Consider the following 57,516-nt stretch of genomic DNA (forward strand, 5'->3'; position numbering starts at 1 on the left):
TCCCTCACACCTGTGTGCGTGCCGCGCACGATACCACTTGCAGCGGCCGTTCTCGATTATCAGAAGCACCGAGTGAAGAAGCTCAAGAAGCCGGGCCGGAGGTAGCATAGAAATGGCGCACGCGATTATCCGAGGAAAGAATGGTCGCCGATACGAAGTGGATTTTGACGACGCGCCGGTACGCGTCGAAGTTCATGCCAGTGAGGAGACCGTCGAGATTTTTGTGGAGGCAGATTTTGAAACGCACCCGGAAGAACGGCGACGTTTTGCGATAATCAGCATCCCCCGCCACCTGTTCAGCGAGGCCACGGGTCGGACTGCGCGACGCGCAGCGAAGGATCGTTAATGCCGCTGCCGCGCACTCTGTGGCGTCTCCCCCTTCAGGCCGCAGCCATGCGCTCCCTACCGCGGTAGCGGTTTAGTGCAACATTCATTCCGGCAACGTCGGCCCGACATAGTTCAACAGCGATCGGGACATCCCCGAGTGCGCCGTTTGCTGGCACTTGCTCGGGTTGTCTTTTTCGTTCCCGAACTGGCCCGAGTCGCACGATGTAAGGCGACATCTGTCTTCGCTGCTCGTTTGGTCTTTCTGGCAGATATCTTGCCTTTTTGCGCCTTGGACTGTTGGGGTCTCTTTGAGACTGTGAACGCAGGATTTGGCGTATGGGAAGTTTCGGCCATCTCCAGCCCGAATAGAGCGGCGACATCGCCTTCATCAAGCACCTTCGCCGCGCCTGGCGCCGTTGTTAGCGGAGAATCCTGTCCAGCGCTGGCGAGCATTTCAGTTTCATCCACATCACGCAGCACAAAAAGAAGCTGAGGCTTTTCATCTAGCCGGGCGCCGACACCATACAGTGCTGCCGCAACGTGCTTGCACATGTCCGCCCAGTCCGGACAGCTGCAGGACAGCTTGATTTCCGTCGGCGACGGAAACAGGCCGTCACCCTCTCGACAGACCCGGTCCATCACGCCTTTCGCCAAGCGGCCCTGCAGGAGCTCAACTAGCGAATCGACGGTCCCGGCGCAGTCCCGACAGATGGATTTCCAGCGTGCCCGCGTAACCGGTGCAATGACAATCTTGATTTGGTAGAGCTCAGACCCGGCGACCATTGCCGAGATCTCGCCCTTGGCAATTTGCAGGTCGATAACGGAGCCGTTTCGAACATAGGTCCGGCCGCGCGGCAAGCGGTTCTCATAGTCGCTGTAGCGTTCAAGGTTGACGCACCAAGATCTGCCCCAGAAGCTCTTGGTAATTGTGCGGCCCTCGATCCTCACGGGCGCAACCGATCGTCCCTGCTTCTTGAGCTTGGCCAACTTGCGTTCTGCCTGTCGCCGCTTCTCAGCTACTGGCACGTAAGCATGCCACCCGTAGTAGCTCATTCATCCCACTTCCTTCATCGCCGCGCCCAAATCGAGAGTCACGAGTCTAAGCAACTCCTCATCTTTCATCTCAGTCAACAGGATGTCAGCTCCGCCGCTAAGAAAATCCCCAGCCAATTGTTTCTTCGACTCAATCATATGGTCGATCTTTTCCTCCACGGTGCCGCGACAAACGAACTTGTGCACAAGCACGTTCTTGGTCTGTCCGATCCGGAAGGCACGGTCGGTGGCTTGGTTTTCGACGGCCGGATTCCACCACCTGTCGAAATGAATGACATGCGAGGCCGCTGTGAGATTGAGCCCGGTGCCGCCTGCTTTGACCGAGAGCACGAAGAACGGGACGTCTTCGTCTTCCTGAAATTGGCGCACCAGGCCCTTGCGCTTCTTAACCTCTGTCTCACCATGCAGGACGAGGCCGGGCCTTCCGAATACGGAGCCCAGGAACGCCACTAGTGGCGCCGTTGTCTCCTTGAACTGGGTGAAGATAAGTGCCTTCTCCTGCCGGGCGGCAACCACTTCCGCGATGTCGCGCAGACGCACAAGCTTACCGCTATCCTCCTCATTCCACGCACCGTCGCCGAGCCACTGTGATGGATGGTTGCAGATCTGCTTCAAACGCATGAGAAAAGCTAGGACGATGCCTCTCCGCTTTATTCCATCGACATCTTCGAGATGGCCGGCCAGTTCCGCCACTGCTTGCTGATAAAGCGCCGCCTGCTTGCGGCTCAAGGGGCAGAAGGTTTTCACCTCGGTCTTGTCGGGCAGGTCGGCAATGATGCTCTTGTCGGTCTTCAGCCGTCGCAGGACATAGGGGCGCACCAGTTCGCGGAGCGGACCGTAAGGGTTATGTGGCCGGTCGGAGAGGCGTTTGACGAATGCCGAAAACTCCTTCGACGATCCCAACAGGCCAGGATTGATGAAGTCGAAGATCGACCATAGGTCGCCGAGCCGATTCTCGATGGGCGTGCCGGTCAGCGCAATGCGCATTTCTGCCTTGAGCCTCTTGACCGATTTTGTCTGCTTAGCGCCCGGGTTCTTGATGGCCTGTGCTTCATCGAGCACCACAAACCGCCATGATGTAGTTTCTAGCCAAGGCGTACGCGTCAGAAAGCCGTAGCTCGTGATTACGAGATCGACATCTGCGCATCTGTCCGCACTGTAAGTGTTCAGTTTCTCGGACGGCGCAGCCGATGGATGGACCACGACTGTTTTCAAGCTTGGCGCAAATCGGGAAATCTCGGCGGCCCAATTGGCTAACAACGAGGCGGGGGCTACGAGCAGGCACGGTTTCCGTGCCATGTCCTCATTCTTGATCACCAGCAGCAGCGACAACACCTGGATGGTTTTGCCGAGCCCCATATCGTCGGCAAGGCAAGCCCCAAGCTTGAGCTGCGTTAGCAGATAGAGCCATTGCACACCCGACTGCTGATAGGGTCGCAGCGTACCCTGAAAATATTGACCGGGGTCGACCCGCATGAGCCAATCGGGATGGCGCAAGGTCGCCAGCGTCTCCGCCAGCCAGGGGCCGGCAACGGTCTGGCTCCAATCGATGTCGGCTGGTGCGGCAGTTTTATCTCCGGCAATGCCAGCCCCAGCCAGCAGACGCATCGCCTCACCGAACGAAAGACCATCGGCGGCGGCGCGGCGCTCGATGGCCTCAAATTGCTCGAGTGTGCGATGCAGTCGTTCATGATCGACCTCGGCCCACTTGCCACGGATTAAGGTCAATCCATCGGAATGCGCCAGGAGTCGCTTGATCTCGGCCTTCGAGAGGCTTTCGCCCTCGAGCGTCACCTCCATTCGGAAGTCGAGCAGCGCGTCCATCCCCAGCTGTGATGGCGCATTGCCCCCGACCGTTGCTTTCACTTGCGGGCGTGCGGGGTGGTTCATGCGCCAACTCGCTGGCATTCGCACGACCACCCCGGCGCTTTCGATTGCGGGAACATCCTTCAGGAATTGCAGCGCCTGTTGTGGGCTCCAGCGCAGCGGGTGAAAGGGCATCGTCAACTTAATCGACCGCCGAGCCGAAGGAGGCGCTTCTCAAAGGTTCGAGAGCTCGCGATGGCGCTTGTTGTGGAGATCTCGCGCCAAGTCGCAAAGGCTCGCTCGCGCGAAGCACGACGGAAGTCGGCGGTGGCGGCTCCGGGATAGGGGATGTGGAAAAGGTTCGCGACCTGATCGTGAACTGACAGAAACCGTTGAGCCTGATGGGACGATTTGAAACGCTTCATGATCCGCTCGCGTCGCCGCGTCGGCTGATGAGAATTCTCGGCCCGATTGTTGAGAGCTTTGTGCTGGCGATGTTCGACGTGAAAGCCCATCTTCGCCCTCGCAGCGCCGTACGAACGGAGCTTGTCCGTGATCATCACGCGCGGCGGCGTGCCGGCGGATTTCAAGAGCTTCTTCATGAGCCGCTGGGCAGCGCGCGAGTCTCTTCGGCGCTGGATCAAGACGTCGAGAACGAAGCCATTCTGGTCGACAGCGCGCCAGAGCCAATGTTGTTCGCCCGCGATCGAGATAACGACTTCGTCCAGATGCCATTTGTCACCGCGAGCGGGTGCACGCTGGCGGATCCGATCGGAGAACGGCTTGCCGAATTTCCGTCCCCACTGGCGCACGGTTTCATAGGTCACGCCAATGCCACGCGCCGCCAGCATTTCCTCGACCATGCGCAAGCTTAAGGGAAACCGGAAATACAACCAAACGGCATAGCTGATCACTTCCGGTGGGAAGCGATGGCGGCGATAAAGAGGGTCCTTGGCAGTCCGCATGCCGCTCGTCTACCCCCTCCGCCGTTCCAATTCGTTAACTTGACGGTACCCTTCCGACCGGTGGGCCATCCTCGATCAAGTAGTAGGGACAGCGCTTCCCTGTGTATGCGTGGGGCCTTTCAAGCGCCGAGTCTCGCCCGCACTGCCTGCGATCTGGCACTCATAATTCCTCACGGACACTCAGGGAGGGAGAGGAGGTTGTTCGGTTGAATTCCGTCCACTGTTGTCTTGATGTACTTGTGTCCGCCGTGCGTGGCCACGATGACCTCGACAGTGACGCCTGATTCTTCGACGTAGTACTCCCACTCGCGGCTTTCGAGGTCTCGGATAGTCTTCTTAACGGATAGCTTCCATCGCGTTCCGTCTGAATTTACCCCGCCGACATTTTTGATTCTCTCGTGTGCGTTTCGCCTGTCAGTCTTGTTTATGCAACGGATGCGCACGCGTTTGGGCATGCGGGTGTCTCCCATCTGGGCAAGCTGTCGGACCAGATTAACGAGTGCCTGACGGACGTGGGGCCGACCGATTCTGGTAGTTGTGCCACGGCTTTTTGCGGTGGATGTATCCTACGTCAGCCTCTTTCGCCGCGAGGCTGGCCATGTTGGAGTTAGCGACGCGCTGATAGGGACAGCGCTCGTCTGCAATAGGGCGCCGAGTCACGTGGCCGCTAACTTCCCACCGTGGGGTCCAATGGACAAGCCTTCGCCCGCAGAGCTGAGACGTTCGGAGCGGATACTACGCGCCGATCAGATCGCGCCTCGGGGCCTCACTAAGGCCGACGCGGCCGCCTATTGTGGCTGCTCCAAGGTCGCGTTCAACACGTGGGTTAAGAAGGGCTTGGTGCCGGAGGCTATCCCCGGCACTCAGCGTTGGGATCGCAAGGCGATTGACTGGTATCTGGACCGGGCGTCTGGCTTGCCTCAGGAGACGGCGAGCGCGGCAGACGATGCGTTGGCAGAATGGCTGGCTTCAGAACGGAAGGCTGGCAGATAGGATTGTACGGTGCGCGTGCATGCTGAGCCGACACGCCCGCGCTATTGTCGCATCTCACCCCAATCGATTCGCCCGGTTAGAAAACCGGAACTCAACCAGTATTAGGCGGTCTAACCCTGATGGTGCTCTCCCCCTTTTTTTAGAATCGTATCGGTTCTTGATACGTTCGGTATTGCGGAACGTATCTGACATTGATACGTTGTGGAGTGCCTGATGGCTATTCGGTCGTTTAGGGACACGGACGCCCGGGCGGTTTTTGATGGTTCTTGCCCCCGAGGGTTCCCCGCGAGCATCGTTCGCGTTGCCCGTCGTAAGCTTAGGATGATCGATGCCGCCAAGGAACTTGTGGACCTAAAAGCTCCGCCCAACAACAAACTTCACGAATTAGACAGAGATCGGAAAGGTCAGCACGCCATTTGGATCAACAGACAATATAGGGTCTGTTTCGTCTGGAAGGACGGCGACGCTTCCAAAGTAGAGATCACAGACTATCACTGAGTAGGATGTAAATCATGGCAAAGTTGAAGCCGCTGCACCCTGGCGAAGTGCTTCGCGAAGAGTTTATGGGGCCATATCACCTCACGCCCTATGCTCTCGCGAATCTGTGTCACATCCCACGCACGCGCATTGAGCGCATTGTCCGAGAGGAGTCGGGAATTACTGCCGATACGGCGCTGCGTCTTGCACGCGTATTCGGCACTACTCCCGACTTTTGGCTCACGCTTCAGTCGCGGTACGAGGTGGAAAAGACCGAGGCCGAAATCTCCAGAGAGCTAAAAGACATCAAGCCGCGCGAACCAGTGGCGGCCTGAGAGAAAGCCCGGCAAAACGAGGCCGGGCTTTTTACTTTGCGGTCGACGCAGCCCACTGCTGGTCAGTCTTTGAGTCTGGCAGATCGCCAAGTCGCGACGTTTGATGCCGAGGAGGCTCAGGCAGTGTTAGGCATACTCGATAGCGTGAAGCCCAATCTTAGGCCGAGGGAGGCGCGGAGGATCGCTGCACGCATACGCGATCTTGTAGAGGGTGAGGGGTGAGTGCCACCCGACTCTCTCGCGGGTAGAGGCGGCCAGCCCCAGTCTTCGAGCACGGGCTGGCCACCATCGCTTCCGACGCCGTTTGGGCGAACCCGCACCCGGGCTCGTGGGCCTAAGCCGGTTCGAGCGTCTTTATCTCGCTGACATCCACCTCGCGTTCGGCGTGCCACGCATCGTGGGCGGCCTGCAAACGAAGCCAGATGGCCGGGCCGTTGCCGACCAGCTTCCCAATCCGGGCCGCCACGTTCGGACTGACCGACTTCTTCTCCGCGAGGATATCGTGCAGATGCTGCCTGGAAATGCCCAGCGCTTCTGCAATCTCGGTCTTGGATTTCCTGATGTCCTGTAGAATGTCATCAAGGACGGCGCCCGGATGAGACGGGCAGCGGTTAGGGGCGCGCTTAGCTTTCTGCTGTGCCATTGATGCTCTCCAGCATGTCGGAGCCCTCGTGGCTCCATATTCGCTTATTCGGCATTCTGCATTCAGTGGTACTGTTCATAGTCAACGTTTGATGCGTCGTCTCCCTCAAATTCGAATGTGATGCACCACGGGCCGTTGGTATGCATCGTGTAGCGCACGGGCTTTCCGGCCAGCTTGTGGAAATCGTAGCCCGGCAAGTTCAATTCGGAAGTTTCGACGGCTTCGTTGAGCGTATCGAGACGGACTAGAATGCGCTTGTGCATTCTCTTGTCTTCGGGATCAGCCGTATGGCTCTCCCAGCATGGGATCAGTAGAACCGAGACAGAGAAGCACGGCCCCGCGAGCGGTACCGAACCCAAGGAGGCACCCAATCAAGCCCTTGACTAAATCCGGCCGAATAGAGAAGGGCCCGAAGGGGCTACACCGGAATTGGCTGCGCAGCCGCCAAGAACCAACGTACACGCAAGCGTTAACGCAATCCGCATGTGCTTCCCCCAGGCCCCATCCGATCTTGGACGCTCCGGTGGACCAGAGTTTGTCAAGGTCTTTGTTCCGGAACGACTTGATCATGGGTTTCTATGTAAGCGGTCCAGCGACACCTGTCAACAGTTTGTTGACAGAATGGTTCCGCGAAGATACACGAGAGGCTCTGCAAGTTTGGCTGATATGTGCATGGCTTCATCACCGCACAGCGAAATCCGGCCGATGCGGTGGCTTTCGCCGGACTGGTTGAGAACTGGCGTCAATCCAAGGGACGGCCCGACGGCTTTCGAACTCTTGAAGCGGGCGGGAACGTCGATCGTGCTGATAAAGGCCAGCGACGTGACGGGGCCGACACCAGGGATCGTCATCAACCGACGACAGACCTCGCTTTCCCGGGCAAGTAGAAGCACTTTGCGATGCAGTTGTGTGAACTGTTCGCGTAAAACGCGTCGGGCGACGAGAAGCGGTTCCATGAGTTCGGCCAGCTCCGGCTGACCGCCGACGAGTTCGTGGATACGTTGTTCAAAGCCGATCACCCCCACAATTCCGACCTTCAAGCCGAAGTTGCGTAACAGCCCACGAATGTCATTCTCGATGGCAATGGCCTTCTCCTGAAGCAGCTTGCGACCGGCAAGCAGGACCCGTCGCTTTTGGCTGATCAGGGTCTTGACGTGGACAGGCCGGAACAAGCCGACGCGCATCATCTGCGCAATGCCACGCGCATCATTGCGGTCGCTCTTGTTCACCTGCGCCTTGAGGAACGCCTTGGCATGTCGCGTCTCGATGCAGATTACCGGCAGGCCAGCCTCCGCCAGCCCGCTGAACAGCCATTGCGACAGCGGTCAGCCTCGAGCCCAATCCGATCAAACCGCCAAATCGGATCGTTGAGTGCAGCAAGAAGATCGTCCGGGTGACTCACCAACTTCGCTTCCCGGCAAATGCGGCCCGTTTCGTCGACAATGCACAGGGACGTCTCTTTGACCGACACGTCCAGTCCAGCGTAATGTTTCATGCTGCGCTTCTCCGTCTGATGCTTGTGGCTGTTCGAAAACAGACCACGTTTATCATCAACCTGAAGCGCAGCACCCTGCTAACGCGGGGCTCAGCAACAGGCCGAATACCCCATCTGACTCGTTCGTGGTTTCACGGCAAGCTGCGTCCGGATTTTCCGGATCGGGGACACTGAAGGCCGAAGCGCTGACAGAGGCGGGGCAATTCTGCGCCTCTCGAAACAAGACCTTGCTCGTGACGGATTCGAAAGAGGCTGCATCGCCCTATGTTATGGGTAATTTTCCGAAAGCCGAAGTTAGTTTTATGTGCCTTGCCGCCGACGATCCCCGTCTGGCCGCGCCGCAACGTCAGACGACCTCCGTGACTGCGTTTCAGGGTGTCGTGGTGCAAACCACAAACTCGCGACAACGATAGTCGGGCGGCAACTCTATCCCCTGCAACTTGTACGCCGTCTCTCCCCCGGGAGGCTTGCCCCAAGGCGAGTGAAGAGAGCAGCGCGCTTCGCGGCGAACGCAGAGGCTATTTAATAGACAGCTTCCGAAAATCCGTGCGACTACAGGGCTGATGCTTGTCGCCCCTGAAGGTCTGCCGATGGTCAGAACGGAAAGCCCCAATCAATCGGCGTTCACGCGCCCTCGCAGGGGATTGCGTCGTGAAGACGCGGCGTTCTACGCCGGGGTGTCTCCGTCCACATTCGACAAGTGGGTTGAGGACGGCACGATGCCGAGGCCCATCAGGCGCGGCGGCGTGGTCTTGTGGGACATGCGACTGATTGACCGCGCCTTCGAAGTCCTCTCGGGCGATGCGGAAGATGCGAACCCGTGGGCTAGTGTGAGCCTAACGCGGCAATAGCCTGCTTCGCGAGCAGCCTTTGCTCCGCAGCCTTCGTGTACCGTTCCAGTTCTTTCAAGCTGTCGTGCCCCGTGATGCTGGCAATCACCTTCAGTGACAACCCTAGCTCGGCAAGTCGACGGGCTGCCGCGAAGCGCAATGTGTGGGGACTGCATTGCGTCGTGATCCCGGCCGCTTTGCCCCAGGCTGAAAACTTGCCGGTGAACGACTTATCGCTGTAAGGCTTTCCGCGTTCAGTAAGGATGAATGCGGGCGCATCGGCTGCGATCTTGCAGGCTTTCAGTGCGGCTGCGAGTTGTGAAGCTAGCGGGATTTCCAGTTCTTTGCCGGTCTTGTTTTGCCGGACTTCGATGCCGCTATCGTTCAGGTTATCGAGATCGAACTTACCGCCGACCACGCTGTGAGGGCCAAGCCTGACCGCATCGCCGCGCCGCTGGCCGGTGTAGAGCAGTACGGTCATAGCGAGATGTTGCCGAGTACCGAGGGGCCACCGCTCGAAAAACTTGGCTATGTTGGTCTCCGATAGCGTGTCCCAGCCTTTCTTCGCGCCTTTCGGCCGACGCTTCTTTTTGATGTCCTTGGCTGGATTGTCCTTCCGGTACTTGTGATCCTTGGCGAACGCCATGAGTAGCCGGAAGATTCGCCGCGTACTGTTCCCGGCTTCTATGCCGCCTTCAGCAGCCCGTTCGTCGACCATGCGCTGAATGTCATCCTCCGTGATCTTGGCGACGGGCAGGCTTCCAGCGGCCTCTTCGAGCCGGGCAAATAGGCGGGTGTAGTTGTCCTGAGTGACTTGGCCAAGCTCGGGGAACTTGGACTTTTTGTAATGCCGGATAAGGGCCGCCACACTGCCAGCGGGAACGGTTTTGACGGGCGTGCGCTGCTTGCCAGCTTCAGGCGCGCTTGTCGCCTGTACAGCCTTGGTGCCCGCCTCCAGGGAGCTATGGCGGAATCTGGGTGATGACGGTGTGAGGAAGGCGGCGTATCGAGGCGGGTGACGAGCCTGCCAGAACCTCTCGAGGAGAGCGATACGCCATGACCGAGACTACCAATGTTCTTGCTTTCCGTCAGCCGTCCGCGGTTGATGATCCACTGACCGATATCGTTCGTGCCGGCGCGCGGGACCTGCTTGCCAGGGCGATCGAGATCGAGGTTGGCGCGTTTCTGGCCAGCACGGCCAATCTGACGCTGCCCGACGGTCGAGCGCGCCTGGTCCGACATGGGCACGGTCCGGTGCGCGAGATTGCGACCGGCATCGGTCCGGTGGAGGTCGCTCGTCCCAAGGTCCGCGACCGCGGAGCGAGCGGGCCAGGCGACCGCCTCCGCTTCAGTTCGGCAATCCTGCCGCTATGGGCGCGGCGGACGAAGAGCCTGGATGCCTTGATCCCGGTCCTCTATTTGCGCGGCATCTCGACCGGCGACTTCCAGGAGGCGCTCTCGGCGCTGCTCGGCAAGGATGCGCCGAACCTGTCGCCTTCGGTGATCGCCGGCCTGAAGGCCGATTGGCAGGTCGAGTACGAACGCTGGCAGAGACGCGATCTGTCGGCGCGTCGCTATGTCTACATCTGGGCCGATGGCGTGTACCTGCAGGCCCGCATGGAAGATCACAGCGAATGCATGCTGGTGCTGATTGGCACCACGCCGGAAGGCAAGAAGGAGCTGATCGGCTTCCAGGTCGGCGTGCGCGAGAGCGCGCAGAGCTGGCGCGAACTCCTGATCGACCTGCGGCAACGCGGGTTACGGATTGCCCCGCAACTCGCCATCGGCGACGGCGCCCTCGGCTTCTGGAAGGCACTGGACGAGGCCTTTCCCGGCACGCGGCACCAACGATGCTGGTGCCATAAAGTGAGCAACGTACTCGACAAGGTCGCCAAATCCGTGCAGGGCCCCATGAAGAACGACCTGCGGAACATCTATCTGGCCCCACACCGGGCCGAAGCTGAAACCGCGATCGACGTCTTCGTCGAGAAATACCACGTCAAATACGGACGTGCGGTGGAGTGCCTGATCAAGGATCGCCATGCGCTGCTCGCCTTCTTCGACTTCCCTGCTGAGCACTGGATCCACCTACGCAGCTCGAACCCGATCGAGAGCGTCTTCGCCACGGTGCGCCACCGAACGGTGCGGACCAAGGGATCGCTGTCGCAACAAACTGCGAAGCTGATGGTGTTCAAGCTCATCGACGCCGCATCGAAGACCTGGCGGCGATTGAAGAGCACGAACCAGTTGCCGAAAGTCATCGCCGGTGTAAAGTTCATCGACGGAATCGAAGTCATTCCGAACACTGAAAGCCACGCCGCCTGATCAGGCCGCGTCACCCAAAATCAGCCATAGCTCGCCTCCAGGGTACATCCCACCAGATTTTTGTAAGTCGTGCCGACGTCCGGGCTCTCGCGCACGTATTCGAAGGCCCGGCGCGAGAAATGCCACGGGTGACGGACTTGGAGGGTGCGTTGGTCGGATACCCACCGCACTGAAATGGCTTTGCAATGTGGTCATTGGCCTAGTCCCTGTCGCGAAATCGGCTCGTGACTACGGGACGGTGCGCGGCGGCGATCAGGGTGAGACTCGCGCTCTCATCCTGATTGTCGCGCTATAGGACGGCTATCGGTGCCAACTCCTTCGCGCGCAAAGGAGGTTAGGATTTTGGATCGTGCCCGGGCACCGGTCTTCGTGGCCTTGAGCAGACTGTCGTGGACATGGGACGCCGTCGGACCATTAAGTGCGCACTGTTGCCCGACAATCCCTTTCCTGGGCACCAGTTCTCGAAGTTTGATCAGAAGTTCCATAACAACCGGCGGGCGAATTCATCCGATGGCTCGGTGCTGTTGCCACCAGGACAAGGGCAGGAGTTTTGGGATCTGCTTTAGCTCAAACATTGCGTCGCCTTCCAGGATAGCCCGCGTCAGGTGTGGCGGTAGAAACGCCAGCCGCAGTCCCTGGCGGATTACTTTTGGATGCAGGTCTGCGGCGGAGGAGAGATCTTCGATGGAGGCGTGGCGCCCGGCAGACAGGTCGTCGAGCCAAGCGTGGGCCCTGATAATCGATTTCACAAGCTTTTGGTCGGGCTTCGGCCCTGACGTCGCGACCACTTGAGCATCGCCTTTGGGTTTGGGTGTCCAGGGAATCTCGATTGAACGTTGTTTCCCTTTTAGCTGCTTCAGCGTCACACGAATACGGCCGTTCGATACGGTAATCGTATCGATCCTTTCGATAACCTCTTCGTTTGGTGCCTGCAGCTTCTCGCTGAGGGCGGCCTTGACGAGACCTTCGATCTCCGGAGCCGATATTCGGCTAACAGAGCCGGCCTCGTGCTTCCGCCCGCGCAACGCCGTGCTGACATAGAAGCGGTAGCGCACGCCACTCTTGCTGGAAAAGCTCGGACCCATGCGATTACCCTTGTCGTCGAAGAGCTTGCCTTCGAGCAGGGCGCCGCTTTCAGAAAACTTAACCTTCCGCTTTACGGTGTTAAACTTAAGTAGATCCTGTGCGCGATCGAATGTTGGCCGGTCGAGGATTGCGGTATGCTCTCCTTTGAACCATTTGCCGCCGTAATGGGTTTCCCCAATGTAGATCCTGTTCTTGAGGAAATAGGCGAGGGGACCGTAGGTGAAAGGTATGCCGCCGCGATATTTTGCGACCTTTGAGTTGCGACGCTTGGTGACGATAGCCCGTCGATCAAGTTCGGCCACCAGCTTGCTGAACGAGCCCACCTCCAGATAAAGCCCGAAGATCGTCCGAACCGTCTCGGCCTCGGCTTTGTTGATGACGAGCTTCTTATTCTTGGCATCGTAGCCGAGCGGCACGCTACCCCCCGTCCATTTGCCCTTGCGCCGGCTGGCAGCGACCTTATCGCGGACTCGCTCGGCCGACAGCTCCCGTTCAAACTGAGCAAAGGACAAGAGGATATTGAGGGTCAACCGACCCATGGACGTGGTGGTGTTGAACTGTTGTGTCACCGCAACGAATGAGACTGATTTGTCGTCAAAGGCGTCGACCAGCTTTGCGAAGTCGGCGAGCGAACGGGTCAGACGATCGATCTTGTAGACCACCACCACATCGACCTTGCCTGCCTCAACGTCCACCATGAGTCTTTTGAGGGCGGGGCGATCTAGGTTGCCTCCGGAGTAAGCCGGGTCGTTGTACTGCTGAGGCACGACCTTCCAGCCTGCAAATGCCTGGCTCTTGATGTAGGCTTCGCAGGCCTCCCGCTGAGCGTCCAACGAGTTGAACTCCTGCTCGAGGCCATGCTCGGTGGATTTGCGGGTATAGATGGCGCAGCGAAGGGGCTTGGTGTCACTTGCCATCGGTGCCCTCCCGTCCGGCTGCCTCGCGCAGACCGAAGAACCGGGGTCCGTTCCATCGGGTGCCGGTGATGGCGGTGGCGATCTCGGAAAGGCTGGCAAACGTCTTGCCTTCGAAGGTAAAGCCATCGGCCATCACCGTCACACGGTAGATCCGTCGATTCCAGGTCCGCACCAGCTCAGAGCCCGGCTTGATCCGGCGCGGCAACTCCAGGCGGCCGTTGGGCCTCGCTAAGGCAGTCTTTACCAGCTGGTCGAGTAACCGCCGCGTCAGCGGGGGAAGGCCGCCATACGACTTCTCCTGGATCGTGTGGGCAATGCTGCGGCGCAGGAGGTCCGGACCGAAGGCCTTTGGCGGCTGGGTCCGGAGCAGTTCGCAGTAGCGCTTTCGGAGTTCGATAATGGGCATTGTCGGCAGCCGATCCAGTTCTGCCTCAACGGCTGGATCGGCTTCAATTGAACTGAACTGGGATTTCACGAGGCTGCACCCGCCTTGGCGATCCGATAGAGACGGGTGCCATCTACCTTCTCCGAGGCCAGATTCAGCTTAAGCTTCTTCTTGACCACCCCGGCGAAGAAGCCTCGGACGGAGTGCTGCTGCCAATCCGTGGCCTTCATGATTGCAGTAATGGTTGTGCCCCTGGGTTGGCGCAGCAGGCCCAGGACGGTCTCTTGTTTGGAGGGACGGACAGGCGCGCCCGTTGGCTTCGACGCCGTCTTCTTGGGCGGAGAGGGCGCCTTAGCGGGCTTGCCAGTCGTGGGAGGAGGCAGGCTTGTTCGTGCCTTCGGGAATTTCAATTTCGGCTTCGCTTTGCGTGTGGTCATCTGGCTCTCCATCGTATCAGCGACGTGCTGCTACTGACAGAAGCCCGGCGTTAAGGGCCGGGCGGGAGCGACCGAACCTAGCTTCGGTCTTGCGAAAGCCTGATTCTAATGGAGGCGATGGGCGCGAACGGCATCGTTGAAAACGAGGTCGAGCTATGCGGGATTTTGGGTGACGAGGCGATCAGGCGGCGTGGTTTTCCGGCACTTGGATGACCTCGATGCCGTTTTCGAATCTGACACCTGCGATGACCTTCGGCAACTGATTTGTGCCTTTCAGCCGCCGCCAGGTCTTTGATGCGGCGCAGAGCAGCTTGAACACCATCAACTTGGCAGTCGTTGACGATAACGAACCTTTCGTGCGCACCGTTCTGTGCCGGACCGTCGCGAACACGCTTTCGATGGGATTCGTCGTCCGCAAGTGGTCCCAATGCTCGGCGGGGAATTCGTAGAACGCAAGCATTGCGTCGCGATCTTTCGTCAGGCACTCGACCGCCTTGTCGTACTTCGCTCCGTATTTCTCGGCAAAGACATCGATCGCCACTTCGGCCGAAGCTCGGTTGGACGCCAAATAGACCTCGCGCAGATCCTTCTTCATGCTGGCCTGTACCGACACTGCGACTTTGTTCAAGATATTCGCGGTTTTGTGCACCCAGCACCGCTGATGTCGCGTGGCGGGAAAGACCTCGTCGAGCGCCTTCCAGAAGCCGAGCGCGCCGTCACCGACGGCGATTTCCGGGGCGATCTTCAGCCCACGGGTTTTCGCCTCGACGAGCAGTTCGTGCCAGCTCTGCGTGCTCTCGCGCACGCCGACCTGGAAGCCGATGAGTTCCTTCTTGCCTTCCGGCGTCGCGCCGATCAGCACCAGCATGCATTCGCTGTGGTCTTCCATGCGAGCCTGCAGGAAGACGCCGTCCGCCCACACGTATACGTACCGGCGCGCCGACAGATCGCGCTTCTGCCAACGCTCGTACTCGAGCTGCCACTCCGTCGTCAGTCTGGAAACCACCGCCGGAGAAAGATTCGGCGCATCCTTGCCCAAGAGCGCCGCCAGCGCCTCCTGGAAGTCGCCCGTCGAGATGCCTCGCAGGTACAGAACCGGCAAAAGTGCATCCAAGCTCTTCGTGCGCCGTGCCCACAACGGCAGGATCGCCGAGGTGAAGCGGATCCGCTCGCCATCGCGGGTCACCGCGCGATCGCGAATCTTTACCCGGGCGACTTCGACGGCGCCGATCCCCGTCTGGATCGTCCGCACTGGACCATGGCCGTGTCGCACGAGGCGGTCGCGGCCATCGGGAAGCTTCAAGCCCTTCATCGCGGCGAGAAACGCCTCGGCTTCCATCTCGACAGCCTGCGCAAGCAGCTGCCGAGCTCCAGATCGCAAAATATTCGTCAGTGGATCGTCGATCTCATCGGGCTGACGCAGTGGGACAATGTTGCTATGCTCGTTCATGGCGTATCGCTCTCCTTGAGGTTCTGGCAGGCTCGACACCCGCCTCGATACGCCGCCTATCTCATTCCGTCATCACCCAGTTTCCCGCATAGCTCAACGAGGTCTGGCCCTATGTTGTCCTCCTAACTTCAGGGGACAGTGACGCTCTGCTGGCTTCTGAAGTCGAGCGAATTCGGAGCAATCTTGTGGCTCTTATTGCGCCGTTACGGTCACGAACGTGCTGGCGTAAAGGCTCAGTTTTTTTAGTGACGGTCAGCCTTCGCCACGGAGGCCGACATGCACAACTGGTGCGGGGTAGGGGGCAAGTCAGTGCTGAATGACTAGATTATTCCGTAGGAGTTTCCAGCAGCGGTTTCACCAACGTCGCTAGCGAGAACCGAATGCGACCCCAATTCCATGCTCACGTGGTGGCTGCATGGGAATTATGGGCTTCTCATCCATAAAATCGAAATATTGAGTCATGGCGTCGATCTGATCGTCGAATTCTCCTGGAAATCCGACGATCTCGTCGATGAATGGCTCGCGCCAAACTGCGTCCCCGGGAAGACAAATTTTCTTGGTGCGTATTTTGGGATAATGCCTGGCGAGGCGGTTAGCCTTCGGGCCGCGAGGGATGATCAGCCTAATCTTGAAGCGAACTATATGCCGAATCGCGGAGTAGAGGGCAGGGCCGTTTGCCGTTTGCTCGATGAGGGCGACGCTCGGATTATTGCGTTTCACGAAACGCCAGAACTCGTTTTTCAGTTGCATAAAATAGCAATGATCACAGAACTGATCGAGAAGGTAATAGCGCCCGCCGCCGTATTTCCAAGCTTGTATTACGCTGCGACTCGCGTTGCTGCCGCCGCTCTGACCAGGGTCAATGCTGAGGACAACCGGAGCGATCGGAGCCTCGCGCTGTTCAAAGAGGGCAAAGTGCTCCGCGCACGGAGCAAATGATGCTCGCGGGTCGAGATCCTGCTGATGGAATAAACCAAATGGCGGCGCGAGCTGTGTCCGTTTCAGCCGTTCTATTTCCGCTTGAGAATAAGCACTCGGTTGAAGGATGTCGCCCTTCTCGCGCACCCACTGGTCATGACCGAGATCATATTTGCGCCTTTTGGGAGCGACGAGCGGTAAACGAAGGTAAGTCCAGCCACTCTCTTGCAGAAGATCAGCGGACAGGTCATTGGCGCTGATGCGGTGGGCAATGACCAGTACTGGGCCGTCGATCTTGTTGTTGAGGCGTGAGAGGATGGTGTTGAAGTTGTTACGAACTAAATTCAACTTTCGTTCGTTGTTCCAGTCGCTGATTTCGTGCGGGTCGTCGTAAATAATGAAGTCGGCGGTCCGGCCTGTCACAGCGCCGGTGGCGGCGATCGCAAATATACCGCCCCCTTCCGTCGTCTGGAAATCGTTCGCTCGGGAATGGCCTTCCTTAATGCGCGTCGCAAACATCGCGCGATACCAGCTGGTCCGCATCATGTCGCGGATCTTGTCGCATAGTGCGGACGCAAAGTCGTCATTGTACGCGACCAGCAGAATTCGTAGCTGCGGGTTCGTGCCCAGACGATAGGCCGCTAGGCAGATTGTTCCCACGAAACTTTTCAGATGTTGCGGGGGGAGGTTAATCAGCAGGCGCTTTTCATAGCCAGAAATCAGCTCCTCGATGACGTGACACATGTGCATGACGTAAGGTTGATCGCCCAACTTTTTGTCATGCACTTTTTTAAAGGCATACGGGACGAACCGACGAAATTGAGAGCGAGCAAGTTCAATCGTGATGGATTCCATGTGGTTCGGCATGTACTACTCCTTCGCTCTCGAGGAGCGGCCACCCTTTGAAGATTTCTTTTCCATGGTGCCTGCCCCCTGTTGTTTGCGTTGTTGCGTGACGTAGGTCTCGAGCAGCTCAAGGTCATCGAGGTCGACCCGTTCGGAAGCGGGCGATGCGTCCTCATCAACGCCGAATAGCCGCATGCATGCCAGCAGAGCGTTGACGGCGCGAATGTCCTTCTTGATGGCCGCGGCCGTCAGGGTCTTGATGAAAGCACGCTGTTTGGTAATGCTGCGTTCCTTGCCGTTCTCGGTGAGGACCAGCTTTTCCCGTAATTCCGCAGCGAGGTCCGACTTGAAGCTGGTCCTGGACTTGGGACGGCCTCGCGGATTACCGCTCTGTCCCTTTTGGAACCGGGTGCGCTTGGGCGGCCGCCGGTAGCCGACGTCCTCGTGGTCTTGATCACGTGCCATCATTGGACTCCGACGGCGCGGCTAGCCGCCGGCGGCGGACGGTCACATTAAAGGTTTCCCCCGTTTCGACCGAGACGGCGTCACGACCGGTGGCATTCTGCCAGCGGCGGACGGCGACATCGACATAAAGGGGGTCTAACTCGACCCCGCAGCAGATACGGCCGGTTTCGTGTGCAGCCATCAGCGTTGAACCCGATCCAAGGAATGTGTCCAGCACCAGGCCGCCGCGTTTTGTGACATCTCGCAAAGCGTCCCCGATCATCGCGACGGGCTTGACCGTCGGGTGCGAGCCCAACAGTTCGTCACGGTCCTTGCCGAACGACGACATGCCGCCATACGATGACCAAACATTGGTCCGGTTACGCCCATGCCGGCCAAGTTCAACATTGTCTAGCGGACGTTCGGCGCCGGCGAGGTACACACAGACAAATTCATGGGCATTACGATAAATTCCACCCATCCCGCCGTTGGGCTTGACCCAAACGCAGATGTTGTAGAGCGGCATGCCGCACAAACGTGCAGCCACGTTCATCTCCGTAACATGTCGCCAGTCGATGCAGGAATAGATCAGTGCCTCCGGTCTACTGGACGTACGCAGCACCTCAAGTGACTGGCGCAAGAAGTCGAAGAACGCGTCGTCGGTGAGTTCGCCCGCGCCCTGCACGAATTCACGATGCCGGTGTTTGCCTTTCCCCGAAATGAAGCCGTTGACTTTCAGGTTATAGGGTGCGTCGATGAAGCACACGTCGGCCAAGCGATCTTCAAGAACTCTGTTGACGAAGATTGGATCCGTTGCGTCGCCGCAACCGATCCTGTGTTTCCCAAGCGCCCAGATAGTCCCTCGCTCTGAGATCGCGAGCTCCTCCACGGACGGGTTGTCGCCGCCGTTTTCTTCGACATTAGCTTGCGGTAGATCGAGGTTTAATCTTTGGTCAATCTCCGGCGCGGCAAAGCCCGTGAGATCGAGATCGAAGTCGATAGAAATCAATTCTTCAAGAACGGTTCGGAGATTTTCGTCATCCCACACGGGGTCCTGCGCGGTTCGATTGAGAGCTAAACGGAGCGCCTTGATCTCTGCCGGTGACCTGTTGTGCACTAAGGTAACGTCGACATGGCTGGCGCCATTCGCTTTGAGGGCCCGCCAGACCAACTCCAAATCGATGATCTGACTATCAGGCGTAACTGGGATCGGGATAATTTGGCCAAATCGCTCCAACCCGCGCTGCAAAACTTCCATCTGCTTTTTGGGGTGGCGCCGTAGGACCGGCTCTATTGGTTTCAACGAGTCAATCGGGACGCGGTGGACGCTGAGGTGATTGCTACGAGGGATAGGCAGCGGACCTGTGATTGTTTCAAAACACATTGTTGGCTCGCTTAATTCAGAGTACGAAATAAATTATCGACGAAGATCTCGTTGCCGGCACCGGGGATCGAGCAATAAAGTTGATATGCTGTACCGTCTTCAATCGCTTTGCGCACGATCGTAGGATCATCAGTATCGACGCCCAACAACTGAACCCATTGAATCGCGACTAAGTTTTGGTCCACGTCAAAGAATTTTTCGCCTGCTACACTGCCATAGGCCAATTTGAAGTAGAGATTCTCGGCCAAGATGAGCTTCTTCAAAGGGTAAAAATCTTTGCGGCCTTTATGATCTGCGAAAAACACTACATAATTAGAGAAACGTCGGTGAGCGCTTCGGGTATCTGGAAGCCGCCAGTTCAGGGACTTGGTTGCCACTGCTCTTCCTCCGGTCGGTCCAAGGAGCCATAGCGCGGTCATCGGAGCTGCAGACGCAACGGCGTATCCGCGGCAACGCTCCTGGCGTTGTCATCATTCGGAGTCGAACTCACGCTGCCGCCCGCGAAAGCGATGGCATGCATTGATCGACCTGTAATGTTACGGGATACGCTTCTGGGGCTTAAATCTTCGACTCCGAGCCCTGCGGGATAGTCGAAGACAACTAAACAACTTCAGCGCGGAAGATACCGCACTAATATTTACGAATAGCGAATGACTAGGATCCCAGCAAGCGGGAGCTACATCACAAAACCGTGGTCGCAGGGGGCGGGCTGCCTTGAGGATTCGCGTAATGAGCCGATATGGAATGTCTGCTGTTTGGGGGTACAGCGGACTCGGCCCGGGAGATCCGACATGTGCCCGTTTGGCACTTAGCGGACTAGGTGTTCAGTCCCGAGGTCAAGTGGATGGGATCGAGCCGAAAGCGGTCTGGCTCGTTTGCCCAAGCTGTACAGATGGCTTCGTAGGGTGTGAGGCCGCGTAGCGTCTTCAGCCGCTTGGCGAAGTTGTAGCCGTCCAGGAAGGCGCCGAGGTGATCTTCCAGTTGGCGCTTGGTCTCATAGTGATACCGCCGGACGGCTGCCTCCTTCAGTGTTCGGTTCATCCTCTCAACCTGACCGTTGGTCCAGGGATGGTTGGGCTTGGTGAGACGATGCTCGATGCCATGTCCCCTGCAGGCCCGGTCGAAAGGATGGCCGCGCCACATGGCGGTTAGAGCTGGCCCCGCAAATTCGGACAGTAGCTTGAGTGGATTTTCTGCCTGACAGCGGCGAGGATTCTTGCTGCGAATCAGGAGCGAAGATGACGAAGAAGAGCCGCCGGACGCATTCTCCGGCATTCAAGGCGAAGGTTGCTTTGGCTGCGGTCAAAGGCGACAAGACACTGGCGGAGCTGGCGCAGCTGTTTGATGTTCATCCGAACCAGATCACGATCTGGAAAAACCAGCTCCTGGAAGGCGCCGCCGGCGTGTTTGGGCATGACAAGACATCGGCCGAGACGCCGGTCGATTTGAAGGCGTTACATGCCAAGATCGGCGAGCTGGCGTTGGAAAACGATTTTTTGTCCGGCGCGCTCACCAAGGCGGGCCTGCTGAGCGCAAAGCGATGATCGACCGCGATCATGATCTTTCTATCGTGCGCCAGGCGAAGGTCCTGAAGCTGGCTCGCAGCACGGTCTACTATGAACCTCGGCCAGTTTCGGCCGAGGACCTTGCCTTGATGCGTCGGCTCGATGAGCTGCATCTCGATTATCCCTTCGCGGGAGCGCGTATGCTGCGATCGTTGCTGCGGCGGGAGGGCGTATACGCCGGTCGCCGCCACATCGCGACGCTGATGAAGCGCATGCGGATCGAGGCGGTCTATCGTCGCCCGAACACGAGCAAGCCGGCTCCGGGTCACAAGATCTACCCGTACCTGTTGCGCGGATTGAAGATCGAGCGGCCCGACCATGCGTGGGCAATGGACATCACCTACATTCCGATGCGGCGTGGCTTCGTCTATCTCGCGGCGGTCGTCGATGTGTTCAGCCGACGGGTCCTGGCCCATCGCGTCTCGATCACAATGGAGGCGGCCTTCTGCGTCGAAGCGGTCCAGGAGGCGTTGGCGAAGCACGGCAGGCCCGAGATTTTCAACACGGATCAGGGCAGCCAGTTCACCAGCCTCGAGTTCACCGATGTGCTGCTGGACGCGAAGATCGCCATCAGCATGGACGGCAAGGGCGCCTGGCGCGACAACGTGTTTGTCGAGCGGCTCTGGCGCACGGTCAAATACGAAGAAGTTTATCTCCGCGCCTACGACAGCGTGTCCGAGGCGCTAGCGTCAATTGCCAAGTATCTGGCCTTCTACAATCAGGGACGCCCTCACTCGAGCCTTGACGGGCGCACGCCCGACGAGGCTTACTTCGGCACGCAAGCTATGGTGATGGCCGCATGACCGTCGCCGACGGTTTTGTCGTCGCTCTGGTCGGGCTACGCCCTCCCGACGCAACGACAAAACCGTAAAGCCCCGCGTTCAGCATAACCCGGCAGGAATCCACTTAAATCCAGCGGGGCGCTGTCCAAACAACCGGGGCCAGCTCTGTTGGACCCAATCGATTCTTGGGCAGGTCGGCGAATTGGATGCCGTTGTCCGTGAGCACGGTGTGGATTTTGTAGGGGACAGCCTTGACCTGGTCGTTGAGGAAAGCCCCGGCGGTGGCAACCGTCGCCTTCTGCATCAGCCGAGCGAAGGCGTACTTCGAGGTACGGTCCACAGCTACGAAGAGGTAGAGCTTACCCTCCACCGTGCGGACCTCGGCGATGTCGATGTGGAAGTAGCCGATCGGATAGGCCTTGAAAGGCTGCTTGGCAGGCTTGTCACCGGCGACTTCGGGCAGGCGGCTGATCCCATGGCGTTGCAGGCAACGGCGCAAGGATGACCGCGTCAGATGGGGGATGGTCGTCTGCAGAGCGTAGAGGCAGTCATCGAGAGGCAGCAGCGTGTGCTTGCGGAACGCAACGACCATCGCCTCCTCCTCAGCCGTCAGAACTGTCGAACGCACGATCTTCGGGCCCATCGGCGCATCGTGAACAAAGGTCCGCTTGCGCCAATTGGAGACTGTCTTCCGATTAAGGCCGTGCTGCGCGGCTAGATCCTTGAGCGGAGCCTTCGATCGCTGTATCGCCGCTCGGATGGCGTGCGTGGTCGTGGCGCTGCCGTGAAGTATCTGTCCCATCACTCCTCCCGGAATGAGGGATCAGCTTGGCTGATTCCCCCACACTCCGGGACCAGACACCTTTGGTAGTTCGACCTATCAAGGGGTTCGGAGCCAAACGGAAATGGCGAAGCAATATCGGTTTGCAGGGAAGGAGAGGGACGAGGAGAGTGGGCTCTATTACCACGGGGCACGATACTACTGTGCGTGAATCGGGGCGTGGACCGCAACGGATCCCGCCGAGATGTCGAGCGGTGAGAACTTATATCGGTACGCTTTGAGCAATCCGGTCCGTCTCGTCGATTCCGACGGGCAGTTGCCCGCGCCATACGAGATCGCGGAAGCATGGGAACAACGCGCCGCGAACGCGCGGCCGCGCGGACTGATAACAGGTGCCCGCACCGGCGAGGAGATCGGCGCGTGGTGGAACAGGCTCGGCGAGCGAGTCGGCGGAGCGATGGTGGACTCCCAACCGGGCGACGTCGGAGTCATGGCTTTGGCTGCGGTCGTGAGCACCGCGTTCACGGTCGTCGGGAGTGTGCATGCCTTTGTGGACGATCCCGACTCTGCGATCCGCGGCGTCATGCGCTTCGGATCAGGGTTCGCCCAGGGAGCGGACGACATCGCTGCCGGGAACATAGCTCTCGGCGTATCGCGGATCGTGGGTGAGGGCGCGCAGGGTTTATCGTTAGCGTTGGGTGGTGTGGCATCCGCAAGGGCATTTGGTGTTCGCGGTACATATCAACCTCCGCCGGTACAACCAGTCGCATCCCCACCAGCCGCTACTCCAGCATCGCCTGTTTCGGCTTCCGCTCCGACACCACCTGCACCAGCTTCTGCCCCGGTACCACCTGAACCAGTTTCTGCTCCGGCGCCAGCTGCACCAGCTTCCGCGCCAGCTACACTGGCTCCTTCTTCAGCGCCGGCTGTGCACGGAAATAGTCTGGACAGTACCAGGCTGCACCATGTGTACGAGATTCACGATACAGCTACGCCGGGCATTCCACACAAGACGGGAGTCAGCGGCCAGCCTCTACAGAAGAGCGGTTTGTCGCCGCGCGCGGCCAAGCAAGTAAATGCGTTGAACAAGGCGAACCCGGTTCCTAGCGGCCAGCCCCCGAGATTCTCCCAAAGAGTGATTGGACAGGGCCTCCCGAATCGCCGTGCGGCATTCGCGTTCGAGCAATACGGCGTCAATGTACAGACAAACACACTTGGCAAACCTGGGGTCGGAAACAGCTTGCCCAAACCGAATCAAATGTATGGGCCCGGGGCGCGCTAGCGCATCACCGGCCTTTCTGTTCGAGAGCTTTCGCTTCGGCCAACCGATCGCACCGACGCAGAGAATGAACGTACGGCCAAGGTTCAGATCTGCCGTCCTGGCTTGCGCCATCCATGCCTTCCTAGGCGGAGGTGACAAGCAGCCGGTCGAATTGCTGGCCGACGAGGACCGGACTACCCCGGCAGCTTCGCCGACGCGCAGATGGACGGAAAGACCGCTTCTGCCGCGCAAAGCCGACATTCGAACTCTCAACGGAAATCTGGTGCCTAAAGAAGTATCCGACCGCGAGACGGGTTGGGGATGTTCGACCCCAATTCGGTGTTACCTGACGAAAATTCGCTGTTTCGCGAATTGTTTTCCCTGATCAGTTGAGTAGGGAAATGCTTGAAAAGTAGCTGCGACACCGCGATTTACGGCTCAGCGGTTGCCTCTCTGCGCCTAAAAATGCAGTTTTCCCTGTAAAATTCCCTGTTAGCAGGGAATTAGTCCGGAGACGGGCGCGATCAGCACTGCGTCGCCAGCCAATTGATATTGCTTACCAAATCGACATCATCGTTGCCCCATTTGGAGAGCGGATGGCGCTGTCCGCTGGAGACGTTGCTGTTTTTGTTCGCCACCATTCACTCAGAACATCTTCCAGAAACTCGAGATCAGTTACCCGGACGGTGTTCGCGAATTTCGCACAACGATCGCGCGGGTCGCTGAAGGACAAGCTGACCACCTGTAGGACTGAGCGCAGTACGAGTGACGGTCGTACCTTGTGAAAGGATCGCATCAACTGCCGCCGCGCTGAGCTCGTGAGTCATAGCGGAGCCAACTAGCTGTTGGCTTGAGCCGATAGCGCGGGTGAGCCGAGATGACTACCACTGAAAATTTATTGCAGCGACGATCAACAGCCCGAAGAAGATCACGAGGCTGGTCGCACTTAATTTTCGTGGGCAGTTGTAATCCGATTCCAGAGTAGCCATTTATGGTTTAGCGCAGCCGGATCGCTCTTAGAACCTATTCCCGTTGCGCAAACTTGATCGGACCCAACCATGATCGAGTTTCCGAATTTCAGTCGTTCATATAACCGAACGCGGCACGCCGTGCGTTTTTGGGGATACGATAGCGCGTTAGAGGCATCGTTCTTCATAGAGGAAGACGCGCTGAGGCGACTTGAACCGGGCGCTCACTCCAACAATGAATCGGATTTCCTGAGCGCATTCGATTCCAATCGTGATGTGATATGTGCCGCCGCTGCCAGGGTGTACGTCCGCGGCAGCAGGGGCTCTTACGATCTGGTCGCCGCCAATTTTTGAGACGAAGCCTCACGTCTTGATGGAAGCGGAAGACTTCGTTTACGGCACGTGCTTCATTACGACTGCCAATCCAGAAATAATCACAAAAGCCAGGGAGGATCGCATGAAATTCCGTCCGCTCCATGACCGCGTCGTGGTCAAGCGCATAGAGGCCGAAGACAAGACAGCCGGTGGCATCATCATTCCGGACACCGCCAAGGAGAAGCCCTCCCAGGGCGAAGTCATCGCCGTCGGCCCCGGTGGCCGCGACGAAGCCGGCAAGCTGATCCCGATCGACCTGAAGGTCGGCGACCGCGTGCTGTTCGGCAAGTGGTCCGGCACTGAAGTCAAGATCGACGGCGTCGACCTGCTGATCATGAAGGAAAGCGACATCATGGGCGTCCTCACGGATCTGCCGGCCACCAAGAAGAAGGCCGCGTAAGCGCCAGCCGGTTTTCCTTACCCTGAGGATTCGGCGTAGCCGGGTTCTCGAAGGATGAGGCCCGCAATTCAAATCTCATCCCTCAAGAGCTCGCCAGTTGCGCGGCCTTTGGGATCTGACCAGTTGAAAACGGAGATCGCCATGTCAGCCAAAGAAGTCAAATTCGGCGTCGATGCCCGCGACCGCATGTTGCGCGGCGTCGAAATTCTCAACAACGCGGTAAAGGTGACGCTCGGTCCGAAGGGCCGCAACGTTGTCCTCGACAAGTCGTTCGGCGCTCCCCGCATCACCAAGGATGGCGTCACCGTCGCCAAGGAGATCGAGCTCGAAGAGAAGTTCGAGAACATGGGCGCACAGATGGTGCGCGAAGTCGCCTCCAAGTCAGCTGACGCGGCCGGCGATGGCACCACCACCGCCACCGTGCTCGCGGCTGCGATCGTGAAGGAAGGCGCCAAGGCGGTTGCCGCCGGCATGAACCCGATGGACCTCAAGCGCGGCATCGACTTGGCAGTGGACGCCGTCGTCGCCGACCTCGTCAAGAACTCCAAGAAGGTCACCTCGAACGAGGAGATCGCCCAGGTCGGCACCATCTCGGCCAACGGCGATGCGGAGATTGGCAAGTTCCTCTCCGACGCCATGAAGAAGGTTGGCAACGAAGGCGTCATCACGGTTGAAGAAGCCAAGTCGCTCGAGACTGAACTCGAGGTCGTCGAAGGCATGCAGTTCGACCGCGGCTACATCTCGCCCTACTTCGTCACCAACGCCGACAAGATGCGCGTTGAAATGGACGACGCCTATATCCTGATCTACGAGAAAAAGCTGTCCAGCCTGAACGAACTGCTGCCGCTCCTGGAAGCAGTCGTACAGAGCGGCAAGCCGCTCGTTATCATCGCCGAAGACGTGGAAGGCGAGGCGCTCGCCACCCTCGTCGTCAACCGTCTGCGCGGCGGCCTGAAGGTCGCGGCCGTCAAGGCTCCGGGCTTCGGCGATCGCCGCAAGGCCATGCTGCAGGACATCGCGATCCTGGCCGGCGGCCAGGCGATCTCGGAGGATCTCGGCATCAAGCTCGAGAACGTCACGCTCAACATGCTCGGTCGTGCCAAGAAGGTGATGATCGACAAGGAGAACACAACGATCGTCAACGGCGCCGGCAAGAAGGCCGACATCGAGGCGCGCGTGGCCCAGATCAAGGCGCAGATCGAGGAGACCACCTCGGACTACGACCGTGAGAAACTCCAGGAGCGTCTCGCCAAGCTCGCAGGCGGCGTCGCGGTGATCCGCGTCGGCGGCGCGACCGAGGTCGAGGTGAAGGAGCGCAAGGATCGCGTTGATGACGCGATGCATGCGACCCGCGCGGCGGTCGAGGAAGGCATCGTCCCGGGCGGCGGCGTCGCCTTGCTGCGAGCCTCCGAGCATCTCAAGGGGTTGCGCACCAAGAACGACGACCAGAAAACCGGCGTCGAGATCGTGCGCAAGGCGCTGTCGGCCCCCGCTCGCCAGATCGCGATCAACGCCGGTGAAGACGGCTCGGTGATCGTCGGCAAGATCCTGGAAAAGGAACAGTACGCCTACGGCTTCGACTCGCAGACCGGTGAGTATGGCAACTTGGTCGCCAAGGGCATCATCGACCCGACCAAGGTGGTTCGCGTGGCGATCCAGAACGCGGCCTCGGTTGCGGCTCTCCTGATCACCACCGAAGCCATGGTGGCCGAGGTGCCGAAGAGGAACGCCGGCGGCGGCGCGCCTGCGGGTGGCGGCGGCATGGGAGGCATGGGAGGCATGGGCGGTATGGATTTCTAGGTCAACCCGCTCATGGCCGAACGGCAGACAAGGGAAGGGATGGCCGATTTCCAGGAGGCAGAAGCGACGATCTGCTCACAGGAAAGGGGCAGTTCAGAACCGCATGCGCACTCCGCAGTCCGGCAAACCCTTCCAGGGAAGCTTCTCCTCGTTTGCCGAGACGCCGAGGTGAGACTGCTGTTCTATCGGCCTCGACTGCGAACGGCCTTCCCAAGTGAAAAGCCCGGCCGCGAGGGCCGGGCTGATCGGTAATATATTCAAGTCAGGCAATGCAGGAATAAAGCGGGGAGAGGCGTCGCCGTCTGTTCGAAAAGGAACACCTGAACCGATTATTGGTACCGCCCGCGCTCAACTGCGAAAGGCGGAGAATCTCACAAAGGCCCTGCATTTCCAGCAGCATCAAGGGTGCAGATACTCGCCGTGGCGCGCTGGCATCAGACTGCAGCGAGCCGGCGCATCAAGCCATCCCGAAGGTATCCCTACGCGAGTGCAGTGAGCAATTTGGTACAGACGCCGATCCCTCGACGTGTCTAGCCTCCTTAACCGGTGAAGCTCAACATACCTCTAAATCAAGGCGAAGATCATGGAAATCTCCAGGGAGACGAAAGCTGCCGTGCGGCCGGCACTGTGGGGAGCCGTGGCCGGAGCAATTGCTCTGGCAATCGTGGGTTTCAGCTGGGGCGGCTGGGTGACGGGTGGGGCCGCCGAGACGCTCGCGAGGAATAGTGCTGCGACGGCTGTCGTCACAGCTCTCACACCCATCTGCGTTGAGAAGTTTCGACAAGCCGCTGATGCGTCGGAAAACCTGGTCGCAATGAAGAAGACGACCTATGCGTGGGATCAGAGCAAGTTCGTCGAAAAAGGCGGTTGGGCCACGATGCCGGGAAGCACTGAGCCAAATTCAGCCGTTGCGAAAGCTTGTGCCGAATCGCTTGGTAGCAAGAAAGCTGTGGAGCTGCGCGGATAGTCAGGCAAGTCGCGCGGCGGAAATCTGCGCATAGACGCGCCGGCCCCTAGACACGTCTGCATCTTGCGCAGTGGAAGGGGGCTCCTGCAAAGCAGACCAGGCAGTCGTCGCCAGATGGTCAAGCATCAAATTCGTCGTATCTACTTTGAACGGAGAACTCGATGGGACGAAATCCCTGAAGCCCAGGTCGAGCCGAGCGCTTCCCCTCGTCATTTCAGTTCCCGATTTGCCGCACGCCACGCGGCCTTCCAACGGGTGAACATCCTTTCAATTGTGGTAGTATGATTGCGTGTTAATGGTCCAGCGAACGAGAGTCCTGCCTTGGTGAAAGCGGCGAAGGACTTTGATCCCAGAGCATTCCTTGCCAAGGTCGGGGCCGGGAAATCGATCTCGAAAGTTGGCAAAGGTCGGAGCGTGTTCGTGCAGGGAGATGCCGCGGACGCGGTATTCTACATTCAAGAGGGAAAGATCAAGCTCACGGTCGTTTCGGACCAAGGCAAGGAAGCCGTCGTTGGGATTTTGGAGCCCGGACAATTCTTTGGCGAGGGCTGCCTCAATGGTCATCCATTGCGTCTTGCCACGACTACGGCAATGGAGTCCTGTGTCATCACGAGAATATCGAAGACGGCGATGACTACAGCGCTCGAAGGCAAGCCGAAGTTCTCTCAATTGTTCATGGCGTATTTGCTCGCGCGCAATAGCCGGATTGAAGAAGACCTGATCGACCAACTCTTCAATTCGAGCGAGAAACGCTTGGCGCGCCTGCTGCTTCTGCTGGCGAACTTCGGCAAGGAAGCCAGCTCGCAGCCCATTGGCGTCAATATCAGCCAGGAAACGCTGGCCGAAATGATCGGTACGACCCGATCACGGGTCAGCTTCTTCATGAACAAGTTCCGGAAGCTTGGCTTCATCAGCTACAATGGAAAGATCGAGGTCCATAGCTCGCTTCTGAACGCGGTTCTGCGCGACAAACCCGAGATAGACCGGAAGAACTGACCGCCGCGCGGCCAAACCGAGCGCCGGGCCAAACGCGGGACATTAGCCCACTCGAATAGCGGATCAGGGCGGCAGTTCGTCGCGGACCGAGCCTCCCTCGTTCTCCCATCGTGACAGAGCGGTTGCGCTCGATCTCGCATCGCCAGGCGTGTCCTTTTTCAAAGGCAGCTTGTTGCGACCGATTTCATTGTTGCGCCTGTGATCCGTCAAAAAGACGAAGCCGGCCCGCCAGGTGTTGAATTTACGCCTTCCTCAGCGCTGGCCGAAACCTTAACGAGCTCGCCGGACGCGGTCGCTCTTGCGCGATGCTGCTGAGATTTGGACATATGCAGAGCCCTTTCGTTGGAAGTCTCCGCGCACTCCGGCCAATCTCGACGGTTGACCAAGGTGGACTTAAATGTGGGGATCGAAGCGATGAATAGCGAGCCCTCGGCATAAATAAGATTGCCAGAGGAGCGCACGGATCGCTTTGCCGTGCGTCCAATCGTGCCGCGCGGCAAAAGAGCTGCTGTAGCGGATTGTAGTGAGAAACAATTCACTGCCATCTTCGACGACATCGTAGTTGCGAGCGATGGAGTCGGCAGCAATTGGCGGCGAGGAGCACGCGCCCGGCAGCGTCCGACCAATCCCTCAGGCGCGGCAATGATGCTGACAGACAGAGACACCGTAATCGCGTCCCGGCGCTGGTTCGCACCCAAGCTTCTGATCTATCGACCAGTGGGATTCGCTGCCGGATGGTAAGACAAGCTGTCCTTGCTTCATTTGGAAATGGCGCAGTCCGCTGCCCGTTGAAGAGAGATCGGGCAGCGACGGCGGCACGGTGGGGCCGTTGGCGATTGATGATCAACTCGGCGTTCGCGGCTTGCTGCTGTTTGATGATGGGCCGCCTGATGCTTGCCGTTCCTTCGCTTCGTAATATTCGGCTGAGAATTTGATGGACCATCGCGCGAAGAACGAACGCAATTCCTGAGTGGGCTTCTCGACGCCGAAATGCTCTGCGACATGCGCCTCGCGCAACCACCTCACCGCCGACGTGAGGCCGGCAATGCGCTCGAGCCTCTCAACCGCTGCGGTCCCGGCGATCTCTGCCTGCCGATAGCGAAGGCCGACCTTTCTGATCACATGCACGCGCTTGATGATGTCGTAGCCCTTGAAGACGAGCTGAACGAGTGGATGCTTTCTGGCCTGCGGCCAGGCTGCCGGATAGACCGGTAGCACCAGAAGCTTGCTCTTCGCGATGACCGTTGCGAGCGGATGCAGGAGTTGCATCCAGGCTGGCCAGGACGTGACCTTGGCAAACAATACCGCGTGCATCGCCGTCGCCGCACCGAAAGAGATCGGCAGCCAAAGGACCGCGCACAGGATCACGAGCAATGCGGCGTTCGGCGTGAGATGCCGGCATGTTCTGAACACCCATGCCATGCCGCCTTCAAAGGCATCATGTATGGCTTGTTCGAACGCCCGATAGCTGATCTTCCGCCGGAACCACAACCAGTTTCGGCGAATCGATCTACCCCACTGTCGACGCTTCGCCGCGGACAGGGGAAGGAAGCGCACCGCTCCATCGATGACGGCAACGATGACATCGCCGACAAGCCTGGCTGCGAAGAGCGGAAGCCAGACAATCTGCATTGCAAAGGGGAAGGCGTAGTCGAGCATCCGCATCAAGATCGAAAGAACGAAACGCAGGATCTTGTTCGTGACGAGCGCGACAACAACAAGTGGGATGATAATCACATCGTCGAGCGCACCGCGAAAGCGGTTTTCCTCGGTCCATGCCGGGTGACGACCATCGGTCACGGTGCACCGTCCGGGCTGAGTGCCGGCTCAGACTAGCACATTGCGCGCTCGAGGGGGGCCTCAGGTGCCGGTCGTCAGGCGACAGCGAGCACTCCGCATAAGGGACCAGTTCGCATGACCCGCGTTAACCCTGTCTCTGATCTTGTCCGGTCGCCGCGCCGGCTGGTTCGGTTCTGCCGCCAAGCCGCCTTATTGGATGTCTGCAATTGGTCTCCGATTTACGGGAGCTTATTTTTCGGCAGGCTTTGAACGAGGCGTCGCGTTCGGGAAGCGTGAAATCAGATGAAGGCGGCTCTCATCCTCGTTGGCTTCAGTACACTCGCGGTGATGGAGCTTGAGACGGCGCCGCGCATGACCAAGCCCGTGAACGCGCCACCTGTTCAGGCGACCGTCGGGTTGCGCGTCTCAGCCGATACGCTGACGACGGCAGACCGGCTCGGGACCCCGCACATGCACATGCAATTTGAGGCGCCTCCGCAGCCGGTCTCCTTGAGCGAACCGATGCCTCCGCCGGATCAAACAGCGAATGTTGCGCCAGAGCCTTTGAAGATCATCGCGCCACACCAGCGCACCGCAAGCGGGAGAAAATTCGCGGTCATGCTGCCCAGACCTCGGCCCGTGCAGGGAACGTCCAAGGCATTTGCGAATGCCAAGCGCGCCAAGCCAGTCGCGGAGGTCAAGCCCTGCCGGTCAGGTGTCTTCGATGGCCTGTTCAAGGCATTGAACCTGTCAACGGGATGTCAGAGCTAGCCCCAAGATACCTCTCCATCGGCGATATCGTTTCCGCCACGCCGGGTTCACGCGGCCACGGTATCAATCGAGCGGCGTATCACCTGGCGCACCTCCGCATTCGACAGGAACAGGTCGTGGTTGATAACGCCCCAGCCTGCCTCGGACGCATCGACCACGCGCACCCCGAGCCCTTCGATGGCGGTCTTCTCGGCAGCGCCGACCCGTGTCATCCCACCAGCGAGTTGCCCCGACAACGCCAGCGCGCGGTCGTTCGTTGCGGCGATGACGGTGATCTTGCGCGAAAGCGGACCGATGCGGTTGATCGACGACGAGAATACGTCCATGTCGATGTCCGGCGCGGCGAACACCACGGCCCCGATCCTGCCCGCAACGGCGTCACCGGATCGCGCATAGAGCTGGCGCAGGCTTTCGAGCGTCAGCATGGTTCCCATGCTGTGAGCGACGATGTGGACGCGGCCGGCGTTTGAACTCGTCACGACAGATTGCAGCACGCGTTCGAAGCCATCGCGGGACCACATTGCGCTGTCGCGGTCATAGGCGTAGTCGAACAGTCCTGCCTTCGAGGGCCAGGAGAATACCATCGTCTGGCCGCGGAACCTGATGCCATCGGAGAGATGCGCAGCATCGAGCGCCGCTGTCTCGAACGTCTGCTTGAAGCCGTGCACGTAGATCAGGACGTCTGGTCCGCCGCCGGCCTGCGCGACAAGACTGCCGACATCGCCCGATACCGGCTCGACCCCATCAAGACGCCAATCGTCAAGTCCCGCTGCAGCCAGAGAAAAACGGCTGTCACCAGGCGCCACAAGCTTCGCTCGTGCGACGGTCATCGTAGAAGCCCGCTCCGGCCCGAACCACGGCTTCGACCGGCCGCCGTTCACTGGCTTACGCGTGGTTACGACGAGCAACGTAGGGTCGACCGAGAGCGATGAAGCGTCGTAGCGTGCGCCGGTAGCACCCAAGCTGGCGCATCCGCCCAGCGCGACAACGCAGGCTGAGGACGCAAGCCCGCCAAAGAGCGCACGGCGGGACGCAATCACTTCGTGTTGCACTAAACGTCGGATGATCACGCAGAACCTTTGGGAACTGCCCCCTGAAGGAGCCCGCCCCTGCGCGCGTTCCTGAATGATGATGGCGGCGAGAATAAGGGCGGGGCGCGCCACGCCGCTTGTTCCAAATGCGGATTGAAATCGTCGAATAATCAAACAGGTTTTGGTTCCGCCATGCGGAGGTTCGATCCCTCACTGGCCTAGTCAGGTCGCAACCCGACGGATGCGCCGGGCTGCCAGCTGGATTCGGCCAACTCAGGACTTCGTGGGGCTGCGGACCGCCACGCCGGGATCGATCGTCTGCGACGGTAGGCGGCGTTCGGCGGGGCGCGCGACCAGCAGATAGAGAACCAGAGCGAGCAGCGACGTTGCCGCCATCACCGCCGTCATCGACAACGCGGTCCGCCCGTCGAAGCGAAGTGCGACCAGCCCGCTCGATATTGCGCCGGCGGTCAGCTGAATGCTTCCGGCGGCAGCGCTGACGGCGCCCGCGATCTCCGGGAGACGCTGCATCGTCGCGCTCATCACGTTCGGCACGCTGAACCCGAAGCCGAGTGCGACCGCCATCAGCAGCGCGACCACGAGTGACGTGGGCATCCAGCCGGCCAATGTCATCGCGAGCAGGGCGGTGCTGGCGGCGGCCGACAGCGTCAGCCCGGTTGTGAGCATGCGCGCCGACTCTACGCCGCGCCGGCCGAGCTGGCCGTCGAGAAAGGCGCCGACCATGACGGCCCCCGAGCATGCGCTGAAGATCAGCCCATATTGCTCGGGGCGCAGTCCGATGGCGCCGACGAAGAACAGCGAGGCGCCGGTGACGTAGGCAAACACGGTCGCGCCGCCCGCGGCGCCGACCAGGATGAAAGGCAACGACACCGGATGCATCAGCACCTGGCGGTAGCTGTCGATGACAGCTGAAAGCCCCAGGCGGCCGGCGCGGTCGGTCGTCGCAGTCTCCGCGAAGCGAAACATCACCACGACCAGCAGCATGAGACCGATCCCCGCCTGGACGGCATAGATCGATCGCCAGCCGGCGATCGCCAGCAGGGCGGCGCCGGCCGTCGGTGCGATCACGGTCGCGACATTGACCGTGACCATGACGTTGGCGATCTTGCCTCGCGCGGCGTTGCCGTCGAAGAGATCGCGAATGATGGCAAAGGTCGTTGCGGTGGCGGCGGCGCCGATGCCCTGGACGAAGCGGCCCAGCAACAGAACCGGCAGCGAGGACGCTTTCGCACAGGCAAGGCTTGCGGCGACGAACAATACGAGGCCGAATGCCAGAATCGGCTTGCGGCCCAGGCGGTCGGAGATAGGTCCGTAGATCAGCGGCGCGGTGGCGAGGCTGAGCATGAAGGCGCTCATGGTCAGCCCGACATCCGACGCGCTCGCGTCGAGCGTCGCGCCGGTCGCGGCCAGCGCCGGCAGATTGATGTCGATGCCGGAATAGGGCACGGCCGCCAGAAAACCGAGCAGCAGCGTGAAGGCGAAGGATGCGGGGTCGATTTGCATGGACAGATTTCCGGTTCCGGCTTGATCGATGTGCATGAGGTGATGGAGGTGCGGTCGCCCGCCCTCCATCGCCGCGTTCGGCGATTACGCGCGCCGTTCGGCGCGCCGCCCCCGGGTTGCCGCCATCGCTCCGGTGTGCGAGCTCTCTTCGGCCACGAGCTCGCCGATGACCCGGAGGATTTCGGCCCGCGTGTCGATCCCGGCAAATTCGTCCGCGATCTGCGAGGCTCGCGACTGGAAGCGGGATTGATCGAGCACTGTCCGCACCGCGTCGCGCAACGCCTTCGGTGTCGGCTCGTTGGTCGCGAGGTTGATGCCGACCCCGGACCATGCGACCCGCGCGTTGACGTCGGCCTTGTCTTCGGTCAGCCCCGCGGTGACCAGCGGGATGCCGAAGCTCATGGCCTGGTTGACGCTGCCATAACCGCCATTGGTGACGAGCACGTCGACGTTCGGCAGCAGCCATTCGAACGGCAGATAGCTGGCGATGCGCGCGTTCGACGGAATCTTGCCGGGGATGGCGTCAACCGGGCGGCCGCCTGCCGTCGCGATCACCAGGATGTCTTTCTCGTCCGCGAGGGCCGCCAGCGTCGGGGCAACCAGCAGATTGAAATTGTGATTGGCCACCGTTCCCTGCGTCACCAGAACGATCTTGCGCGATCCGTCGAGCTCTTCGGCCCAGGGCGGCGGCGGGACCTGGTTGGCGATGATCGGCGGGGTGCCGACGAAATGCACTGAGGGCGGAATCTCGCGAGGAAATTCGAAGCTTGGCACCGACAATTGCAGATAGGCATCCCCGAGAGCGACCACAGAATGGAACATCGGCATCGCGATCGGCCCGACCCCGAGGGACTTCAACGCCCGGTTCAGGCGCAGTGACACCGGCTGATCGACTGCCGCATCAAATTCCCGCGCCATGGCCGCATAGCGATCGCGCTCCTCGTCGCTCTTTGCCGGCGGCAGACCGAGGAAATTGGGCGCGCCGTCCTCGCGCGCCCAATGCAGAAAGGAGGTCCCGCAGAGCGCGATGGGAGGCCGCTGCGAGCGCGGTCCGAGCAGCATCGGCAGCACACCGAACAGCATGTCGTCGGCGACAATGATGTCGGCGGGGAATTGCCGCAAGATTTGCAGCAGCCCCTGGTGCTGGGCCGGAATGGCGTCGACGAAGATGCGCTCGCAAGCAACACGGAACCACTCCAATCCCGGCGGGATGGTCTTGAGTTCGGGGAACCGCGAGAAGACGTCGTTCGGATCAAAGTCCGCGTCCTCGGGAAGGGGAAAGAATTTGACGCCGCTGGCTTCGACGCGGGCACGAAAGGCGGTGCCCGTCAGGAAAGCGATCTCGTGGCCATCGCCACGCAGGATTTGCGTGATCGCCAGCATCGGATTGAGATGACCCGTCGCCGGTGTCGAAGCGATAAGAATCTTCATGTGAGTTGACCTCTTGATGATCGATGCGCGGTCGCCCCAGAGCGTCCGGTCGAGTGAGAGGCAATTGAAGCGATCGCCGTTACGCCAAGACTTCCGGCGGCAGCGAAAATGGTTACGGCGGCAACGCATCGTGGCGCTGCCAAGGCCGGGCAAAAAAGTTCGGTGCGAAACCGGTGACATCCTGCCAGCAGCGATGATGCTGGCACAGGATTACAATTGTAACGCGAGCGGCGGGCGATGAAACGGCACGGAAACACCGCGCTGTTAATCCGGCAGACCTCCGCATGGCACACCTTCGCAGATATTGGCGCGTTGGCGTCGGCCGAAATTCATTTTTGACGATCCGGATGTCGCGCGGCATCGGTCGCGCCCAATTCATTGAGGACTGGCATGGAAAATATTGTCGCCCTGATTGCGATGGTTGCGTTCATCGCGTTTCTGGCCTGGCTGGGCGTTCGCGCCTCCCGGACGAAATCTGCTCTGGCGAAGTGGAGCGGCATGGTGCTGACGGCCGTGCTGGCCGTCTCAGTGTTCGGCGTCGCCGCTTTGACCGCGGTCGGTATCGTCCGGCAACACGCCCGCTCCGCACCGGTCCCGGATGTGAAAATCGAGGCGACACCGGACCAGATTGCCCGAGGCATGGCCGTGGCCGACGGCTTTTGCGCCGCATGTCACTCGCAGACCGGGACGCTGACCGGCGGCGGCGATGTGGCCAAGGATCTCCCGATTCCCATCGGCTCGTTCGTGCCGGCCAATCTCACGCCCGCCGGCGTCTTGAAGAATTGGTCCGATGGCGAGATCTTTCGTGCCATTCGCAACGGGATCGACGTGAGGGGGCGCTGGCTGGCGATCATGTCCTTCACCAATGCCGGCCGGCTCAGTGACGACGACACCAAGGCCGTGATCGCCTACATCCGCAGCCTGCCCGCGAGCGGTGCGCAGACCCCGGATCCGCCGGATCGCTTCAGCCTGCTGGGCATCGTGATGCTGGGCGCCGGACTGTTGCCGGATGCGAAGCCCGTCTTCACCGGCGTGATCACCGCGCCGCCGAAGGCGCCGACGGCGCTGTATGGCAAGTACCTGCTGTCCTATCAGGATTGCCGCGAATGCCACGGCAGGGATCTCGGCGGCGGCGTGCCGGGACAATTGCCGCCGCTCGGACCGGACCTCGGTATCGTCAAGAACTGGAGCCTTGCGCAATTCGTCGACACCATGCGCACAGGCGTTGATCCGAACGGGCATCGGCTCGGCGAGCAGATGCCGTGGCGGCCGATCGGGCGGATGGATGACGACGATCTCGCCGCGATCTACCAGTACCTGTTGGCTCTGCCGGGCTCCTGATGATTCCGTGACGCCCGCAAACGGTCGCGCCCTGCGGGGGCGGGCAACAGCCTGCGCAGCACATCGCAGTCGCTGAACGACAGCGCAGGCCGCAGGCTTCCTATCGCCCCAAAGTAGTAAGCGTTGGGATCACAATTATTCACGTATGCGACATCCGGCGGAATTAGCCGCAGAATTACCCTGTTGCGACGTCATCACGGCATCATAGATAGACTCAGTGTGTGCCGATGGCCTCGGATATCCCATTCTATTTTGAGCGATTCCAATTCGGACGACATCAATATCATTTCACCACAGCCGGACGTTGACGTTCGCAATTCTTAAGTACAGCTCACTCGGCGGACGGCGAATTTTGAGAGTATGGAATGCTTGCAGATATTGGCCACATCGTCGTCGTCGATGACGATCCGACGTTAAGGCAAATGGTGATCAAATATCTCGAGGAGCACAATATCCCGACAAGGGCGGCCTCCAACAGATCGGAATTGAACCACTATCTCGATGGCAGCCAGCCGAGCCTGATTATCCTCGACCTTCGGCTTGGTCAGGATGACGGTCTGGACCTGTTGAGGGAAATCCGGTCGCATTCCGACGTGCCGGTCATCATCACGACGGGCCATCGTCCCGACGAGATCGATCGCATCGTCGGGCTCGAGCTCGGCGCCGACGACTACATCATCAAGCCGTTCTCGTTGCGCGAGCTGCTGGCGCGCGTCCGCGCGGTGTTGCGGCGGCAGGAGATGGGACGGGCCGCGCGCGCCCGCGATCCCGAGCGCGGGGGCTATCGCTTCAGCGGCTGGAAGCTCGAACGCCGCAGCCGAAAGCTGACCGATCCCGACGAAGCGCCGGTGCCGTTGAGCAAGGGAGAATATGCGCTGCTGCTGGCCTTTCTGGAGGCGCCGCAGCGTCCCCTGACCCGCGAGCATCTGCTGCAGGCGACCCGCATCCATGAGGATATTTTCGATCGCAGCATCGACGTCCAGGTGCTGCGGCTGCGACGCAAGCTGGAGACCGATCCGAGCGCGCCGCGCGTCATTCAGACCGAACGCGGCGTCGGCTATGTCTTCGCGGTGCCGGTCGATCCGTTCTAGAAGCAATTGGCGGATTGCAATTGTAGCCAATTTGCCGACGGCGGTGACCTTGGCGTAACAGCGGGCCGTCAGATTGCCTCCCACCAACAGCGTGTGGGAGATTTACGATGGAGAAGTATTCTCACAGTGTGAGCCGCGTTGCCTTGCCGGGTCACATGGAACTCGACAGGGCGAACTGGGTCGCACGATCTGACGGTCGCGGCATGGTCCGTCTCGGTGCGGTTGCCGCGAGGCATCGCGCGCCGGACATCGCTTCGCCTCCGGACGTACCGCCTACCGGGCAGGATCAGCCCGTCACCACATTCTGGTGGGCGGTCTTCGCCTCCCTGATGGAGGGCTTTGCCCTCTACGGTGCAGCCTTGCATCCGACCGCAGCCGCGCCGGTTCAGGCGATGCTGGAGGCCACGAGAGATTGCCGATCGCCCTTGGTGGGTCGCGAGCCCGCGGAGAAGAGCGGCAACGATGGAGCCGACAACAATGGGAATGACAATAATGGGAATATCGTCAGGCTCGATCGCGCCGCGCCGCGCGATGCGCGACTGGAGCGCAGCTGGAATCGGCTGGGGTCGCTCGGCGCGACCCTGGGGACTCTGATGGACCTGCCTGCATACTGGCGTCGGGAACGTGAGATCAGGAAGGCCGTCGCTGCGTTGATGGAGTTCGATGACCGGACCTTGCGGGACCTCGGGATTTCCGGCAGGTCGGACATCGAGCGGGTGGTGAGGTACTGCCGTGATTGCTGACACCATCGCCCGGAGCATGTGGCGGCCACCTTCGCGAAATCATCCAGCTTCGATCAAAATTCCTTGAGCAGCCGCGACAATTCTCGCTTCACCCCCACATTGCTGGGCGTGCAGCAGTTCGCCAGATTTCTCGGGGCCGGACGAGGTGCCGGCCTTCGACGTTGCGCGATCGTGATTTGCGCACTGGTGCCGTGCTCTCTGAAGGTCTCTCCGGCGCCGTCGCAGTCGCCGTCTGCCTTCGTGTCGGTCCGCAAGGATGAGCCCATCACGCCCATTCCGGCACCGCCGGCAATCAATCCGCTGAAGGTCAAGCTCGGCGAACGACTGTTCTCCGATCGCAGGCTGTCGCACGACAATTCACGCAGTTGCGCATCGTGTCACGATATCGCGACGAACGGCGCGAGCCCGAGGCAGCACGATGTCGGCCCCGACGGGGCGGCGATCGCGCTCAACACGCTCACCGTCTTCAATGCGGCGCTCAGCTTTCGCTTCGGCTGGGAAGGAAAATTACGCAACATCGAAGCCGATACCAGGGCGTCGCTGGAAAGTCCGCGCACCATGGCGAGCAGCTCGGTCGAAATCGCAGAGAAGCTCAATGCCGATCCCGACATGCGCGAGAGCTTCTTCGCGGCTTACGGCCACCGCCCGGAGCGCGGCGATGTCGTCGACGCGCTCGCGAACTTCCAGCGCACGCTGGTCACGCCGGGCGGCAAGTTCGATCGCTGGCTGGCGGGTGACGCCGCGGCGCTGTCGGAGGACGAGCTGGGCGGCTACCAATTGTTCAAATCGCTGGGCTGCGCGTCCTGCCATCAGGGCGTCAATGTCGGCGGCAATCTGTTCCAGCGCCACGGCATATTCCACCCGCTCGCATCGCCCGAGCCGAAAATTCTGCGCGTGCCGAGCCTGCGCAACGTCGCGACCACGCCGCCGTATTTCCATGACGGCAGCGCGCCGACGCTCGATGACGCGGTTCGCAAGATGGCCTTTGCCCAATTGAACGCCACGTTGACGGAGAAGCAGGTCAAGGCGCTCGTCGCCTTTCTGAACAGTCTGACCGGCACCTATCGCGGCGCGACTGTCGGAGGCTCCCCATGAAATTTGCCCCCGCCGTGATCGGCGTAACCTGCGTGCTGGCCCTGCTGACCTGGCTCTTGTTGAACGGGCCGAACTTCAATTCGGTGCGTTACGACCGTCAGCTCCAGGCGCTTGGCGACTTCACCCGGTTCGAACGCGCGATGACCAGGGAAGTGCTGACCGCGCGCGTCGGCCTGTCGCGCAACTATGACAAGCTGGTGCAGATGACCGATGCCTATGACGACGCCCTGACGCGGCTGCGCGAAACGCCGGGTCTCAATGCCGAAGAGACCAGGGCCATCGATGTGCTGTCGGCACGCGCCCTCCGGCAGGAGGACCTGGTCGAACGGTTCAAGAGCCGCAACGCGCTGCTCCAGAACTCCTTTGCCTATTTCGGTCTGTTCAGCGACAAGCTGGCCGACTCCGATCAGCGGGCGCTGGTCACGGCCGCCTCCGCATTGGCGGCAGCGATGCTGCGCCTGACGCTCGATACGTCGGACGTCGTGGCGCGTCAGGTCCAGGGTCGATTGGAAGAGCTGGCGCTCGTGCAAACGCCGCCGCAGGACATGGATTCGGTCCGCGCGTTGTTGATGCACGGGGAGATGCTGCATGACCTTCTGCCCGACATCGACACGATCGTGAAGACGCTCGTCGCCGAATCGAACAACCGCGAGCAGGATGCCGTATTGGCATTGATCACCAGGCGTCAGCTCGCCTCGCGGGCGTCGGCGCGCCGGGTACGCCTGTTGCAGTTCATGACGTCGCTGCTGCTGCTCTGCGGCGTGGTCTATTTCGGATTGCTATTGCACCGGCGCGCGGTCACGCTGCGCCGCCGTGCGGCGTTCGAGCACGTCATGGCCGGCATCTCGATGCGGTTCATCGATTCGAGCCGCGAGAGGATCACCGCTGACGTCGAGACCGCGCTGCAACAGCTCGCCGGATGCATCGGTGCGGATCGCGCCTATTTCGTCGGCGCGACCGGGACGACGACAAGCACCTATCGGTGGTCCCGCGACGGGATCGCATTCGAGCCGGGTTGGCCGGATCGCGCGCTGAGCCTCGCGCCACGCTTCGACAGTGGCGAAGGCGGTATCGTTTATATTCCCAAGGTCAAGGCCGCCCATCCCGACGATACGATGAACCTGCTCGAGGACGCCGGCGTCGGCGGCTGGCTGTGCGTGACGGCGGTCAGGGGACATCGCGATGAAATCCTCGGCTTCGATACCGTGCCGGCGGGCGCGCTCGCATACTGGTCCGAAGTCTCGTTGTTTCGCATGGCGTTCGACGCGATCGGCAACGCGATCCGCCGGGTGCGGCTCGAAGGCGAGAAGGAGCGCTTGCAGGCGAGCCTGCAACAGGCACGCCGCATGGAAACCCTCGGCACCTTTGCCAGCGGTATCGCCCACAACTTCAACAATATCGTCGGCGCGATCCTCGGCTATGCCGAGATCGCCGAGGCGCGAATCCGGTCGGGAGGTCGGCCGGCCGGCAGCCTTGCGGAGATCCGCCGTGCCGGGGAGCGGGCGCGCGAACTGGTCGAACAGATTCTCGGCTTCGGCCGCCGCGGCGAGGGCAGGCGGGAGCGTGTCTGCGTCAGGACCCTGATCGACGAGACCAGATCGCTGCTGGCGGCTTCGTTGCCTTCGCACGTCCAGTTCGAGGTGAACGAGTCGGCAGAGGAGGCCACCGTGATGGGCGAGCCCGCCCAATTGCAGCAGGTGATCCTGAATCTTTGCAACAATGCGGCTCAGGCGATGACGGAGCCGGGTTGTATTGAACTCGGCATCAAGGTGCGCGACCTTCAACAGCCATTGTCGATCGGACGCAGTGAGGTCGGCCCCGGCCGCTTCACCATCATTTCGGTCACCGATCCGGGGCCGGGAATGGACGAGGCGACGCTGGAACGGATCTTCGAGCCCTTCTTCACGACGCGTCCGGACGGCAACGGCATCGGGCTCGCAACCGTTCGCGAGATCGCGGAGCAATATGGCGGCGCCGTCGCCGTGCAGAGCGAGCCGGATGCGGGCACGCGCTTCGACGTCTGGCTGCCATCCGGCGATCCCGACGAGGCGGTGCCGGTTCAGCACAGCCCCGATCTTGCGTTCCGTGGCGCAGGCGAGACGGTGCTGGTGCTCGACACCGACCGCCGTCGCCTGTTGCGCCATGAGGAAATCCTCGCGGCGCTGGGTTATGAGCCGGTTGGGTTCACCAGGCTGGCGGAGGCGATCACTGCCTGCCGCACCGCGCAAACGCGCTTCGATGCGGCGCTGGTGTGTCACCTGCCCGGAGGCTCTTCGATCGAGCTGGCGGCGGCATTGCACGCGGCGGCGCCGGCCTTGCCGATGATTCTGGCGAGCCCATCGACGCGCGAGCTGGCGGTGCCGTCGCTGGAGACGTCCGGGATCACCGAGCTCGTTCATCACCCGCTGATATCGGCGGAGCTCGCCGGCGTCCTGGCGCGGAGCGTCGCCTCGTCGGCCGCGCGACGACGCGTGAGGCGGGCCGCCGTGGCGCGGTAGAGCGTTTTCGAGCGAAGCGGAAACCGGCTCGCGCGAAGGAAGCGCGTCAAGACAGGAATCCAGAGCTGGCGCACGACAATCGGCGATCGCGGTTGCAATGGTAACGCGATGTCGCCGCGGGGGAAATGGTCGAGTAGCCGGGACCTCCTATCCATCGTGTGCGCATCGTCGCAACGTCACCGCGATAGGAGAATGATGATGTCAATCAGACTTGGCGTGACCGTCGTCGCAGCTACGTTTCTGTTCGGATCGGTTTCCAGCCTCAGGGCTGCCGGAGGCGCAAGCGCGCCTGTGACCATGTCCTCGCCTGGCAGTGTGGACGCAATGAAGTTCGCGGACCTGTCCCGGCAGGCTCCCATCGGTCACCGGCAGCCGCGACGCAGCGACGTGCCCGGGTCGACGCAAGCCTCGCCCCAGGACGCGGAGCTGCAGCGGCTCGACAGGGAGATCGACCGCCGGCTGATCATCTGCCGTGGCTGCTGATGGCCGGCCGAGGTCATGGATCGCGCGCGCCGCAAGGCGCGCGTTCGCCGCCCCTATCCCTCGTATTGATCCGGCCCCATCGCCCAGAGCGACTGATCGTGGCCGAATGCGTAATTGCGGTTGTTGATCGCCGGATTGCGATTGACCATCGGTCGCATGAACATCGGATGGGTCGCGCTGCGGACCTCGTGCTCGACCGTGAAGAGATGCCTGCCGCTGTCGAGATCGACGATGTCGCAGAAGCGGTACTGGTATTGATTGTCCTCGCGCGAGATCAGGTCGCGCGCCAGGAGTTTGCGGTAAGGGCCGGAGAAGTCGGTGATGTACATCTGCACGTGGTGGCCGTCGTAGTCGCCCTGCGGCCGATCGGTCTCGCGGAACAACAGATGCTGGTCGCGGCCGGTCTTCACGGCGGCGACCTGGCCGTCGCCGTTTCGCAAGTTTGCGGGCATGCGCATGATCTCGGGGTAGAAGGCGCAAATCGCCTTCGCGGTGCCTTCCGGCACGTCGAACTCGACATAGGGAATGCCGAGCGCGATGCGCCCGAAGCGCGCGGCGTCCGGCTCGTAGCAGCGCAGTCGGTTGCCCCACGGACAGGTCGCCTCGACATGATCGTTGTGCTCGGCGAATGCAAACGCCGTGCCCTCGAGCTTCTTCGCGACTGACGCGAGCCGCGCCAGCAGCGCCTCGCGGCCCTCGATAACCAGCCCGACATGGCCGCGCAGCACCTGCGGCCTGCCGCTCGGCAAGTGAAACTGGCTCCGTCCGGCATTGATCCACATGTTGGTGTCGGACACCATCAGGTAGGGATCGCGGGTCAGTCCAAGCCCGGTCACGTAGAACAGCGTGGCGAGGCGCTGGTCGGGGACCTGGATGTTGACGTGCTCGAAATGGATCGCGTTGCCGAGATCTTCTGCGGATCGATCGAATTGTTGCGGCATGGATGTGCTCTGGCTGGGGGACGGACGGGGCAATACTAGAGCGTTTTCAAGCGAAGTGGACACCGCTTCGCGTAAAGAAAACGCGTCAGAATAAGACTCTAGCGCAGAATTTCCGCCGGCCGAAACTGTTCGCCGATCACATCTTGGGGGCAGGGGCATGATGTCCTCTGCCTCCTTGCCGTGGCAGCCAGTCCCTGTAATCTGGCCAGAACATATGAATATGGGAAGGGATCGATGGGAGGAGTTTTGGAGGGCGTGCGCGTCCTCGATTTCGGGCGCTATATCGCAGGGCCCTATTGCGCGACCTTGCTGGCCGAATTCGGCGCCGAGGTCATCCGCGTGGAAAAGCGCGACGGCAGCGAGGACCGCTTCGTGGCGCCGGTCGGCGAGGGCGGCGAAGGCGCGCTGTTTCTTCAGGTCAACCGCAACAAGAAGTGCATCACGCTCGATCCGATGAAGCCGGAGGGGCAGGAGGTGATGCGCCGCCTGATCGCGACCGCGGACGTCGTCGTCGCCAATCTGCCGCCGCAGACCCTGCGCGCGATGAAGCTCGACTACGACTCGCTGAAGGCGATCAAGCCCGACATCATCCTGACGACCGCAACCGCGTTCGGCGGGCCGGGGCCCTGGTCCGACCGCGTCGGCTTCGACGGTGTCGGCCAAGTCATGTCGGGCTCGGTGTACATGACCGGTGCCGGCGACCCACCATATCGGGCCGCGGTGAACTGGGTCGATTTCGGCACGGCGCTGCATTGCGCGTTCGGGACGCTCGCAGCCCTGATCGAGCGCGGCAAATCCGGGCGCGGGCAGATCGTCGAGGGCGCGCTGCTCGCCACCGCGCTGTCCTTCACCAATGCCACGCTGATCGAGCAGGCGGTCATCAACGTCAACCGTGTTCCGACCGGCAATCTCGGCCAGACCGCAGCGCCGGCCGACATCTACCGCACCAGGGACGGCTGGGTGCTGTGCCAGGTCACGGGGCATCCGCTGTTCAAACGCTGGGCGAAGCTGATGGGTGAGGAGGATCAGTGGCTGAACGATCCGCGCTTTGCCGACGACATCAGCCGCGGCAACAACGGCCCCGTCATCAGCGCGCGGATGGCGCGCTGGTGCGCCGAGCGCACCACGCAGGAGGCTGTCGACACGCTGGGCAAGGCCATGATTCCGACCGGGCCCGTGCTGAGCCCACAACAGGCGCTGGACCATCCGCATATTCGCGCCGCCGGCTTCATGCAGGATGTTGAGTATCCCGGCCTGCCGAAACGCGCACCCGTCGCCCGCGCTGCCGTCCGGCTGTCGGAAACGCCAGGCGAGATCGCATCGCGTCCGCCGACGCTCGGCGAGCATACCGACCTCGTCCTGACTGAGCTTGGCTACGATGTGGCTGCGATCGCGGCACTTCGGCAGGGCGGGATCGTCTAGGAAGCGCGCGCTCACGCCGGGAGATTTTCGTTGAGGACTCCGGCGGTCGTCAATACCATGGCAAGGTATTGATCGATCAGGCGTTCGACCGACGTGGCGGGGATGGTGGCAGGTTCAAAGAGAGCGCGTGGAGGCCGCGGCCGCGTCAAGCTCGAGGAGGTCGCCCGCAAGGCCAATGTCTCGACCGCGACCGTCTCGCGTGCCTTCAACGAACCCGACAAGGTCTCCGAAGAGGTCAGGCAGCGGGTCAAGGACGCGGCACGCGCGCTGAACTGGATTCCCAATGCTGCCGGACGGGCGCTGGCCTCGCGCCGGACGCATATCGCCGGCGCCATCATCCCGACCCTGGACGACGAAATCTTCGCCCACCAGATCGGCGGCATGCAGACCGTCTTCAGCGAACGCGGCTTCACGCTGTTCCTGGGCTGCTCGAACTATGATCCGGACGAGGGCCTGCGGCAGGCCGAAGCGATGCTTGCGCGCGGTGTGGAAGCAATTGCCGTGGTCGGTGAAAATCATCCCCCCGAGCTTTTTGACGCGCTCAACTCGCGCGGCATTCCCTATGTGGTGACGTACTCCTACAACAAGCTGTCACCGCATCCGTGCATCGGCTTTGATAATCGCGCCGCGTTCAGCCGCATGACGGAGCATCTGCTGTCGCTCGGCCATCGCCGGTTTGCCGCCATCTTCCAGCCCGACACCAACAACGACCGCGTGAAGGACAGGCTTCGCGGCGTCAGCGAAGCGCTCGCGGCCGCGGGTTTGGAAATCGCGGCACAGGATCTGATGATGGGTCCCTCGACACTGGAGTTCGGCGCGGCCAGCTTTGCCGGATTGATGACGCAAGCCGTCGACGTCCGGCCGACCGCGATCGTTTGCGGCAACGACAATCTGGCGCTCGGTGCGTTGATGGCCGCGCGGGAATGCGGCCTGGACGCGCCCGGGGATTTTTCGATCACCGGCTTCGATGATCTTGCGATTTCATCGCGCTTTTCTCCGGGGCTTACGACGATGAAGGTCGACAATCAGGAGATCGGCGTCCTGGCGGCCAACGAGCTCCTCGCCGTGATCGCGGGCCGGCAAGCGCAGGCGCAGTCCCGCGAAGTCGTGCCCGTTCTGAAAATCCGCGACAGCGCAGGTCACGCCAGGGGCGCCTGATCCCGCAGAGAGCGGTCGTCTCTTCGATAGCGCGCCTGGTCCCGCCAGAAGGGCTGCTTCCCTCTCAAAGGGCCGCTTGACTCCTCATATGTAAGCGCTTACATGAGCGCGTTTTTAAACGCCATGAGAGCAACCGGCGGGCCCCTCGCCGGATGAGACGGAGAGGAAACGACAATGCGGAATAGCGTTTTGCGGTGGGCCAGAAACTGTTCGATGGCGGTTTCGCTGCTCTTGCCGATGATGGGAACGGCGAGCCCGGCGGCCGCCGAGGAGAAGCTCGTCGTCTGGTGGAACAAGGGCTACTACAAGGCCGAGGAAGACGCGCTGCTCGCCGTCATCAAGAAGTTCGAGGCCAAGACCGGGGTCAAGGTCGAGCTGTCGCAATATGCGACGCAGGACATGATGCCGAAGCTGGTGGCGGCGCTCGATGCCGGCAGTCCGCCCGACGTGACCTATGCGGACACCTACCATTTCCAAGGCGCCGGCAAGTGGGCCTCCGAAGGCAAGCTGGTCGATCTCGGCTCCGTGCTCGCACCGATCAAGGGCGAGTTCTCCCCGCAGTCGCTCGAAACGGTCATGCTGTACAACGACAAGACCAAGGCGAAGGCCTACTACGCCTTCCCGCTGAAGCAGGCGACGCTGCATCTGCATTATTGGAAGGACATGCTGGAGGAGGGAGGTCTCAAGGAGACCGACATCCCGAAGGACTGGAAGGGCTATTGGTCGTTCTGGTGTGACAAGGCGCAACCGGCCGTGCGCAAGGCGTCCGGCAAGCGCATCTACGGCGTCGGCCATCCGATGGGCGTCGACGCCACCGACAGCTTCATCTCGTTCCTGGTGTTCATGGACGCCTACAACGTCGTGCTCGTCGACGACAACGGCAAGCTCCTGGTCGACGATCCCAAGGTGAAGGCGGGTCTCGTCGCCGCCATGACGGACTATGTCGAGATCGCCGCGAAAGGCTGCACGCCGCAATCGGCGACGAGCTGGAAGGATCCCGACAACAACGTCGCCTTCCACAACAAGACGACGATCATGACGCACAACTCGACGGTTTCGCTCCCCGGCAAATGGCTCGACGACGCCGGCAACGAGACGCTCACCGCCGAGCAGCGCGACGAAGCCAAGAAAAACTATAATGACCGCATCCGCACCATGGTCTGGCCAAACAAGCCGGATGGTACGCCGGTCCACACCCGCGCCTCCGTGGTGGTCGGCTTGATCTTCGAGCAGGCGAAGAACAAGGACCGGGCCAAGGAGTTCGTCTCGTTCCTGCTGCGCGACGAGAATCTCCAGCCCTATGTCGAAGGTGCGCTCGGTCGCTGGTTCCCGGTCAAGACGGCCGCGCAGAAGTCCGCCTTCTGGGACGGCGACGTTCATCGCCGCGCCGTGCGCGACCAGTTCTTCGCCGGCGTCGGCGGCTACGAGATGAGCAAGAACTACAAGTTCACCACCCTCAACAACGAGAACGTCTGGATGAAGGCCGTGAACGCCATCGTCACCAACAAGGTGCCGGTCGACAAGGCCGTCGACGACATGATCGCGCGCATCAAGGAAGTGGCCGGCAACTGATCGCCAGCCCGAACAGCTACGCTCACGCGTTGCAAGACGCGTGAGCGGCAGGCTCCTGCCTGTCACCGATTTCAACGTCTTGGGAGCCGATTTGTGACCGCAACCATCAAGGGCATCATTCCGGTGATGCTGACGCCGTTCACCGAAGCCGACGCGATCGACTATGCGGGCCTCGAAAACCTCATCGAATGGTACATCGCCAATGGCGCGGATGCGCTGTTCGCCGTGGCCCAGTCGAGCGAGATGCAGTTTTTGAGCCTCGAGGAGCGCGTCGCACTGGCGCGCTTCGTCGTGCGGCAGGCGGCGGGCCGGGTGCCTGTCATCGCGTCAGGCCACGTCAGTGAATCCCGCGACGATCAAGTGACCGAGCTGACCTCCATCGCCGCGACCGGCGTGGACGGACTGGTGCTGGTGACGAACCGGTTCGATCCGAAGCGGCAGGGCGGCACGGTCTTCATGGATAATCTGCGCCATCTGCTCGATGCGCTGCCCGCCGATCTTCCGCTCGGCCTCTACGAATGTCCCGCGCCGTTCCGGCGGCTCATGTCCGACGACGAGCTGGCGTTCTGCGCCGAGAGCGGGCGCTTCGCGATCCTCAAGGACGTGTCCTGCGACCTCGAGACCGTGAAGCGTCGCGTGGCGCTGACGAAAAACTCCTCGCTCGCCATCGTCAATGCCAATGCGGCGATCGCCTTCGACGCCATCAGAAGCGGATCCGCCGGCTTCACCGGCGTGTTCACGAACTTCCATCCCGATCTCTACAAATGGCTGTTGACCGACAGCGCGCGGCATCCGGCGCTGGCGGACGATCTCTCGGTCTATCTCGCGCTCGCGGCGATGGCCGAGCCGATGGGATATCCCAAGCTGGCCAAGCTGTACCATCAGAGGCTCGGCACGTTCGCCTGCGCCCGCAGCCGGACCATCGATTTCGACATCCGTGAGCGCTTCTGGGCGCTCGATGCACTGCTCGACAAGATCATGCAGGGGCAGGCGAGCTTCCGCGCAAGGATCGCGGCCACGCGCTGATCGCCGTAATTGCCAATCTCGATGATGTGAGGGCAACCGCCGCGCGAGGGCTGTCCCTCGAGCAATCGCGGGCCGACCGCGATTGCGGCGGTGCGCCTAGAGCGAGCTGCCGCCGCAGACGACGAGCTGCTGCCCGGTGATGGCGGCTGCTTCCGTCGAGAGCAGGAAGGCCACGGCGGCTGCGACTTCCTCCGGGCGGATGAAGCGGCCGATCGGCGGCAGCTTTGGCGTGACATTGGCGCGCGAGGGATCCTTCAGCATCGGCGTCTCGGTTGCGGCGGGGGCAACGACGTTGACGGTGATGCCGCGAGGTGCGAGCTCGAGCGCCCAAGACCGCGCCAGCGCGACCAGCGCCGCCTTGGTCGCGGCATATTGCCCGCGGCCCGCGGCGCCCGATGCGGTGCGGCTGCCTATGAAGACGATGCGTCCGCCGTTCGGCAGGCGCGGCGCCAGCGCATTGGCGAGGCGCCCGGCGACGTCGACATGCAGCCGCCACATCGCCGCGCCGTCGTCATGGTCGAGCGATCCGAGCGCACCGACCTTGAGCAGGCCCGCGGCATGAACCAGCGCGGTCGGCGTGAAGCCTGCCAAGGCGTCGGCAATGCTGTCGACATCATCCAGGTCGAGCGACAAATGATCGAACGCCGGATGGTCGAACGTCGCAAGGCGGCGGCTGATCCCGGTGACGCGCCAGCCGTCGCGCAGCAGCTGCTCGACGATCGCCGCACCAATCCCCGAGCTTGCGCCCGTCACCAGCGCGTGAGGCCTCTGGTCCATGACCTCAGCCCCGCGTGGCGCGCTTCACCCATGGCTCGGTCACGCGCACATATTTGATCGCGCGGCGATGGAAGGTGAAGGCCATGTGGATCGCCCCGTCGGCGGTCTCCTTGACCGAAGGATAGGACAGTTCGCGATTGGTCTGATCGCGTGAATTGTTGGTCATGCAAAAGCCGCCACCGGTCTCGACGTTGCGTTTGCTCCACGTCCGCCCGCCGTCGGCGGAGACGGCCAGCGTCATCGGCGCCCGCGGCGCGCCCCAGAACGCGGTGCGTTCGTCCGTCGTCTTGCCGTCGCCGGCGAGCACGGGCGGCAAATCGTCCTCGATCTCGTCATAGAGCGAGAGGCGGCGCCCGGTCGCATCCCTGGCGCTGGAGTCGTTGAAGACCAGCGCGAGATGACCGTTGCCAAGCCGCGTGACCTGGATCGAGGAGTTGTTGTTGGGCAGCACGGTCTGGACCGGCGCCGACCAGGTGCGGCCGTGATCGGTGGACCGGCTCTGATAGATGTTGTCCGCCCAGCGGCTGCGGTAAAGGGCAATCAGCGAGCCGTCGTCGAGGCGCGCGATGCACATATGCACGCAGCCGCGGCTGCCGGGGACGTCGACGTCGCGCCAGGTCGCGCCGGAATCGGACGAGATCTTCACCGCGCTGGTGTCCTCGTCGCCGTTCCATTTCTGTCCCGGCGTGCTGTGGCAATAGAACATGGGCAGCAGCCAGTCGCCATTGTCGAGCACGACGATCGGCTGCCGGATGAAGGTGCCGCGGCCGCGCTGCTCGGGAAACAGCGTCTCGATCGGGCCCCAGCTCCTGCCGTTGTCGCGGGAGAGGCGGCGGCGGATCAGCGCGGTGTCCTGGTTTCCGGCCAGCTGCGCCGTCCACATCAGCCACAGCGTGCCGTCAGGTGCGGGAAACAGTACCGGGTTCTGCTCCGAACGTCCCTTGTCGTCGGACAGCTTTTCGGCGGGAGACCATTGCGTCGCGCCGCGGGGCAGGCGCGAAAAATAGACCGAGATGTCCGACATGCCCTCCTGCGTGCCGCCGAACCAGACGCAAGCCAGATCGCCGTTCGCGAGCGGCATCAGATTGGCGGCGTGGTTCTGCACGCAAGGCGAGGGAATGAAAGCGTCGGACCGGTCGGGATCGCCGGCGGCCGGGCGAACGACGCCATCGGCGGCGATCCCGATGTCGGTGGTCACGATCCCGGTAGCGATGATCATGTCGAAGTCCTTTCCATCAATGCATTTGGCTGCGGCGTCGTGGCGGCGGCCGGAGCGCGGCCCATCACCAGGCGCTCGACCGCCATCACCACCAGCGGCGTCGCGGCCGCGACATACATGTTGTCGATGCCGAAGGGGTTTCCGAGCATGTACCAGGCCGTCGTCGAGATCGCCGCGCCGATCAGGCCCGCGGTGGCGCCGCGGTTGCTGGCAAACAGCGGCAAATAGAACCCCATCATCGCGATGATGGTGATCGACAGGCGCAGCGCGCGCGTGAAGAACGACAGCTTGAGGATTTCAGGAATGAAGAAGACGAAGACCAGCGGTGCAATGCCGATCGCCACCGAGAACAGGCGGGTCATCTTCAGCTCCCGCTCCGGCGTTGGCTTCCAGTAGGGGACGTAGAAGTCGCGGACCACCAGCGAGTCGATCGCGAGCGCCACCGTGCAGACGCTGACGAAGATCGAGGCGACGAGCGAGGTCGTCACGAAAGCCGAGGCCAGCGGCGGCATCTTCTCCAAAAACACCGGCAGCGCGTAGAGGCTGTTCATGTCGGGATAGAGGAATTTCGCGGCGACGCCGATCAAGGCGAGCAGGAATCCGAGCGGCAGGCAGAACGCCGCCGCATAGAAGGTGGCCCTGCGCGCGTCATCGGCGCTCGGCGTCGATGAGATCGCCTGCACGATGAACTGGGTCGAGAAGATCGCGCCGACGGTGCCAAAGGTCCAGGCGAAGATGGTCGCAAAGCCGATCTTGCCGTCCCAGCTGAAGTAATAGGCGGGCAGCTTGGCCTGGATCGGCGCGATGCCGCCGGTCAGCGACATCGCAACCGAGAATATGATGACGATACCGACGACCTTGATGGCGCTGTGCAGGATCGTCACCCAGGCGACGCCCTTCAGCCCGCCGAACACGTAGTAGAAGGTGCTGACCACGGCGATGATGCACATCGCAACGGGCATGCTGACATGCAGTGCGGTGGCGATTGCGGCCGCGCCGCTCACATAGTTGCCGACGTTCACGAGCAGCAGCGCGTAGATCATGATCACCGACACCGTGAGCATGGTGGACTTGCCGTATTTCTGCGCGATCGCCGCCGAGATGGTGTATTCGCCGGAACTGTAGAGCTTCTTCACCATCAGGAACCCGAACAGCAGGAAGCCGATCGAGGCGCCGAGCACGGCCCACCCCGCCGCTATGCCCGACTGAAACGCTTCCTGCGCCGTGCCGACGGCCGATTTGGCGCCGACGAATTCAGACATCATCAGCACGCCGACGACCACCGCCGGCATCGCGCGTGCGCCCGTCATGAACTGATCGCTGGTCCTGCTGCGCAGCCTGAACGTGAGCCAGGACGTGAAGGCGATGTAGGCGACGATCATCGCGACGATGAGCGTGCTGTCGCCATTGAGGATGGCTTGCATCGATGACGTTTCCTCTGGTGGCGCGGATGCGGTGTTGTGAGCCCGCTTGGTCCCGCTGCAGTTTGTTCGGAATGCGAACAATTGTTCTTTAATTTCATTATTCCTGCCCGCACGTCCCGCGTCAAGCGCGCGCAGCGGTGCGGTGCTGCAACGCACCCGGTCGGGCAGTCATCGCCGCTGCATGTTCAAAGGGTTGCAGGCCAAAGAAAAAGTGTCGGTGGGACAGTGCGGCGGGACGGTCGGCGCACGGCCGACGTCATGCGCAGGGAATCCGAGGTCCTGCCGTTCCGGGGTCAGTTCGACTTCAGCGCCACCTTGGCGACCTCGGCCATCCAGCTCGAGGCGACCGGCAAAATCGCGTCGTTGAAATCGTAGCGCGGGCCGTGCAGCTCGGCGCCGTCGCGCAATTCACCGTTGCCGATCCAGGCGAAGGCGCCGGGGCACTGCTTGAGGAAGAAGGCGAAATCCTCGCCGGCCATGCTCGGCGCGAGATCGCGTCGCACCTCGGTCTGCACCCTCTCCGCGGCAAGGCGCGCCAGGCCCGCCTCGGCAGGCGTGTTGACCACCACGCCGACGCCCATGACGATTTCGGGCGTGACCTTGACGCCGAAGGTCGTTGCAATGCCTGCGCAGACCTCTCCGATCCGCGCCAGGATGACGTCCTTCACCGCGTCGCGATGATACCGCAGCGTGCCGCCGATGGTGACGCGTCCTGCGATCTGGTTGCGCGCCGTGCCGCCTTCGAGCGTGCACAGCGAGAGCACGGCGGTGTCGAGCGGATCGATGCTGCGCGACACGACCGATTGCAGCGCCACGATCAGGTGTCCCGCCGCCATGACGGGATCGCGGGTCAGATGCGGCATGCCGGCATGTCCGGCATGGCCGTCGATGGTGATGCTGACGCGTCCGCCGGAGGCCATCACGACGCCGTCGTGGACCGCAATGGTGCCGGCTGCGAGCCCGGGCCAGTTGTGGAAGCCGAACACCCGCGTCATCGGAAAGCGGTCGAACAGGCCGGCGCCGACCATCGCGCGCGCGCCGCCAAGTCCTTCCTCGGCCGGCTGGAAGATGAAGTCGACGGTGCCGCTCCAGCCGGTGTCGGCCACCAGCAGCGCGGCCGCGCCGAGCAGCGAGGCGGTGTGCCCGTCATGACCGCAGGCATGCATCACGCCTGATGTCGTCGAGGCGTAGGGCAGGCCGGTGTCCTCGGTGATCGGCAGCGCATCCATGTCGGCGCGCAGGCCGACGCGGCCCTGCGCCGCCCCTCGCGTCAGCGTCGCAACGACGCCGTGGCCGCCGATGCCCGCTTCGAAGGGAATGCCGAGCTCGGTGAGCTTCTCCTGCACGAAGGCCGAGGTGGCCTTCTCGTGGAGGCCCAGTTCCGGGTGCGCATGCAGATGCCGGCGCCACTGGGTCAGTTTCTGGTGCAGCTCGGGGGGCAAAGCGGGGATCTTTCGTAAGGAGGGCCGGCTAATGCCAGCATAGCCGAATATTGAGCCGACCCGTCAAGCGCCTGCGAGTGTCTCGCGTGCAGCAACATCGTCATGGCCGGGCATAGCCGTCCGAAGGACGGCGTCGCTTCCGCTCGCCATAGCCGTCCGAAGGACGGCGTCGCTTCCGCTCGCCATAGCCGTCCGAAGGACGGCGTCGCTTCCGCTCGCCATAGCCGTCCGAAGGACGGCGTCGCTTCCGCTCGCCTATGACCCGGCCATCCACGTCTTGCTTCGGCCATGACGAATTGCCCTACGGCGAGAGCTTCGCCAGCCCTTTCCAGTCGAAGCTGATGCCATGGCCCGGACGGTCCGGCGCCAGCGCCTTGCCGTCCTCGAGCACCAGCGGGTGCTCGATATACTTGTCCAGCCCGAATCCATGCGCTTCCAGATACGAGCGGTTCGGGCAGGCCGCGAGCAGATGCACCGTGATGTCGTGCGCGCCGTGGCTGGTGACCGGGAGATTGAACGCCTCCGCCAGCCGCGCGATCTTCATGAACGCACTCACGCCACCGCAATTGGTGACGTCAGGCTCGGGATAGGATACCGCGCCGGCGACGATGTAGTTCTTGAACTCCCACAGCGAGCGCAGATTCTCGCCGGCCGCGATCGGCACGCCGCCGGCCTGCATGATGCGGGCATGGCCCGCGACGTCGTCGGGGATAACAGGCTCCTCGAGCCAGGTGAGGTCGTAGGGGACGAAGGCGCGGGCGGCGCGGATCGCGTCCTCGACCGTCCATTTCATGTTGGCGTCCGCCATCAGCGGAAAGCCGTCGCCGAGATGTTTGCGCATGGCCGCGACGCGCGCGACGTCGGATTTGAGATCGGGCCGGCCGACCTTCATCTTGATGGCGCGAAAGCCCTTGGCGAGGTTGCCGTCGGTCTGGGCGAGCAGCGCCTCGACGGAGAGATCGAGGTCGATGCCGCCGGCATAGCAGGGCACGTGCGCATCGAAGCCGCCGAGCAGGTGGAACAGCGGCAATTTCGCGCGCCGCGCCTTCAGGTCCCACAACGCGATGTCGAGCGCGGACAGCGCCAGCACCGCCGGTCCGCCGCGCCCGCCATAATGCAGGCCCCACCAGACGTGATGCCAGATCGCTTCGGTGTCGTCGGCCTCGCGTCCTTCGACGAGTGGCGGGATCTCGCGCTTGAGGATGTCCGCAGTCGCCCCGCCATTGCGCCCGACCGTGTAGGTGTAGCCGACGCCTTCCGCGCCGTCGGCATCGCGGATGCGGCAGGTGATCAGCTCGAATGCCGCGATCTCGCCATGCGTGGAGTCGGACAGCGTGACGGGGAGAGGGATCCGGTAGAACCCGGTCTCGATTGTCGAGATGCGTGCCATGTTTCCTTCCTGCTTTTCCTTGCAGGCTAGGCCGGCCGCGCGGTGCGGGCAATCCGCCTCGAGCGGGAGGCAGGTCTGCCGCCGTATCGGCCGGGTGCGTCGTCGCGACGCGGTTCGCCGAGCGGCAGTTCGTAGGGTGGGCAAAGGAGCGCAGCGACGTGCCCACCATCGCGCGACAAACGGACACTGGTGGGCGCGCTTCGCTTTGCCCACCCTACGAGACCGGCTCCAGGTCTGGATCATCGATCCGGCGCGGGTGATCCCGCTCAGCGCTTGGTGGCGTAATAATTGATGCTGATCGAGGCCCGGTACGGCGAGGTTCGCCACATCGACATCTCAAGCGTGTCGCCACTGCCGGCGCCGACTTGCCAGCTCGCCAGACGATGATTGTCGTCGTTGGACGGCTTGTCGGTCCGCTCACGGGCCTTCAAGGATGTCTCGATCAGGCCGGGCAGCGCGTCGGCCGAGATGCCGACGGCCGACACGGTGCAGGTCACGCTCGGACCATCGTCGGGACCTGCGAAATAGGCCGTCATGCTCCCGAGACTCTCGCCCCGCCTGATCAGCTTGGCCGAGTAGAGAACGTCGATTTTTGCTCCACGCTCCATCTCGGCCGTGATCGGGCTGCCGTCACTGACAAAGCCCAGACCCGCTGCGATGCGCTCGACCTGGCTCGGCCTGGCCGGCTTGGGCGCGCAGATCCTTGCGAACAGATCAACCAGCAGGGCGCTGTTGTCCTCTTCCGCGCCGGCCGCGCTCGCAAGCGCCAGCAGCGCAAATCCCGCGAGCGCGAACCGGACCACGCGCCTCACCGCATTGTCGCGAGCTGCACGGCCAGCGCGCAGGCGCGGTCGTATTCGTCGAGGTTGATCCACTCGTCGATCGTGTGCGCCTCGTTCTGGCCGGCACCGAAGGTCACGGTGGGAACGCCGTGGCGGACCATCCAGTTGGCATCGAGGCCGCCATTGGCGGTGCGGACGTTCGGGGTGCCGCCGATCGCGGACACCGCCTCGACCGCGCGTTTGACGACGGGGAGATTGTCCTTCATGCGGAACGGAAAATAGTCGGTCTCGGCCTTGAACTTGACCTTGCCGGACTTGCCTTGCGCGTTCGTCACCTTCTTGGCGGCCTTCTCGAACGCGGCCTTGTAGGCCTTGGTGATCTCCTTGAAGAATTTGCCGTCGTGGCTGCGGCTCTCGCCGCGCACATGGACGTAGTCGGTGACGACGTTGGTGGCATCGCCCGCCGGGCGGCCCTCGCCGCCGGTGACGGGGCCGACATTGCTGGTGCCTTGGCTCTTGCCCTTCACGACCTTGCCGAACCAGCCGCCGGCCTTCACGTCCGCGAGCGCGAGCGCCATGATCATGGTCGAGGAGATGCCGCGCTCCGGTGCGACGCCCGCATGCGAGGCGCGGCCGAAGATCTCGACATTCCAGCGGTCCGCGCCGACGGCGCCGATGATGACGTTGGAGGCCGAGCCGCCGTCATAATTGAAGGCCATCGCCGGCGAGCCGAGCTCGTCGAGCTTGACGTGGCGCGCGCCGTAGAGCCCGCTCTCTTCGCGCACGCAGAACAGCAGCGTGATCGGGGGATGATCGAGCTTCTGCTTGGCGAGCTCGGCGGCCAGCGTCACCAGCACGCCGCAGCCGCAGCGGTTGTCGCCGCCGAGTGCGGTCTTGGCCTCGTTGACGATCTTGCGGCCGGACTTCTTCGGCTTGGCGCCGGCACACAGCGGCACGGTGTCCATGTGGGTCATGAACATGATGCGCGGCTGGTTGTGCAGCGCGCCGCGGCCGGGCAGGTCGACGATGAGGTTGCCGGTCTCGGTCGGCACGGGAATGCGGGTGTTGGCGTCGTCGAGCCGGATCGCCTTCGCCGGCACGCCGCTCTCCTTTAGCGCGGCGGTGAGCTCACGCCCGATCGCCGCCTCCTGTCCGGTGACGCCCTCGACGGCGAGGAAGCGCATGAGGCGGTCGGTGGCGGCTTTGGTGTCGACAGGCATGAGGTGGTCCTTTGATGCACGGTACGCGTCAGCATCCTTCGCTGCGCCGTGTTTCGCAAGGCCTCTCGGACAGTCCGGTGAGTTTTAGGGCGGGGCGGGGACGACCGCATCAAAGCCACGGCGGTTGCTGGCGGCGGCGCGCCGAACACGACGCGCCGCCGACGCTTTCGGCACAAAAATCAGTATCGCGCGACGAGCGGGGTGAGGGCAGAATTGAATCGCCAATTCACGCCCAGCATGACGGTTTGCATGTTCTGCCGGACGGTGGCCGGGAAGAAGGGAGTAGCACATCCGGGACTGCTGGTGCAGTTCAGGGTGTAGCCGTTCGTTCCAAAGTCGAAATAA

Annotated in this window: 50 protein-coding genes and 4 pseudogenes (1 of these 54 cut by a window edge); 23 read left to right on the forward strand and 31 right to left on the reverse strand. The window is 61.7% G+C overall.

The window, feature by feature from the left end; translation table 11 throughout:
- The first annotated feature begins 112 nt into the window (after positions 1–112).
- Positions 113–346, forward strand: coding sequence for a hypothetical protein (locus J4G43_RS15225; RefSeq protein ID WP_050995355.1), 234 nt, complete (start codon positions 113–115; stop codon positions 344–346).
- A gap of 113 nt (positions 347–459) precedes the next feature.
- On the opposite strand, the gene J4G43_RS15230 is transcribed toward J4G43_RS15225, so the two are convergent.
- From J4G43_RS15230 to J4G43_RS15245, 4 genes and pseudogenes are all read right to left on the reverse strand, one after another.
- Positions 460–1,380, reverse strand: coding sequence for an SWIM zinc finger family protein (locus tag J4G43_RS15230; protein ID WP_208085263.1), 921 nt, complete (start codon positions 1,378–1,380; stop codon positions 460–462).
- The gene (locus J4G43_RS15235) at positions 1,381–3,381 is read right to left on the reverse strand and encodes a DEAD/DEAH box helicase (RefSeq protein ID WP_225004917.1); all 2,001 of its coding nucleotides are present in this window, start codon (positions 3,379–3,381) and stop codon (positions 1,381–1,383) included.
- A 7-nt stretch (positions 3,382–3,388) separates the two neighbouring features.
- Positions 3,389–4,151, reverse strand: a pseudogene (locus J4G43_RS15240) (IS6 family transposase).
- A gap of 170 nt (positions 4,152–4,321) precedes the next feature.
- Positions 4,322–4,606, reverse strand: coding sequence for a DUF3892 domain-containing protein (locus tag J4G43_RS15245; RefSeq protein ID WP_225004919.1), 285 nt, complete (start codon positions 4,604–4,606; stop codon positions 4,322–4,324).
- A 751-nt stretch (positions 4,607–5,357) separates the two neighbouring features.
- Between J4G43_RS15245 and J4G43_RS15250 the strand changes: the two genes are divergently transcribed.
- Positions 5,358–5,642, forward strand: coding sequence for a type II toxin-antitoxin system RelE/ParE family toxin (locus J4G43_RS15250; RefSeq protein WP_208085265.1), 285 nt, complete (start codon positions 5,358–5,360; stop codon positions 5,640–5,642).
- Positions 5,643–5,656: 14 nt separating this feature from the next.
- The gene (locus J4G43_RS15255) at positions 5,657–5,956 is read left to right on the forward strand and encodes a HigA family addiction module antitoxin (RefSeq protein WP_210387334.1); all 300 of its coding nucleotides are present in this window, start codon (positions 5,657–5,659) and stop codon (positions 5,954–5,956) included.
- A gap of 334 nt (positions 5,957–6,290) precedes the next feature.
- On the opposite strand, the gene J4G43_RS15260 is transcribed toward J4G43_RS15255, so the two are convergent.
- From J4G43_RS15260 to J4G43_RS15280, 4 genes and pseudogenes are all read right to left on the reverse strand, one after another.
- Positions 6,291–6,599, reverse strand: coding sequence for a HigA family addiction module antitoxin (locus tag J4G43_RS15260; RefSeq protein ID WP_208085266.1), 309 nt, complete (start codon positions 6,597–6,599; stop codon positions 6,291–6,293).
- Between the two features lie 62 nt (positions 6,600–6,661).
- Positions 6,662–6,910, reverse strand: coding sequence for a type II toxin-antitoxin system RelE/ParE family toxin (locus tag J4G43_RS15265; RefSeq protein ID WP_225005704.1), 249 nt, complete (start codon positions 6,908–6,910; stop codon positions 6,662–6,664).
- A 360-nt stretch (positions 6,911–7,270) separates the two neighbouring features.
- Positions 7,271–8,094 (reverse strand): annotated as a pseudogene (locus J4G43_RS15270) (IS110 family RNA-guided transposase); the annotation flags it as partial.
- An 825-nt stretch (positions 8,095–8,919) separates the two neighbouring features.
- A complete protein-coding gene (locus J4G43_RS15280) occupies positions 8,920–9,792 on the reverse strand; it encodes a tyrosine-type recombinase/integrase (protein ID WP_208085268.1) in 873 nt (290 codons plus the stop codon).
- A gap of 188 nt (positions 9,793–9,980) precedes the next feature.
- Between J4G43_RS15280 and J4G43_RS15285 the strand changes: the two genes are divergently transcribed.
- Positions 9,981–11,249, forward strand: a complete 1,269-nt coding sequence (locus J4G43_RS15285; protein WP_038952271.1) for an IS256 family transposase — start codon at positions 9,981–9,983, stop codon at positions 11,247–11,249.
- Positions 11,250–11,752: 503 nt separating this feature from the next.
- Here J4G43_RS15285 and J4G43_RS15290 read toward each other — a convergent pair.
- The 9 genes and pseudogenes from J4G43_RS15290 to J4G43_RS15330 all read right to left on the reverse strand — a co-directional run.
- Complete coding sequence (locus J4G43_RS15290) at positions 11,753–13,252, reverse strand: recombinase family protein (RefSeq protein WP_208085269.1); 1,500 nt, start codon at positions 13,250–13,252, stop codon at positions 11,753–11,755.
- Positions 13,242–13,727, reverse strand: a complete 486-nt coding sequence (locus J4G43_RS15295) for a DUF2924 domain-containing protein (RefSeq protein ID WP_225004922.1) — start codon at positions 13,725–13,727, stop codon at positions 13,242–13,244. The genes J4G43_RS15290 and J4G43_RS15295 overlap by 11 nt, the downstream gene beginning before the upstream one ends.
- Positions 13,724–14,074: a DUF3489 domain-containing protein gene (locus J4G43_RS15300; protein WP_208085270.1), complete on the reverse strand. Its 351-nt coding sequence runs from the start codon at positions 14,072–14,074 to the stop codon at positions 13,724–13,726. Before J4G43_RS15300 ends, J4G43_RS15295 begins: the two co-directional genes overlap by 4 nt.
- 181 nt (positions 14,075–14,255) lie before the next feature.
- The gene (locus J4G43_RS15305) at positions 14,256–15,524 is read right to left on the reverse strand and encodes an IS256 family transposase (protein WP_166354690.1); all 1,269 of its coding nucleotides are present in this window, start codon (positions 15,522–15,524) and stop codon (positions 14,256–14,258) included.
- A gap of 366 nt (positions 15,525–15,890) precedes the next feature.
- Entirely contained in the window at positions 15,891–17,309 is a 1,419-nt protein-coding gene (locus tag J4G43_RS15310) for a hypothetical protein (protein ID WP_208085271.1), read from the reverse strand.
- A 3-nt stretch (positions 17,310–17,312) separates the two neighbouring features.
- On the reverse strand, positions 17,313–17,753 hold the full coding sequence (locus tag J4G43_RS15315; RefSeq protein ID WP_208089613.1) for a DUF5681 domain-containing protein: 441 nt from the start codon (positions 17,751–17,753) through the stop codon (positions 17,313–17,315).
- Positions 17,743–18,990, reverse strand: coding sequence for a DNA modification methylase (locus J4G43_RS15320; protein ID WP_208085272.1), 1,248 nt, complete (start codon positions 18,988–18,990; stop codon positions 17,743–17,745). The genes J4G43_RS15315 and J4G43_RS15320 overlap by 11 nt, the downstream gene beginning before the upstream one ends.
- Before the next feature lie 137 nt (positions 18,991–19,127).
- Positions 19,128–19,493 (reverse strand): hypothetical protein, encoded by a 366-nt coding sequence (locus J4G43_RS15325; RefSeq protein WP_208085273.1) that lies wholly within the window; start codon positions 19,491–19,493, stop codon positions 19,128–19,130.
- Between the two features lie 439 nt (positions 19,494–19,932).
- Positions 19,933–20,247, reverse strand: a pseudogene (locus tag J4G43_RS15330) (integrase core domain-containing protein); the annotation flags it as partial.
- Between the two features lie 107 nt (positions 20,248–20,354).
- Between J4G43_RS15330 and J4G43_RS15335 the strand changes: the two are divergent.
- A protein-coding gene (locus J4G43_RS15335; protein ID WP_208089328.1) for an IS3-like element ISRj2 family transposase occupies positions 20,355–21,484 on the forward strand; the annotation gives its coding sequence in 2 pieces (ribosomal slippage) (positions 20,355–20,607 and positions 20,607–21,484; 1,131 coding nt in all).
- Positions 21,485–21,641: 157 nt separating this feature from the next.
- Here the strand turns inward: J4G43_RS15335 and J4G43_RS15340 are convergent.
- A pseudogene (locus tag J4G43_RS15340) lies at positions 21,642–22,265 on the reverse strand (DDE-type integrase/transposase/recombinase); the annotation flags it as partial.
- A 103-nt stretch (positions 22,266–22,368) separates the two neighbouring features.
- Between J4G43_RS15340 and J4G43_RS55950 the strand changes: the two are divergent.
- The 7 genes from J4G43_RS55950 (at position 22,369) to J4G43_RS15365 (ending at position 29,011) form a co-directional block, all read left to right on the forward strand.
- Positions 22,369–22,455 (forward strand): RHS repeat-associated core domain-containing protein, encoded by an 87-nt coding sequence (locus J4G43_RS55950; RefSeq protein WP_208089329.1) that lies wholly within the window; start codon positions 22,369–22,371, stop codon positions 22,453–22,455.
- 372 nt (positions 22,456–22,827) lie between these two features.
- Positions 22,828–23,526 (forward strand): hypothetical protein, encoded by a 699-nt coding sequence (locus J4G43_RS55955; RefSeq protein WP_225005708.1) that lies wholly within the window; start codon positions 22,828–22,830, stop codon positions 23,524–23,526.
- Positions 23,527–24,563: 1,037 nt separating this feature from the next.
- The gene (locus J4G43_RS15345) at positions 24,564–24,827 is read left to right on the forward strand and encodes a DUF1488 family protein (protein WP_208085276.1); all 264 of its coding nucleotides are present in this window, start codon (positions 24,564–24,566) and stop codon (positions 24,825–24,827) included.
- Positions 24,828–24,930: 103 nt separating this feature from the next.
- On the forward strand, positions 24,931–25,248 hold the full coding sequence (locus J4G43_RS15350) for a co-chaperone GroES (RefSeq protein WP_166088289.1): 318 nt from the start codon (positions 24,931–24,933) through the stop codon (positions 25,246–25,248).
- A gap of 141 nt (positions 25,249–25,389) precedes the next feature.
- Entirely contained in the window at positions 25,390–27,048 is a 1,659-nt protein-coding gene (groL, locus tag J4G43_RS15355; RefSeq protein ID WP_208085277.1) for a chaperonin GroEL, read from the forward strand.
- Positions 27,049–27,631: 583 nt separating this feature from the next.
- Positions 27,632–28,015: a hypothetical protein gene (locus J4G43_RS15360; RefSeq protein WP_208085278.1), complete on the forward strand. Its 384-nt coding sequence runs from the start codon at positions 27,632–27,634 to the stop codon at positions 28,013–28,015.
- A gap of 321 nt (positions 28,016–28,336) precedes the next feature.
- Positions 28,337–29,011, forward strand: coding sequence for a Crp/Fnr family transcriptional regulator (locus tag J4G43_RS15365; protein WP_063984903.1), 675 nt, complete (start codon positions 28,337–28,339; stop codon positions 29,009–29,011).
- Positions 29,012–29,854: 843 nt separating this feature from the next.
- Here J4G43_RS15365 and J4G43_RS15370 read toward each other — a convergent pair.
- Positions 29,855–30,811 carry a hypothetical protein gene (locus J4G43_RS15370; RefSeq protein ID WP_208085279.1) on the reverse strand — a complete coding sequence of 319 codons (957 nt, stop codon included), beginning with the start codon at positions 30,809–30,811 and terminating at the stop codon, positions 29,855–29,857.
- A 282-nt stretch (positions 30,812–31,093) separates the two neighbouring features.
- On the opposite strand from J4G43_RS15370, the gene J4G43_RS15375 reads away from it, so the two are divergent.
- Positions 31,094–31,561, forward strand: coding sequence for a hypothetical protein (locus J4G43_RS15375; RefSeq protein ID WP_063984901.1), 468 nt, complete (start codon positions 31,094–31,096; stop codon positions 31,559–31,561).
- A gap of 47 nt (positions 31,562–31,608) precedes the next feature.
- Here J4G43_RS15375 and J4G43_RS15380 read toward each other — a convergent pair whose 3' ends face one another.
- From J4G43_RS15380 to J4G43_RS15390, 3 genes are all read right to left on the reverse strand, one after another.
- The gene (locus J4G43_RS15380) at positions 31,609–32,631 is read right to left on the reverse strand and encodes an alpha/beta hydrolase (protein WP_208089330.1); all 1,023 of its coding nucleotides are present in this window, start codon (positions 32,629–32,631) and stop codon (positions 31,609–31,611) included.
- Between the two features lie 234 nt (positions 32,632–32,865).
- The gene (locus tag J4G43_RS15385; protein WP_208085280.1) at positions 32,866–34,116 is read right to left on the reverse strand and encodes a Bcr/CflA family efflux MFS transporter; all 1,251 of its coding nucleotides are present in this window, start codon (positions 34,114–34,116) and stop codon (positions 32,866–32,868) included.
- 84 nt (positions 34,117–34,200) lie between these two features.
- Complete coding sequence (locus J4G43_RS15390) at positions 34,201–35,547, reverse strand: nucleotide disphospho-sugar-binding domain-containing protein (protein ID WP_208085281.1); 1,347 nt, start codon at positions 35,545–35,547, stop codon at positions 34,201–34,203.
- A gap of 390 nt (positions 35,548–35,937) precedes the next feature.
- Here J4G43_RS15390 and J4G43_RS15395 point away from each other — a divergent pair, with 390 nt between their 5' ends.
- The 6 genes from J4G43_RS15395 (at position 35,938) to J4G43_RS15420 (ending at position 42,798) form a co-directional block, all read left to right on the forward strand.
- The gene (locus tag J4G43_RS15395; RefSeq protein ID WP_208085282.1) at positions 35,938–36,888 is read left to right on the forward strand and encodes a c-type cytochrome; all 951 of its coding nucleotides are present in this window, start codon (positions 35,938–35,940) and stop codon (positions 36,886–36,888) included.
- Between the two features lie 365 nt (positions 36,889–37,253).
- Positions 37,254–37,979 carry a response regulator gene (locus J4G43_RS15400; RefSeq protein WP_014497160.1) on the forward strand — a complete coding sequence of 242 codons (726 nt, stop codon included), beginning with the start codon at positions 37,254–37,256 and terminating at the stop codon, positions 37,977–37,979.
- 107 nt (positions 37,980–38,086) lie between these two features.
- Positions 38,087–38,722, forward strand: a complete 636-nt coding sequence (locus J4G43_RS15405) for a DUF1127 domain-containing protein (RefSeq protein WP_208085283.1) — start codon at positions 38,087–38,089, stop codon at positions 38,720–38,722.
- A gap of 63 nt (positions 38,723–38,785) precedes the next feature.
- Positions 38,786–39,817, forward strand: a complete 1,032-nt coding sequence (locus tag J4G43_RS15410; protein WP_224517011.1) for a cytochrome-c peroxidase — start codon at positions 38,786–38,788, stop codon at positions 39,815–39,817.
- Positions 39,814–42,315, forward strand: coding sequence for a two-component system VirA-like sensor kinase (locus J4G43_RS15415; RefSeq protein WP_208085284.1), 2,502 nt, complete (start codon positions 39,814–39,816; stop codon positions 42,313–42,315). Before J4G43_RS15410 ends, J4G43_RS15415 begins: the two co-directional genes overlap by 4 nt.
- A gap of 198 nt (positions 42,316–42,513) precedes the next feature.
- Positions 42,514–42,798 (forward strand): hypothetical protein, encoded by a 285-nt coding sequence (locus J4G43_RS15420; RefSeq protein WP_135215059.1) that lies wholly within the window; start codon positions 42,514–42,516, stop codon positions 42,796–42,798.
- Positions 42,799–42,851: 53 nt separating this feature from the next.
- Here J4G43_RS15420 and J4G43_RS15425 read toward each other — a convergent pair whose 3' ends face one another.
- The gene (locus tag J4G43_RS15425) at positions 42,852–43,739 is read right to left on the reverse strand and encodes a VOC family protein (RefSeq protein ID WP_208085285.1); all 888 of its coding nucleotides are present in this window, start codon (positions 43,737–43,739) and stop codon (positions 42,852–42,854) included.
- Positions 43,740–43,973: 234 nt separating this feature from the next.
- On the opposite strand from J4G43_RS15425, the gene J4G43_RS15430 reads away from it, so the two are divergent.
- From J4G43_RS15430 to J4G43_RS15445, 4 genes are all read left to right on the forward strand, one after another.
- Positions 43,974–45,161 (forward strand): CaiB/BaiF CoA transferase family protein, encoded by a 1,188-nt coding sequence (locus J4G43_RS15430; RefSeq protein WP_208085286.1) that lies wholly within the window; start codon positions 43,974–43,976, stop codon positions 45,159–45,161.
- Positions 45,162–45,263: 102 nt separating this feature from the next.
- On the forward strand, positions 45,264–46,319 hold the full coding sequence (locus J4G43_RS15435) for a LacI family DNA-binding transcriptional regulator (RefSeq protein WP_208085287.1): 1,056 nt from the start codon (positions 45,264–45,266) through the stop codon (positions 46,317–46,319).
- A gap of 213 nt (positions 46,320–46,532) precedes the next feature.
- Positions 46,533–47,891: an ABC transporter substrate-binding protein gene (locus tag J4G43_RS15440; protein ID WP_208085288.1), complete on the forward strand. Its 1,359-nt coding sequence runs from the start codon at positions 46,533–46,535 to the stop codon at positions 47,889–47,891.
- Between the two features lie 93 nt (positions 47,892–47,984).
- On the forward strand, positions 47,985–48,917 hold the full coding sequence (locus J4G43_RS15445; protein ID WP_208085289.1) for a dihydrodipicolinate synthase family protein: 933 nt from the start codon (positions 47,985–47,987) through the stop codon (positions 48,915–48,917).
- A 96-nt stretch (positions 48,918–49,013) separates the two neighbouring features.
- Here J4G43_RS15445 and J4G43_RS15450 read toward each other — a convergent pair whose 3' ends face one another.
- The 8 genes from J4G43_RS15450 to J4G43_RS55135 all read right to left on the reverse strand — a co-directional run.
- Complete coding sequence (locus J4G43_RS15450; RefSeq protein WP_208085290.1) at positions 49,014–49,694, reverse strand: SDR family NAD(P)-dependent oxidoreductase; 681 nt, start codon at positions 49,692–49,694, stop codon at positions 49,014–49,016.
- Positions 49,695–49,698: 4 nt separating this feature from the next.
- Positions 49,699–50,913 carry a sialidase family protein gene (locus tag J4G43_RS15455; RefSeq protein ID WP_208085291.1) on the reverse strand — a complete coding sequence of 405 codons (1,215 nt, stop codon included), beginning with the start codon at positions 50,911–50,913 and terminating at the stop codon, positions 49,699–49,701.
- Positions 50,910–52,337, reverse strand: coding sequence for a sodium:solute symporter family protein (locus J4G43_RS15460; protein WP_208085292.1), 1,428 nt, complete (start codon positions 52,335–52,337; stop codon positions 50,910–50,912). The genes J4G43_RS15455 and J4G43_RS15460 overlap by 4 nt, the downstream gene beginning before the upstream one ends.
- 293 nt (positions 52,338–52,630) lie before the next feature.
- Complete coding sequence (locus tag J4G43_RS15465) at positions 52,631–53,779, reverse strand: amidohydrolase (RefSeq protein WP_085404523.1); 1,149 nt, start codon at positions 53,777–53,779, stop codon at positions 52,631–52,633.
- Positions 53,780–54,080: 301 nt separating this feature from the next.
- Entirely contained in the window at positions 54,081–55,169 is a 1,089-nt protein-coding gene (locus tag J4G43_RS15470; protein WP_208085293.1) for a mandelate racemase/muconate lactonizing enzyme family protein, read from the reverse strand.
- 266 nt (positions 55,170–55,435) lie between these two features.
- Entirely contained in the window at positions 55,436–55,981 is a 546-nt protein-coding gene (locus J4G43_RS15475) for a hypothetical protein (RefSeq protein WP_208085294.1), read from the reverse strand.
- Positions 55,978–57,171 carry a M20/M25/M40 family metallo-hydrolase gene (locus J4G43_RS15480; protein WP_208085295.1) on the reverse strand — a complete coding sequence of 398 codons (1,194 nt, stop codon included), beginning with the start codon at positions 57,169–57,171 and terminating at the stop codon, positions 55,978–55,980. The genes J4G43_RS15475 and J4G43_RS15480 overlap by 4 nt, the downstream gene beginning before the upstream one ends.
- Before the next feature lie 179 nt (positions 57,172–57,350).
- Positions 57,351–57,516, reverse strand: partial view of an outer membrane protein gene (locus J4G43_RS55135; RefSeq protein ID WP_208085296.1) — the 3' portion only. The gene runs 74 nt beyond the window's last position; 166 of the gene's 240 nt are visible here — the last part of the coding sequence; its start codon lies off the right edge, out of view; the stop codon is at positions 57,351–57,353.

Source organism: Bradyrhizobium barranii subsp. barranii (genome assembly GCF_017565645.3).
Taxonomy (GTDB): domain Bacteria; phylum Pseudomonadota; class Alphaproteobacteria; order Rhizobiales; family Xanthobacteraceae; genus Bradyrhizobium; species Bradyrhizobium barranii.

What these genes read in the sequence shown, in the direction of transcription:
- J4G43_RS15225 (WP_050995355.1), top strand. Translation starts at nt 113, where the DNA reads ATGGCGCACGCGATTATCCGAGGAAAGAATGGTCGCCGATACGAAGTG.
- J4G43_RS15230 (WP_208085263.1), bottom strand. Translation starts at nt 1,380, where the DNA reads ATGAGCTACTACGGGTGGCATGCTTACGTGCCAGTAGCTGAGAAGCGG.
- J4G43_RS15235 (WP_225004917.1), bottom strand. Translation starts at nt 3,381, where the DNA reads ATGCCCTTTCACCCGCTGCGCTGGAGCCCACAACAGGCGCTGCAATTC.
- J4G43_RS15245 (WP_225004919.1), bottom strand. Translation starts at nt 4,606, where the DNA reads ATGCCCAAACGCGTGCGCATCCGTTGCATAAACAAGACTGACAGGCGA.
- J4G43_RS15250 (WP_208085265.1), top strand. Translation starts at nt 5,358, where the DNA reads ATGGCTATTCGGTCGTTTAGGGACACGGACGCCCGGGCGGTTTTTGAT.
- J4G43_RS15255 (WP_210387334.1), top strand. Translation starts at nt 5,657, where the DNA reads ATGGCAAAGTTGAAGCCGCTGCACCCTGGCGAAGTGCTTCGCGAAGAG.
- J4G43_RS15260 (WP_208085266.1), bottom strand. Translation starts at nt 6,599, where the DNA reads ATGGCACAGCAGAAAGCTAAGCGCGCCCCTAACCGCTGCCCGTCTCAT.
- J4G43_RS15285 (WP_038952271.1), top strand. Translation starts at nt 9,981, where the DNA reads ATGACCGAGACTACCAATGTTCTTGCTTTCCGTCAGCCGTCCGCGGTT.
- J4G43_RS15290 (WP_208085269.1), bottom strand. Translation starts at nt 13,252, where the DNA reads ATGGCAAGTGACACCAAGCCCCTTCGCTGCGCCATCTATACCCGCAAA.
- J4G43_RS15300 (WP_208085270.1), bottom strand. Translation starts at nt 14,074, where the DNA reads ATGACCACACGCAAAGCGAAGCCGAAATTGAAATTCCCGAAGGCACGA.
- J4G43_RS15305 (WP_166354690.1), bottom strand. Translation starts at nt 15,524, where the DNA reads ATGAACGAGCATAGCAACATTGTCCCACTGCGTCAGCCCGATGAGATC.
- J4G43_RS15310 (WP_208085271.1), bottom strand. Translation starts at nt 17,309, where the DNA reads ATGCCGAACCACATGGAATCCATCACGATTGAACTTGCTCGCTCTCAA.
- J4G43_RS15315 (WP_208089613.1), bottom strand. Translation starts at nt 17,753, where the DNA reads ATGGCACGTGATCAAGACCACGAGGACGTCGGCTACCGGCGGCCGCCC.
- J4G43_RS15320 (WP_208085272.1), bottom strand. Translation starts at nt 18,990, where the DNA reads ATGGAAGTTTTGCAGCGCGGGTTGGAGCGATTTGGCCAAATTATCCCG.
- J4G43_RS55950 (WP_208089329.1), top strand. Translation starts at nt 22,369, where the DNA reads ATGGCGAAGCAATATCGGTTTGCAGGGAAGGAGAGGGACGAGGAGAGT.
- J4G43_RS55955 (WP_225005708.1), top strand. Translation starts at nt 22,828, where the DNA reads ATGCGCTTCGGATCAGGGTTCGCCCAGGGAGCGGACGACATCGCTGCC.
- J4G43_RS15345 (WP_208085276.1), top strand. Translation starts at nt 24,564, where the DNA reads ATGATCGAGTTTCCGAATTTCAGTCGTTCATATAACCGAACGCGGCAC.
- J4G43_RS15350 (WP_166088289.1), top strand. Translation starts at nt 24,931, where the DNA reads ATGAAATTCCGTCCGCTCCATGACCGCGTCGTGGTCAAGCGCATAGAG.
- groL (WP_208085277.1), top strand. Translation starts at nt 25,390, where the DNA reads ATGTCAGCCAAAGAAGTCAAATTCGGCGTCGATGCCCGCGACCGCATG.
- J4G43_RS15360 (WP_208085278.1), top strand. Translation starts at nt 27,632, where the DNA reads ATGGAAATCTCCAGGGAGACGAAAGCTGCCGTGCGGCCGGCACTGTGG.
- J4G43_RS15375 (WP_063984901.1), top strand. Translation starts at nt 31,094, where the DNA reads ATGAAGGCGGCTCTCATCCTCGTTGGCTTCAGTACACTCGCGGTGATG.
- J4G43_RS15385 (WP_208085280.1), bottom strand. Translation starts at nt 34,116, where the DNA reads ATGCAAATCGACCCCGCATCCTTCGCCTTCACGCTGCTGCTCGGTTTT.
- J4G43_RS15390 (WP_208085281.1), bottom strand. Translation starts at nt 35,547, where the DNA reads ATGAAGATTCTTATCGCTTCGACACCGGCGACGGGTCATCTCAATCCG.
- J4G43_RS15395 (WP_208085282.1), top strand. Translation starts at nt 35,938, where the DNA reads ATGGAAAATATTGTCGCCCTGATTGCGATGGTTGCGTTCATCGCGTTT.
- J4G43_RS15400 (WP_014497160.1), top strand. Translation starts at nt 37,254, where the DNA reads ATGCTTGCAGATATTGGCCACATCGTCGTCGTCGATGACGATCCGACG.
- J4G43_RS15405 (WP_208085283.1), top strand. Translation starts at nt 38,087, where the DNA reads ATGGAGAAGTATTCTCACAGTGTGAGCCGCGTTGCCTTGCCGGGTCAC.
- J4G43_RS15415 (WP_208085284.1), top strand. Translation starts at nt 39,814, where the DNA reads ATGAAATTTGCCCCCGCCGTGATCGGCGTAACCTGCGTGCTGGCCCTG.
- J4G43_RS15420 (WP_135215059.1), top strand. Translation starts at nt 42,514, where the DNA reads ATGTCAATCAGACTTGGCGTGACCGTCGTCGCAGCTACGTTTCTGTTC.
- J4G43_RS15425 (WP_208085285.1), bottom strand. Translation starts at nt 43,739, where the DNA reads ATGCCGCAACAATTCGATCGATCCGCAGAAGATCTCGGCAACGCGATC.
- J4G43_RS15430 (WP_208085286.1), top strand. Translation starts at nt 43,974, where the DNA reads ATGGGAGGAGTTTTGGAGGGCGTGCGCGTCCTCGATTTCGGGCGCTAT.
- J4G43_RS15435 (WP_208085287.1), top strand. Translation starts at nt 45,264, where the DNA reads ATGGTGGCAGGTTCAAAGAGAGCGCGTGGAGGCCGCGGCCGCGTCAAG.
- J4G43_RS15440 (WP_208085288.1), top strand. Translation starts at nt 46,533, where the DNA reads ATGGCGGTTTCGCTGCTCTTGCCGATGATGGGAACGGCGAGCCCGGCG.
- J4G43_RS15450 (WP_208085290.1), bottom strand. Translation starts at nt 49,694, where the DNA reads ATGGACCAGAGGCCTCACGCGCTGGTGACGGGCGCAAGCTCGGGGATT.
- J4G43_RS15455 (WP_208085291.1), bottom strand. Translation starts at nt 50,913, where the DNA reads ATGATCATCGCTACCGGGATCGTGACCACCGACATCGGGATCGCCGCC.
- J4G43_RS15460 (WP_208085292.1), bottom strand. Translation starts at nt 52,337, where the DNA reads ATGCAAGCCATCCTCAATGGCGACAGCACGCTCATCGTCGCGATGATC.
- J4G43_RS15470 (WP_208085293.1), bottom strand. Translation starts at nt 55,169, where the DNA reads ATGGCACGCATCTCGACAATCGAGACCGGGTTCTACCGGATCCCTCTC.
- J4G43_RS15480 (WP_208085295.1), bottom strand. Translation starts at nt 57,171, where the DNA reads ATGCCTGTCGACACCAAAGCCGCCACCGACCGCCTCATGCGCTTCCTC.